Annotated in this window: 56 protein-coding genes and 6 tRNA genes (1 of these 62 only partly in view); 56 read left to right on the forward strand and 6 right to left on the reverse strand. The window is 41.1% G+C overall.

From position 1 onward, the window contains the following. Nucleotides 1-4: 4 nt before the first annotated feature. The 10 genes from FC33_RS05405 to pepF all read left to right on the forward strand — a co-directional run bounded on the left by FC33_RS05405 (nt 5) and on the right by pepF (nt 4,988). Nucleotides 5-87, forward strand: a tRNA-Tyr gene (locus FC33_RS05405). A 9-nt stretch (nt 88-96) separates the two neighbouring features. Then, a tRNA-Trp gene (locus tag FC33_RS05410) sits at nt 97-167 on the forward strand. Between the two features lie 15 nt (nt 168-182). Next, a tRNA-His gene (locus FC33_RS05415) sits at nt 183-257 on the forward strand. Nucleotides 258-266: 9 nt separating this feature from the next. Further along, a tRNA-Gln gene (locus tag FC33_RS05420) sits at nt 267-338 on the forward strand. A 28-nt stretch (nt 339-366) separates the two neighbouring features. Continuing rightward, nucleotides 367-437: transfer RNA gene (locus FC33_RS05425), tRNA-Cys, on the forward strand. Between the two features lie 42 nt (nt 438-479). Further along, nucleotides 480-564: transfer RNA gene (locus FC33_RS05430), tRNA-Leu, on the forward strand. A gap of 336 nt (nt 565-900) precedes the next feature. Then, on the forward strand, nt 901-1,299 hold the full coding sequence (spxA, locus tag FC33_RS05435) for a transcriptional regulator SpxA (RefSeq protein WP_057827603.1): 399 nt from the start codon (nt 901-903) through the stop codon (nt 1,297-1,299). A gap of 112 nt (nt 1,300-1,411) precedes the next feature. Further along, complete coding sequence (locus FC33_RS05440) at nt 1,412-2,188, forward strand: adaptor protein MecA (protein WP_057827604.1); 777 nt, start codon at nt 1,412-1,414, stop codon at nt 2,186-2,188. Nucleotides 2,189-2,233: 45 nt separating this feature from the next. Next, complete coding sequence (locus FC33_RS05445; RefSeq protein ID WP_057827605.1) at nt 2,234-3,142, forward strand: competence protein CoiA; 909 nt, start codon at nt 2,234-2,236, stop codon at nt 3,140-3,142. A gap of 37 nt (nt 3,143-3,179) precedes the next feature. Beyond that, entirely contained in the window at nt 3,180-4,988 is a 1,809-nt protein-coding gene (gene pepF / locus FC33_RS05450; RefSeq protein WP_057827606.1) for an oligoendopeptidase F, read from the forward strand. A gap of 30 nt (nt 4,989-5,018) precedes the next feature. Here pepF and FC33_RS05455 read toward each other — a convergent pair whose 3' ends face one another. Further along, nucleotides 5,019-5,651 (reverse strand): DsbA family protein, encoded by a 633-nt coding sequence (locus FC33_RS05455; RefSeq protein WP_057827607.1) that lies wholly within the window; start codon nt 5,649-5,651, stop codon nt 5,019-5,021. 135 nt (nt 5,652-5,786) lie between these two features. On the opposite strand from FC33_RS05455, the gene yjbM reads away from it, so the two are divergent. Genes yjbM through FC33_RS05470 form a run of 3 tightly spaced genes read left to right on the forward strand, consistent with a single transcriptional unit; the run spans nt 5,787 to nt 8,132 of the window. Next, complete coding sequence (gene yjbM, locus FC33_RS05460) at nt 5,787-6,425, forward strand: GTP diphosphokinase (RefSeq protein WP_057827608.1); 639 nt, start codon at nt 5,787-5,789, stop codon at nt 6,423-6,425. Next, nucleotides 6,422-7,228, forward strand: a complete 807-nt coding sequence (locus tag FC33_RS05465; protein ID WP_057827609.1) for an NAD kinase — start codon at nt 6,422-6,424, stop codon at nt 7,226-7,228. Before yjbM ends, FC33_RS05465 begins: the two co-directional genes overlap by 4 nt. Continuing rightward, nucleotides 7,218-8,132, forward strand: a complete 915-nt coding sequence (locus FC33_RS05470) for an RluA family pseudouridine synthase (protein WP_057827610.1) — start codon at nt 7,218-7,220, stop codon at nt 8,130-8,132. Before FC33_RS05465 ends, FC33_RS05470 begins: the two co-directional genes overlap by 11 nt. Nucleotides 8,133-8,143: 11 nt before the next feature. On the opposite strand, the gene FC33_RS05475 is transcribed toward FC33_RS05470, so the two are convergent. Next, nucleotides 8,144-8,740 (reverse strand): copper homeostasis protein CutC, encoded by a 597-nt coding sequence (locus tag FC33_RS05475; RefSeq protein ID WP_057827611.1) that lies wholly within the window; start codon nt 8,738-8,740, stop codon nt 8,144-8,146. Between the two features lie 20 nt (nt 8,741-8,760). Further along, entirely contained in the window at nt 8,761-9,783 is a 1,023-nt protein-coding gene (locus tag FC33_RS05480; protein ID WP_057827612.1) for a lactonase family protein, read from the reverse strand. A gap of 100 nt (nt 9,784-9,883) precedes the next feature. Here FC33_RS05480 and FC33_RS05485 point away from each other — a divergent pair, with 100 nt between their 5' ends. The 39 genes from FC33_RS05485 (at nt 9,884) to alaS (ending at nt 50,863) form a co-directional block, all read left to right on the forward strand. Then, nucleotides 9,884-10,237: a PTS glucitol/sorbitol transporter subunit IIA gene (locus FC33_RS05485; RefSeq protein ID WP_057827613.1), complete on the forward strand. Its 354-nt coding sequence runs from the start codon at nt 9,884-9,886 to the stop codon at nt 10,235-10,237. A 10-nt stretch (nt 10,238-10,247) separates the two neighbouring features. Next, entirely contained in the window at nt 10,248-10,748 is a 501-nt protein-coding gene (locus FC33_RS05490; protein WP_057827614.1) for an aminoacyl-tRNA deacylase, read from the forward strand. Between the two features lie 43 nt (nt 10,749-10,791). Beyond that, complete coding sequence (locus FC33_RS05495; RefSeq protein WP_235803896.1) at nt 10,792-11,619, forward strand: methyltransferase domain-containing protein; 828 nt, start codon at nt 10,792-10,794, stop codon at nt 11,617-11,619. Nucleotides 11,620-11,795: 176 nt separating this feature from the next. After that, on the forward strand, nt 11,796-12,308 hold the full coding sequence (gene trmL / locus FC33_RS05500; RefSeq protein ID WP_057827616.1) for a tRNA (uridine(34)/cytosine(34)/5-carboxymethylaminomethyluridine(34)-2'-O)-methyltransferase TrmL: 513 nt from the start codon (nt 11,796-11,798) through the stop codon (nt 12,306-12,308). A gap of 11 nt (nt 12,309-12,319) precedes the next feature. Continuing rightward, nucleotides 12,320-14,644, forward strand: a complete 2,325-nt coding sequence (locus tag FC33_RS05505) for an FtsK/SpoIIIE family DNA translocase (protein ID WP_057827617.1) — start codon at nt 12,320-12,322, stop codon at nt 14,642-14,644. Between the two features lie 2 nt (nt 14,645-14,646). Continuing rightward, nucleotides 14,647-15,939, forward strand: coding sequence for an EF-P 5-aminopentanol modification-associated protein YfmF (gene yfmF / locus FC33_RS05510; protein ID WP_057827618.1), 1,293 nt, complete (start codon nt 14,647-14,649; stop codon nt 15,937-15,939). Continuing rightward, entirely contained in the window at nt 15,926-17,218 is a 1,293-nt protein-coding gene (yfmH, locus tag FC33_RS05515; protein WP_057827619.1) for an EF-P 5-aminopentanol modification-associated protein YfmH, read from the forward strand. Before yfmF ends, yfmH begins: the two co-directional genes overlap by 14 nt. Beyond that, nucleotides 17,215-17,940: an elongation factor P 5-aminopentanone reductase gene (gene ymfI / locus FC33_RS05520; protein WP_057827620.1), complete on the forward strand. Its 726-nt coding sequence runs from the start codon at nt 17,215-17,217 to the stop codon at nt 17,938-17,940. The genes yfmH and ymfI overlap by 4 nt, the downstream gene beginning before the upstream one ends. A gap of 97 nt (nt 17,941-18,037) precedes the next feature. Then, nucleotides 18,038-19,057, forward strand: coding sequence for a helix-turn-helix domain-containing protein (locus FC33_RS05525; protein WP_057827621.1), 1,020 nt, complete (start codon nt 18,038-18,040; stop codon nt 19,055-19,057). 20 nt (nt 19,058-19,077) lie between these two features. Next, complete coding sequence (gene pgsA, locus FC33_RS05530) at nt 19,078-19,674, forward strand: CDP-diacylglycerol--glycerol-3-phosphate 3-phosphatidyltransferase (protein WP_057827622.1); 597 nt, start codon at nt 19,078-19,080, stop codon at nt 19,672-19,674. A 97-nt stretch (nt 19,675-19,771) separates the two neighbouring features. Then, nucleotides 19,772-20,233, forward strand: coding sequence for a CinA family protein (locus tag FC33_RS05535; protein ID WP_057827623.1), 462 nt, complete (start codon nt 19,772-19,774; stop codon nt 20,231-20,233). Between the two features lie 76 nt (nt 20,234-20,309). Then, on the forward strand, nt 20,310-21,380 hold the full coding sequence (gene recA, locus FC33_RS05540) for a recombinase RecA (RefSeq protein WP_057827624.1): 1,071 nt from the start codon (nt 20,310-20,312) through the stop codon (nt 21,378-21,380). Between the two features lie 205 nt (nt 21,381-21,585). Then, nucleotides 21,586-23,151, forward strand: coding sequence for a ribonuclease Y (gene rny / locus FC33_RS05545; protein WP_057827625.1), 1,566 nt, complete (start codon nt 21,586-21,588; stop codon nt 23,149-23,151). Nucleotides 23,152-23,258: 107 nt separating this feature from the next. Beyond that, a complete protein-coding gene (gene mutS / locus FC33_RS05550) occupies nt 23,259-25,901 on the forward strand; it encodes a DNA mismatch repair protein MutS (RefSeq protein WP_057827626.1) in 2,643 nt (880 codons plus the stop codon). Beyond that, nucleotides 25,901-27,919 carry a DNA mismatch repair endonuclease MutL gene (mutL, locus tag FC33_RS05555; protein WP_057827627.1) on the forward strand — a complete coding sequence of 673 codons (2,019 nt, stop codon included), beginning with the start codon at nt 25,901-25,903 and terminating at the stop codon, nt 27,917-27,919. The genes mutS and mutL overlap by 1 nt, the downstream gene beginning before the upstream one ends. Nucleotide 27,920: 1 nt before the next feature. Further along, nucleotides 27,921-28,526 (forward strand): Holliday junction branch migration protein RuvA, encoded by a 606-nt coding sequence (gene ruvA / locus FC33_RS05560; protein ID WP_057827628.1) that lies wholly within the window; start codon nt 27,921-27,923, stop codon nt 28,524-28,526. A gap of 37 nt (nt 28,527-28,563) precedes the next feature. Next, nucleotides 28,564-29,574, forward strand: a complete 1,011-nt coding sequence (gene ruvB / locus FC33_RS05565) for a Holliday junction branch migration DNA helicase RuvB (protein WP_057827629.1) — start codon at nt 28,564-28,566, stop codon at nt 29,572-29,574. A 17-nt stretch (nt 29,575-29,591) separates the two neighbouring features. Next, a complete protein-coding gene (gene queA / locus FC33_RS05570; RefSeq protein WP_057827630.1) occupies nt 29,592-30,638 on the forward strand; it encodes a tRNA preQ1(34) S-adenosylmethionine ribosyltransferase-isomerase QueA in 1,047 nt (348 codons plus the stop codon). Nucleotides 30,639-30,650: 12 nt separating this feature from the next. Then, nucleotides 30,651-31,796 (forward strand): tRNA guanosine(34) transglycosylase Tgt, encoded by a 1,146-nt coding sequence (gene tgt, locus FC33_RS05575; RefSeq protein WP_057827631.1) that lies wholly within the window; start codon nt 30,651-30,653, stop codon nt 31,794-31,796. A gap of 81 nt (nt 31,797-31,877) precedes the next feature. Continuing rightward, nucleotides 31,878-32,249 carry a preprotein translocase subunit YajC gene (yajC, locus tag FC33_RS05580; protein WP_057827632.1) on the forward strand — a complete coding sequence of 124 codons (372 nt, stop codon included), beginning with the start codon at nt 31,878-31,880 and terminating at the stop codon, nt 32,247-32,249. A 54-nt stretch (nt 32,250-32,303) separates the two neighbouring features. Beyond that, entirely contained in the window at nt 32,304-32,801 is a 498-nt protein-coding gene (gene tpx, locus FC33_RS05585; protein WP_057827633.1) for a thiol peroxidase, read from the forward strand. Between the two features lie 290 nt (nt 32,802-33,091). Further along, nucleotides 33,092-33,544, forward strand: a complete 453-nt coding sequence (gene fabZ, locus FC33_RS05590) for a 3-hydroxyacyl-ACP dehydratase FabZ (RefSeq protein ID WP_057827634.1) — start codon at nt 33,092-33,094, stop codon at nt 33,542-33,544. 73 nt (nt 33,545-33,617) lie between these two features. Further along, a complete protein-coding gene (locus FC33_RS05595) occupies nt 33,618-34,061 on the forward strand; it encodes a MarR family winged helix-turn-helix transcriptional regulator (protein WP_057827635.1) in 444 nt (147 codons plus the stop codon). Nucleotides 34,062-34,077: 16 nt separating this feature from the next. After that, entirely contained in the window at nt 34,078-35,052 is a 975-nt protein-coding gene (locus FC33_RS05600; protein WP_057827636.1) for a beta-ketoacyl-ACP synthase III, read from the forward strand. A gap of 17 nt (nt 35,053-35,069) precedes the next feature. Next, nucleotides 35,070-35,312, forward strand: a complete 243-nt coding sequence (locus FC33_RS05605; protein WP_057827637.1) for an acyl carrier protein — start codon at nt 35,070-35,072, stop codon at nt 35,310-35,312. 9 nt (nt 35,313-35,321) lie between these two features. Beyond that, nucleotides 35,322-36,284: an ACP S-malonyltransferase gene (locus FC33_RS05610; protein ID WP_057827638.1), complete on the forward strand. Its 963-nt coding sequence runs from the start codon at nt 35,322-35,324 to the stop codon at nt 36,282-36,284. After that, entirely contained in the window at nt 36,275-37,003 is a 729-nt protein-coding gene (gene fabG, locus FC33_RS05615; protein ID WP_057827639.1) for a 3-oxoacyl-[acyl-carrier-protein] reductase, read from the forward strand. The genes FC33_RS05610 and fabG overlap by 10 nt, the downstream gene beginning before the upstream one ends. Before the next feature lie 11 nt (nt 37,004-37,014). After that, nucleotides 37,015-38,247: a beta-ketoacyl-ACP synthase II gene (gene fabF / locus FC33_RS05620; RefSeq protein WP_057827640.1), complete on the forward strand. Its 1,233-nt coding sequence runs from the start codon at nt 37,015-37,017 to the stop codon at nt 38,245-38,247. 2 nt (nt 38,248-38,249) lie between these two features. Next, nucleotides 38,250-38,681 (forward strand): acetyl-CoA carboxylase biotin carboxyl carrier protein, encoded by a 432-nt coding sequence (locus tag FC33_RS05625; protein ID WP_146993412.1) that lies wholly within the window; start codon nt 38,250-38,252, stop codon nt 38,679-38,681. Beyond that, entirely contained in the window at nt 38,682-39,110 is a 429-nt protein-coding gene (fabZ, locus tag FC33_RS05630) for a 3-hydroxyacyl-ACP dehydratase FabZ (RefSeq protein WP_057827642.1), read from the forward strand. Nucleotides 39,111-39,113: 3 nt separating this feature from the next. Further along, nucleotides 39,114-40,502, forward strand: a complete 1,389-nt coding sequence (gene accC / locus FC33_RS05635) for an acetyl-CoA carboxylase biotin carboxylase subunit (protein ID WP_057827643.1) — start codon at nt 39,114-39,116, stop codon at nt 40,500-40,502. Next, nucleotides 40,483-41,337 carry an acetyl-CoA carboxylase carboxyltransferase subunit beta gene (locus tag FC33_RS05640; RefSeq protein ID WP_057827644.1) on the forward strand — a complete coding sequence of 285 codons (855 nt, stop codon included), beginning with the start codon at nt 40,483-40,485 and terminating at the stop codon, nt 41,335-41,337. Before accC ends, FC33_RS05640 begins: the two co-directional genes overlap by 20 nt. After that, nucleotides 41,330-42,109, forward strand: a complete 780-nt coding sequence (accA, locus tag FC33_RS05645) for an acetyl-CoA carboxylase carboxyltransferase subunit alpha (protein WP_057827645.1) — start codon at nt 41,330-41,332, stop codon at nt 42,107-42,109. The genes FC33_RS05640 and accA overlap by 8 nt, the downstream gene beginning before the upstream one ends. A 17-nt stretch (nt 42,110-42,126) precedes the next feature. Continuing rightward, on the forward strand, nt 42,127-42,885 hold the full coding sequence (fabI, locus tag FC33_RS05650; protein ID WP_057827646.1) for an enoyl-ACP reductase FabI: 759 nt from the start codon (nt 42,127-42,129) through the stop codon (nt 42,883-42,885). A gap of 73 nt (nt 42,886-42,958) precedes the next feature. Continuing rightward, nucleotides 42,959-44,428 carry a glucose-6-phosphate dehydrogenase gene (gene zwf / locus FC33_RS05655; RefSeq protein ID WP_057827836.1) on the forward strand — a complete coding sequence of 490 codons (1,470 nt, stop codon included), beginning with the start codon at nt 42,959-42,961 and terminating at the stop codon, nt 44,426-44,428. 104 nt (nt 44,429-44,532) lie between these two features. Beyond that, nucleotides 44,533-45,612 carry a DNA polymerase IV gene (gene dinB, locus FC33_RS05660; protein WP_081037065.1) on the forward strand — a complete coding sequence of 360 codons (1,080 nt, stop codon included), beginning with the start codon at nt 44,533-44,535 and terminating at the stop codon, nt 45,610-45,612. A 59-nt stretch (nt 45,613-45,671) separates the two neighbouring features. Further along, a complete protein-coding gene (locus FC33_RS05665; RefSeq protein ID WP_057827647.1) occupies nt 45,672-46,640 on the forward strand; it encodes a DHH family phosphoesterase in 969 nt (322 codons plus the stop codon). After that, nucleotides 46,633-47,967 carry a DEAD/DEAH box helicase gene (locus FC33_RS05670; RefSeq protein ID WP_057827648.1) on the forward strand — a complete coding sequence of 445 codons (1,335 nt, stop codon included), beginning with the start codon at nt 46,633-46,635 and terminating at the stop codon, nt 47,965-47,967. Before FC33_RS05665 ends, FC33_RS05670 begins: the two co-directional genes overlap by 8 nt. A gap of 247 nt (nt 47,968-48,214) precedes the next feature. Beyond that, the gene (gene alaS / locus FC33_RS05675; protein WP_057827649.1) at nt 48,215-50,863 is read left to right on the forward strand and encodes an alanine--tRNA ligase; all 2,649 of its coding nucleotides are present in this window, start codon (nt 48,215-48,217) and stop codon (nt 50,861-50,863) included. A 45-nt stretch (nt 50,864-50,908) separates the two neighbouring features. On the opposite strand, the gene FC33_RS05680 is transcribed toward alaS, so the two are convergent. Then, complete coding sequence (locus FC33_RS05680) at nt 50,909-51,457, reverse strand: DNA-3-methyladenine glycosylase I (protein ID WP_057827650.1); 549 nt, start codon at nt 51,455-51,457, stop codon at nt 50,909-50,911. A gap of 695 nt (nt 51,458-52,152) precedes the next feature. Here FC33_RS05680 and FC33_RS05685 point away from each other — a divergent pair. The 4 genes from FC33_RS05685 (at nt 52,153) to FC33_RS05700 (ending at nt 55,347) form a co-directional block, all read left to right on the forward strand. Beyond that, complete coding sequence (locus tag FC33_RS05685) at nt 52,153-52,869, forward strand: Bax inhibitor-1 family protein (RefSeq protein WP_057827651.1); 717 nt, start codon at nt 52,153-52,155, stop codon at nt 52,867-52,869. Nucleotides 52,870-52,936: 67 nt separating this feature from the next. Continuing rightward, nucleotides 52,937-53,605, forward strand: a complete 669-nt coding sequence (locus FC33_RS05690; RefSeq protein WP_057827652.1) for a Bax inhibitor-1 family protein — start codon at nt 52,937-52,939, stop codon at nt 53,603-53,605. A 296-nt stretch (nt 53,606-53,901) separates the two neighbouring features. Beyond that, entirely contained in the window at nt 53,902-54,597 is a 696-nt protein-coding gene (locus FC33_RS05695; protein WP_057827653.1) for a hypothetical protein, read from the forward strand. Nucleotides 54,598-54,660: 63 nt separating this feature from the next. Further along, nucleotides 54,661-55,347 (forward strand): Bax inhibitor-1 family protein, encoded by a 687-nt coding sequence (locus FC33_RS05700; RefSeq protein WP_057827654.1) that lies wholly within the window; start codon nt 54,661-54,663, stop codon nt 55,345-55,347. Nucleotides 55,348-55,583: 236 nt separating this feature from the next. On the opposite strand, the gene FC33_RS05705 is transcribed toward FC33_RS05700, so the two are convergent. Continuing rightward, nucleotides 55,584-56,726, reverse strand: a complete 1,143-nt coding sequence (locus tag FC33_RS05705; protein WP_057827655.1) for a site-specific integrase — start codon at nt 56,724-56,726, stop codon at nt 55,584-55,586. Nucleotides 56,727-57,299: 573 nt separating this feature from the next. After that, on the reverse strand, nt 57,300-57,671 hold the 3' portion of the coding sequence (locus tag FC33_RS05710; RefSeq protein WP_057827656.1) for a helix-turn-helix domain-containing protein. The gene runs 393 nt beyond the window's last position; only the last 372 of its 765 coding nucleotides appear in the window; its start codon lies off the right edge, out of view — the gene reads right to left on this strand; the stop codon is at nt 57,300-57,302.

Raw genomic sequence — 57,671 nt, forward strand, 5'->3', positions numbered from 1 at the left:
CCACGGAGGGGTAGCGAAGTCTGGCTAAACGCGGCGGACTGTAAATCCGCTCCTTCGGGTTCGGTGGTTCGAATCCACTCCCCTCCATTTTATGATAGGGATATAGTTTAAAGGTAGAACTACGGTCTCCAAAACCGTCGGTGTGGGTTCAATTCCTACTATCCCTGCTTCTTATTTTGATGGCGATAGTGGTGAAGGTTGGTTAACACACCGGTTTGTGGCACCGGCACGCGTGGGTTCGAATCCCACCTATCGCCCTTTTTTATTGGGCTATGGCCAAGCGGTAAGGCAAAGGACTTTGACTCCTTTATGCGCTGGTTCGAATCCAGCTAGCCCAATTTCTTAAGGATTTGAATCCTTTGAGATGGCGGTATAGCCAAGTGGTAAGGCAGAGGTCTGCAAAACCTTCATCACCGGTTCAAATCCGGTTACCGCCTTATTAATGCTAAGCAAGGCGTTAACTTTTAAAATTTAATTATGCCGGTGTGGCGGAATTGGCAGACGCGCTGGACTCAAAATCCAGTGTCCGTTGAGGACGTATCGGTTCGACCCCGATCACCGGTATCATATATATGAGAACTGTGATATGATCACGGTTCTTTTTTTTGTATATATTAAATTGATATTAGGTAGACTTTATATGATAATCAATAAATTTGATATTAAAATTACTATAATAAATTACATATGGTTTAATTTGTGAATTTATTAAGATCAAAACTTGAAGTTATTGTTATATCAATGATTAGGACACTAAAATGTTCTAGATGAAACCTTAAATTACTTTAAAGGAACTCTAGATTTTTTCTAAATTACCCAATCATCAATTAAAAATAAGTGTATAATAGAATATGTAAGGTAGTTATTTGGATATGGACAAAAGCAAAGGAGCGGTTAGATATGGTTACTTTATATACATCACCAAGTTGTACTTCATGCAGAAAAGCTCGCGCCTGGTTAAAAGAACATGATATTCCTTTTACAGAAAGAAATATTTTCTCCAATCCACTTAGCATTGATGAAATTAAACAAATTTTACAAATGACTGAGGATGGGACAGAAGAGATTATTTCCAAACGTTCAAAAGCTTATCAAGATTTGAATGTTGACATTAACGATATGCCACTTCAACAGTTATTTGAATTATTACAATCAAATCCTGGACTTTTACGGCGTCCAATTATCATGGATGATAAGCGTCTTCAAGTTGGATACAATGAAGACGAAATTCGGCGGTTCTTGCCACGGAAGGTTCGGGTTCTCGAACTTGAAAAAGCCCAAAAGATGGCCGGATTTTAATTGCAACTGATTATTAAAATGGAATTTTAAAAGGTTGCCCATATAATATGGGTAGCCTTTTTTATTAAATATGTGCTATGATATTACGTGAATTTGAAGGGAGGTTCTCTTTATGGAAATGGAGAAAATCAACGAAAATACAATGCGTGTAACCCTTGGGAAAGAGGATCTTGCCGAGCGTGGAATCTCAATCTTGGATTTGATTGGGAACCAACACGACGTTGAAGATTTTTTCTATAGTATTTTGGATGAAGTTGATACTGACCATGAGTTTCGTGATAACGGGGCAGTGACATTTCAGTTAGTTCCAAGCGGCGATGGGGTTGAGTTATTTATTACCAAAGTTGATCCGGAAGCCGCCGAGAAGATGAATTTACCTAAAGATGCAGAATTTGATGAAAATAATAGCGTAATGCTTTCAAATTTAACTCCCGATGAATTGGACCAAATCGGATTAGACAAAGATGTAACGCGGATTTTAAAGGACCGAATGAAAGGAAACTTTAAATCTGATTCAAAAGATCAACGAAAGACATCAATTCAACAGTCTGAAAAACCGACTACTGATCAAGCATCATCACAGCGTGAACAACCTGAAAATTATGTCCGGGTTGTTGAATTTGAAACGCTTCAGGACTTTATCGACCTGACACGCAATGTGATCTTTAAGGCTCCATTTGGATCAGATTTATTCCGGATGGATGATAAGTATTATTTGGTGGTTAAATTTTCTGATGAAGAGGTTACCAGCGGAACGGTTCAAGATGTATATTCAACCATGCTTGAATACGGAAAGGCACCGAAATTACCGCCAATTTATCTCGAAGAACATGGCCAAGCTGTTAAAACCCGAAATGCATACGAATGGTTTTCGTATAATTTTAGTTAATAAAAAGACACCTTATTTGCGTAATTGTAAATGAGGTGTCTTTTTATGTTTTATGCGTTAAATTCTCAAAATCAATTGGTTCACGCTTCTACAGCTGATTTATTGAAGAAATACTATTGTCCGGTATGTTATCAGCCAGTCAAGCTGCGAACCGGTAAGTTAAATTCTGCCCATTTCGCGCATCAACATTCAACTTTTTCAAATCAGCATTATGATACAAACGTTCATCAGGCCGGAAAACGGTTGTTAATGAAATGGGGGAATGAGTTAGGATATGATGTACAGTCAGAAGTATCCTTTAAAGCAATCCAACGGCGAGCAGATGTAATTCTTAAACTTCCGAAATCCCAAGTTGTTATCGAGTACCAATGTTCACCAATTTCAGCAACTGAACTGACGAAGCGGAGTCGAGCGTATGCGCAGACAGGGTTACAGTGTATTTGGCTTGTTGGAAAACGTTATTGCCTTCATGGCAGAATCTCACAGCATAACGCTCAATTTTTCAGGTACCATCCGAATATTGGTTTTTATTTTGTTTATTTGAATGCCGAAATGCAACGGCTAGAGCTTTATTATCAGATTCAACAAGCAGCGTTTTTGCGGCCCAAATATCGAATTAAGTTTTTAGCAAATCTAAAAGAATTAATTCAATTTATTCACCATGCAAAAGAAAACCATTTAAACAAAATTTCGGTTAAAATGCGGATGCACCAAATTCGAAATTTTAATCGAGCAGAGGCATACTCAACGGGAATGACCCGCATGCTGCAGGTTCAATGTTATTTGAACCATCTTGAATTTCGTCAAGAAGTTTTACGAAATCTTTCGTCGTCCTTTGACTACCCAATTTATCGCTATTCAAAGGTATATTTTCAAATTGCGGTTCAATTGGGAATTAATTCTAAAAAATTGCTTTATCAAATGCCATTTATTAATTATCATAATTTTATTTAAGAAAATTTACTGGTAAAATGATTTTGAGGTGAAGATGATGACAGAGATAAAAAAGGTTCCTGCACGTTCAGAAGTTCCTGAAAAATTAACGTGGGATTTGGACCGGGTTTACCAATCAATTGAAGACTGGAAAACGGATCAACGAAAATTAGAAAACAAATTAGATGAATTCAAACATGCAAAAGATCAATTGGAAATAAATGCGGATAAATTTCTAGAGGTAATTGAACAGTACCTTGGAATTATGCGGATTTATGAAAAACTTGCGGTCTTTGCATCGATGAAAAATGATCAAGATACGACCAATTCGCAGTATCAAGAACTGCAAGGAATGGCAGATAATTTAGGAACGCAAGTCAGTGAAGCAGTTGCGTGGTTCCAACCAACACTTGTTCATCTTGATGATCAAGTCGTTCAGGATTATTTTCACCAGAATTCAAAGCTCGAACCGTACCGGCATTTTATTACTGAATTGCGTTCACAGCGCGAGCATTTGTTAAGTAATGCGCAAGAAGAGTTATTGGCTGCAGCGGGGAACATTTTTGGAGCTCCCGAAAAAACATTTGAAATGTTAAGTGATGCAGATCTAAAGTTCCCGGTTGTTGAAGGGGAAAATGGGCAAAAAGTTGAGCTTTCAGAAGGAACATACAGTAAATTACTCGAATCGGCTGATCAAAAGGTTCGCCAAGGGGCATTTAAGGCGTTATATCAAACATATGGGGCATTTAAAAATACATTTGCAACAACATTAACTTCACAGGTTCAAGTGCAAAATTATCAAGCAAAGGTTCGCCACTATGCTTCTGCCAAGGATGCAGCGTTAAGCGAAAACCACATTCCGGATAAAGTATATGATGTTTTAATTGACGAAGTTCACCGTAATTTACCATTGTTACACCGTTATGTTAAATTGCGCGGCGAAGTTTTAAATTTGGATAAGGTTCATATGTACGACCTGTACACGCCAATTGTGAAGGAAAGCAATTTATCGTTTACATATCCTGAAGCTCAAGCCAAAGCACTTGAGGCCCTTCAAGCTTATGGTGACGATTATCTTCAACATGTCCAAGAAGCCTTTGATAATCGTTGGATCGATGTTGTTGAAAATAAAGGCAAACGAACGGGGGCATATTCTTCGGGCGGATATGATACTGATCCATATATCCTGTTAAATTGGCAAGATGGATTGGAAGATCTGTATACGCTGGTTCATGAAATGGGACACAGTATGCACAGCTATTATACGACGCATACCCAACCATATGTATACGGCGATTATCCAATCTTTGTTGCGGAAATTGCATCAACTACGAATGAAAACTTACTTACGGATTACTTATTGAAGACGGAAAAGGATCCCCAAGTTCGGGCATTCGTTTTAAACCATTATTTAGATGGCTTTAAAGGAACAATTTTTAGACAAACTCAATTTGCAGAGTTTGAACAGTGGATCCATGAACAGGATGCCAGCGGGAAGTCATTGACGGCGGATTCAATTTCGAAATTTTATGGTGACTTGAATAAGCAATACTATGGCCCGGCAATTTATAATGATGATGAAATTGCGATGGAATGGATGCGGATCCCGCATTTTTACTACGACTTTTATGTATATCAATATGCAACCGGTTTTGCAGCTGCAACGACGTTATCGCAACGAATTGAAGATGACGATCCGACGCATACCGAAGCATATTTAAACTTCTTAAAGTCTGGGAGTTCAGCATATCCAATTGAAACGATGCAAAAGGCGGGCGTTGATATGACGCAACGCGCATATTTAGAAAAGGCATTTAAGGTTTTTGAAGAACGGTTAAATGAACTTGAAAAATTGATTGTGAAGTAACAAAAACGGAGACGTTAAAGCGCCTCCGTTTTATTTAACTGGTTTTTGTGATTTGCTTAATTTTGCAGAATGTAAATACTGAGTATGGTTATTTGGACACAAGACCGAATCTTGCGGATGCAAAATAAACTTTTGTAAAATATCAAATGATTCTTGCGGGTTCAGTGAAAATGCATAATCAGGGAAGTCGGTGTTGGTTACAACAACTTCCGGATAAGTCGTGATTTGCATTTCAGCTGCAATCCGCTGATCTTTTTTAAAGGTTTTGACTGCCAGATCAGATTGCCGGTCTTCTTTAAAGAGTTCCCAATCAAGGTGACTCTTTAAAGCAACCTTTTCGACCATTTCGTCAGTGTATTTAAAATTGTTTCTTAATGTACATTCTTGAACGTTGAGTAAGAAATTCCGTCCCCGTTTCTGGCCTTGAAAAAGAGCGGCTTCATAATCAAGCGATGCCTTATAAAGGGTATCAACAACTTGATGTTCAATTGAACTTGAAACGCCCACGTGCTGCATCGCAAATGAAACGGTACTCAACGTTAAAAGGGGGAGAACCCGAAATCGAATTTTATTTTGAGCTTGCGCAAGCAATTTAATAATTTTCTTTTCAGTCTGATAGCAAGTTTCACTAATCGGATTAATAAATAGATATACCTCTAACATATTTATTTTTCCTCCCTGCTCGATTTATCCATTCCTTACTTTAAATAAAACAAAGCCGTTTTGCAATTAATATGTTTTCACCAACCAATGGTAACGTATGGTAGAATAACAACAGATAAAGTTTCGGGGAGCGAAATGATGGATCGTTGGGATGATTTTTTAGCACCATATGCTCAAGCAGTTGATGAGCTTAAGCTTAAATTGAATAGTTTAAAAAAACAAATGAGCTATAACAACCATGGCCCGATTGAATTTGTAACGGGCCGGGTAAAAACGAAGGAAAGCATTCTTGAGAAGATGCAGCGGCGGCACATCACCGCTGAAAACCTTGCAGTTGATATGGAAGACATTGCAGCTGTTCGAATTATGTGCGAGTTTGTCGACGACATCTACGCCATTGTAGGGATTCTTCGCAAACGCCATGATATGGATATTATTGAAGAGCGGGACTATATTGCCCATAAGAAACCGAGCGGCTACCGTTCATACCATATTATTATCCGTTACCCGGTCGAACTCGTTACGGGGACAAAGTACATTAAAGCTGAAATTCAAATTCGAACGTTGGCAATGAATTTTTGGGCGACAATTGAGCACTCGTTAAATTACAAGTATCAGGGAGAATTTCCACCTGAAATTGCTGAACGGTTACGGAAGACAGCGGAGGCCGCCTTTTTGCTTGATACGGAAATGTCAAATATCCATGATGATATTAAAGAGGCTGAACGACTATTTGCACAGCGAAAACGGAATGACGAAGAGGATAAAAAATGAAGATTGGAATTTTTGCAAATGACACTCCGCAAACGGAGCAGATCAAAAATCAGCTTGAACAAAAATTAAGTGATCGTCATATTACGATCGATAATGCCAATCCTGATATTGTGATCACGATTGGTGGCGATGGGACGTTGCTTTCAGCATTTCATCATTATCAGGAACAGCTTGAAACGATTCGCTTTTTAGGGGTGCATACTGGTCATTTAGGATTTTATACTGACTGGCGGGCGGGTGAGCTTGACGACCTTGTAATCAGTCTTCAATCAGACAATGGGCAGGCGGTCAGTTATCCACTTCTTGATATTTCGGTTACCTATCATGATGAAAATCAGGCGCGGCATTACTTAGCCCTAAATGAGGCAACCCTCAAGCGGATTGGAATGACAATGGGAGCTGATGTTTACATTGGCGGTGAATTGTTTGAACGTTTTCGGGGCGATGGCCTATGTGTGTCAACCCCGACCGGTTCGACGGCCTATAATAAATCGCTTGGCGGAGCGGTGATCCATCCGAGTTTAGATGTGATTCAATTAACAGAAATTGGGTCGCTAAATAATTTAGTATACCGGACGATCAGTTCGCCAATGATCGTTCCGGTAAATGACTGGATCACGATCGTCCCTAATCAGGCGAGCGACTTTTTTATGACAGTTGACCAGGAAAATATTTATGGGAAACAAATTGAACAGATCATGTTTAAGGTCTCGAAACGTAAAATTCGGTTTGCGAAGTACCGGCACACTGAATTTTGGCGGCGGGTCCAAGCAGCATTTATTGGTGATTTAAATGAGAATTAGTTGGCAGTATACGGGAAATGCACCGATTAAACTGAAGACGTTTATTCGTAATCAGGGAATTTCCCGGCACTTAATGGCAAAAGTCCGGGGCGACGGTGGCAAAGTGCTGATCGATGGCGTTGAAAATCGGCGAATTGATAAAATTGACCCGCAAACAATTTTAACGATCGACTTTCCGCCAGAAGAGAACCGAAAAAATGATTTAATTCCATCGTACGTTCCGTTAAAGATTCTGTATGAGGATCGCGATTTTTTGATTATTGATAAGCCGGATCATGTTAACTCGATTCCGTCCGTACCTCAACGAAAGGATTCATTGGTGAACCGGGTCGATGGTTATTATCATCTTCGCGGATATGATGATTTGATTCCCCACATTGTGACCCGGCTTGATCGTGATACATCGGGGGTGGCGTTGTTTGCGAAACACCGGTATGCCCACGCACTGCTTTCGCGGCAAATGGAGCAGCATGCAATCAAAAAGACTTATTTAGCGCTTTTAAGCGGTAATTTAAAGGAAGACCATCTAGTGATCGATCGCCAGATTGGCCGTGTTCCGGGAAGCCTGATTGAACGGCAGGTAGTTTCAAGCGGCGGGCAAGAAGCACAGACTGAATTATGGGTCAAAAAACGGTTTCCGGACTGTACGGTCTGTGATGTACGGTTGCATACGGGACGAACCCACCAAATTCGGGTCCACTGTAAGTCGATTGGCTATCCATTAGTGGCGGATACGTTATATGGCGGCCAAATTCAGTTGCCACTGCAGCGACAAGGACTACATTGTCGTAAAATTGAATTTTATCATCCATTCAAAAAGCAAATGATGACGTTTGAAAGTCCGCTTCCGCAGGATATGAAAAAGTATTTAGAGCTTGAAGAGCATAAAAAAACTGGACGTTAAGTCCAGCTTTTTTATTCAACTAAGAGTAAGTGAAGGTCAAACTGTTCACACAGCTTAGTTAATTGCTTTTCATCATTTCCGGTCAGAACAAATTGAACGGCCCCTTGATTATAGTTGATCAACGTTTGAAGATTTTCTTTAAATGCTGATGAATCTGGTTGAGCAGCAATCATGATCCGATCAATTCCATGTTCGTTTGCAAAATCAATGGCCTTCTTTTGACCAGCTAAGGTTAATTCATCAAAAGCGTGGTTTAAGGTGATTTGCATTCCGCCCGCCGCGCCGATCAGTTGTTCCATTGAATCTTCATCGAGCTGATTGTCTTCGGTAATTGCGCCAATCGCAACGCTGTCAACGCCTAATGCTTGCGCTTCAAAAACATCGGCTTCCATTACTTTGATTTCGATGTCGCTGTATGAATACTTGCCTGTACGTGGCCGAATCAACGTTTCAATTGAAATTTTCTGATTGTCATGCAAATAGCGAACCGTTTCGGCAATCATGCCTTTGCTGGCAGTTGTTTGTTGGTTTTGAAGTTCAATTTTTTGAAAATCAGTAAGGGTTGAAAGTTCATGAATTGTTTGAACTGCCTTTTGTTTAATAATCATTTAAAATTCCTTTCTTTAGTTTATTTTTTGAAGCAAACACAGACCCCTTCAGGAAGAGGAATATTTTGCTGGATGCAGTCTAGTTTACCATTTTTTGGATCCCGTTTAAATAAGGTTACGTTGTTGGTATTTTGGTTAGCCACAACGAGAAACCGGTTTGTTTTGTCTAACGCAAAATCGCGCGGAAAACTGCCTTCGGTTGAAGTCCAGTCAATCAATGCTAACGTATGGTCGGAGTTGACTTGATAAATTGCAAGCGAGTCATGTCCCCGGTTTGAAACGTAAACAAATTGATGGTCATCCGTGATGCGGATTGCGGCGGCTCCGTTATGGGCGGTAAAGTCATCGGGAATCGTTGATAAAATTTGCCGAATTTCAAAGTGACCATCATGCGGATCATATTGAAGGACGGCAACTTGACTACTGAGTTCAGCGGCTAAATAGGCGGTGTTTTGATCGGCAAAAACAAGGTGCCGGGGACCAAAACCAGCCTCAAAATTCAAGCAGGCATCTTCAGTTGCTTTTCCGGTTGAACTAATGGTATAAGTTGTTAACGTATCATTCCCGAGGTCAACCACGGCGAGCCGTCCATCTGGCGTAAGGTCGGCAAAGTGGACGTGCGCGTCATCCTGTTCGGGACGGGGACCGTTTCCATGATGAATGATCTGATCGGTAAGCGTTAAGGTTAGATCATCGTTTAAATGATAAATTTCAACGGTTCCCCGGTGGTAGTATGCTGCAAAAACGAGTTGCCGGGATCGATCATAGCCAATGTAACATGGACTGGAGCCAGTTGTAAGTTGGTCATCAAGTAAGTCAAATGATTGGTCAGCCAGGTTATAGTTGGCGATTCCGCCAAGGGGGCCTTCAACCGCAACGGCAAGTAACGAGTTGCGGTCAGTTAGTCTTAAGTAAGTGGGATTGCCCACCGTAATGATTGGTTGCGGTTGACTTAAACGCCCGGCATCGCAATCAAGTTGAGCCTGATAAATTCCCCGACTGGTTTGTTTAGTATATGTTCCGAAATAAATTTGTTGTTTCATGTAACTCACTTCCCATTTAAGTTAATTTAATTATAGCATTTTCGAATTTCTTTAATAATTCAAAAATTGCTATGTTAAAATAACCTTGAGGTGAAGCGTGATGATTAAAATGAAAGTTGTTTCAGTCGGAGAAGGCGCATTGAATGCGGAAGATGGATTGGTGATTTTATTTGGCAAAGAAGTTTCAGAACGGCTAAAGGAAGTCTCAGTTATTCAAGAATTTGAACAGATCGATCAGTACGATGTGAAAAAAGGAATGCAACTGACGATCGATGACCAACAATATCAAGTGGCATACGTTGGAAACTTGGTTGCAAGTAACCTTGAAACGGTTCACCATACCGTTTTAGATTTTAATGCCGTTCCGGATGAACCGCGCAGCAATGCGATTTACTTGGAACCGCAAAAATTTCCGGTAATTCATGCTGGATCACAGATTAAGATTAAAGAATAGAGGAATTATCGTGGCAAAGAAGAAAAAAATCAAGAAAACAAATGAAGAACGGATTCTTGATGAAAACGGAATTGAATATGAAGAAAAGAATTTTAACTGGGTTGGACGCGGAATGGATGCATTGAAGGATGCTGAAAGCCAAGGAATCGACCCGAACAGCTTGTTGAAGACAATTGTTTTACAAGCGAATAACGATGCCAAAGATTATCTGGTTGTTTGCTTACCCGTTCAGGCCGAGATCAACTTAAAATTAGTGGCGCATGAACTTGGAAAAAAGCAGGTTCACCTAGCTGATAATAAAAAGTTGGTGAAAATTACCGGCTACGTTCATGGCGCAAATACACCAATCGGAATCAGCGCGTATAAAGGCTTTCCAATCTATTTTGATGAACAGATTCAAAAGTTTGATGAAATTTCGGTTTCTGCAGGGAAGTTAGGCCGTTCAGTGCGCTTAAAACGGGAAGATTTAGTAAAACTGGTGAAGGGATCATACATTAAAGTTGAACGCTAATCAAACAAAGTTATTAAAGAAAATTGATCAGGCAAAAGTTTTTTTGACGCATAATCGTAACTTGTTTAAGTGCCCATATTGCGGGGCGAAAATGACCGTAATTAAAGATTACAGTTTGATTTGTGCTCAAGGTCACCGGTTTGACTTGTCGAAGAAGGGGACGCTTTTCTTAATTAAGCATGGAGTTAAAAGCGACTATGATCAAAAAGAATTATGGCAGGCTCGGCGCCATGTTCTTCAACACGGATTATTTGATGGGGTCCTTGAACAGATTATCCACCGGATGCCTCAACGAAATTTAACTTATATTGATGTTGGATGTGGTGAAGGCACGCCCCTTGCCCGAATCCGGGAACAACGGCGTCAATTCAATGATCAAGCAATTGGGTTTGACATTTCAAAGGATGCGATTAACTTGGCAACGCAGCAAACGGCGAATAGTTTCTTTTGCATTGCGGATCTGGCAGCCCTTCCGTTTGCCGATCGTCAAATCGATGTCATTATTGATATTTTGTCGCCGTCGTCATACCGCGAATTTGATCGGGTTCTTGCTCGGAATGGAATTTTATTTAAGGTTATTCCGAATGCTGAATATTTGATCGAACTTCGGCACCGTCTCTATCAACCTGAAGATCCGAAGTATTCGTATCACAATGATGACGTGTTAAACCGGGTGTTGGAACAGTATCCGCAAACCAAGGCCGTTCCGGTTAAATATCAATTTAATTTAACGCCAGCGCTTGCGATGGACTTGTTAAAGATGACCCCATTGCAGTGGGGAACGCAAGCGGACCTGGCGAATGTTTTTAAAACGCCGTTAGAGCATGTTACGGTTGATATGTCACTGTTAATTGTTCGGAAAAATTTGTAAAATTGCTTGTCAAACAATATTTAAGGTGTTAACCTTATTAGTAAGAAAACGGTTATTAGTAATTAACCAAGTTGTTAGTTATTAATTAATTGGACTTCATTAACGTAGCTGTTCGCCGTGCCCACACCGAACGGTTACGCTTTTTTATTGCTTGAAATTAAGAAAGGAAGATATTGATGACAAATCACATTGCGCTCTTTGAACCATTAATGCCGGCAAACACAGGCAACATTGCACGGACCTGTGCAGGAACAAATACGGAATTGCATTTAATCGAACCATTAGGATTTTCAACCGATGATAAGTATTTAAAGCGGGCCGGTTTGGATTACTGGGACAAAGTTAAAATTACATACCATAAGAATCTTCCAGCATTTTTAGAAACGATTCCTGATATGGGTAAGCTTTATTTGGTTTCAAAGTTTGCGGAAAAAACATATACTGATCCGGATTATTCAAACGTCGATGAAGATCACTATTTTCTTTTTGGAAAAGAGACAACGGGATTACCGGAAAACTTCATGCGGCAAAATGCGGAAAAATGTATCCGGATTCCGCAAAATGATGACCATATCCGGGCATTGAACTTGTCGAATACGGCAGCAATTGTAATTTATGAAGCGTTGCGGCAACAAGGATTCCCGCAATTAGACCGGACGCACCTTTACGAAAATGACAAATTAAAATAGAAGAGGGAAAAATGGCAGCAAAGAAAAGCGGTAAACGAACATCGAAACGGAAAAAAACGGCCGCAGCCCAAAAACAAATTTTTTCTGAACGGGTCGTTGGCCTGATCTTAGGTGTTGTAAGTTTATTTGGAATTTTTCATTTAGGTTACTTAGGAGTTTTGATTGTAAATGCATTCCGGTTGCTGATTGGTGATGCATATTTAATCGGAATTGGGCTTTTATTATTATTTAGTATTTATTTGTTGATTTATGGTAAAGAACCCCAAATCAAACCACGGTATTGGGGTGGAATATTACTGATTATTTTGGGAATTAGCCTTGGATTGGAGGCAATTTTCTTTAACAAATTGGATTTGCATAACGACTTTATTGGCGTTACATGGCAGTATTTGGCCAATGATATTGTTGGCGCAAGTCTTGGGACCGCGGTTGGCGGCGGAATGATCGGGGCGTTACTGTATACCGGAACGAATTTTCTGCTTGCTCAACTGGGGTCATATTTGATCAGTCTTTTGCTGATTGGTGCCGGTTTATGCATGGTATTTGGAATTTCACTGCAACAGGTAGCTCAATTTTTCGGGAAAATTGGACTCGTTTGTTGGAATGGAATTAAATTGATCGCTGGAAAGTTAAAGCACGCTGCAGGAACAGCGAAGGATTCACTTCAAGATGCAGCGGAAAAACGGAAAGCAATGTCCACTGAAAAATCGGATGATCAGCCGGAAGAAAAGGAAGAGCCTGTCGAACCGGAAGATCTTAAAGAAGAAGTTGAACCGCTTGTTGCCCCGGAAGATAAGGAATTGCCAAAACCAATCAGTGAACGGGATGCAACGGATGTTTGGAATCGTGAATCAGAGAAGCAGGAAGAGCCTGAAGTGGCAAAACCCGTTTTGCACCAGTCATCTTCAATTGAAAATTATCAATTGCCACCCGTCAGTTTGCTTCAGGATGTTGCGCCAACGGACCAAAGTCAGGAACGAAAAGAAATCAAGCATAATCAAGAGGTCCTTCGGCAAACGTTGAAGAGCTTTGGCGTTGATGCAGAACTGAAAAATACGATTTTAGGGCCGTCAGTGACCAAATATGAACTTCACCCGGCAATTGGCGTCAAAGTTTCAAAAATCGTGAACTTGACGGATGATTTAGCCTTGGCCCTGGCAGCCAAGGATATCCGAATCGAAGCTCCAATCCCTGGGAAATCATTGATCGGGATTGAAGTTCCTAACAAAAAGGTAGCCACAATTTCATTTAAAGATGTGATTTCGGCGGAACACAAGCGCCCGCATCAGCTACTTGAGGTTCCTTTAGGGCGGAATGTTTCTGGAAAATTAATTACCCTGGATATTACGAAGACGCCTCACCTTTTGATTGCCGGAGCAACCGGGAGCGGAAAGTCAGTGGCAATCAACGGAATCATTACGAGTTTATTGATGAATTGTACCCCAGATGAAGTCAAGTTAATGCTGGTTGATCCCAAAAAGGTTGAACTGGGAGTTTACAATGGAATTCCGCATTTAATTTCGCCAGTTGTCACGGAATCCAAAAAGGCGGCCATTTCACTGAACAAACTCGTAGCCGAAATGGAACGGCGGTATGAAACGTTTGCGAATGTCGGCGTGCGGAACATTGACGGCTATAACCGGTTGATTAAGAACCAACAAGCCTCAATGGATACGGGCGAAAAACCAATGCCGTACATTGTTGGCATCGTTGATGAATTAGCCGACTTGATGATGGTTTCGTCAAATGAAGTTGAAGGCGCAATTATTCGAATTGCCCAAATGGGACGGGCCGCTGGAATCCATATGATTATTGCAACCCAACGGCCGTCAGTTGACGTAATTACCGGATTGATCAAGGCGAATGTGCCGTCACGGATGGCGTTTGCGGTCTCAAGCGGAACGGACTCGCGGACGATTCTTGACCAAAACGGGGCCGAAAAATTACTTGGCCGGGGCGATATGCTCTTTAAGCTGGTTGGAAAGAAGCCGATCCGGGTTCAAGGAGCATTTATTTCGGATGAAGACGTTGAAAAGGTCGTTTCCTTTGTCAAAGAACAGGGAACAGCCGATTATGATGATAATCTTGCGGTTTCGGATGAAGAAGTCCAAGCAACGCAGGATGGAAATGATTCGGATAGCGATCCGCTTTTTGAACAGGTGATCGACTTTATTCAACGGGAGCAAAAGGTAAGCATTTCCCTCCTTCAACGGCGGTTTAAAATTGGATATAATCGGGCTGCCCGCATCGTTGATGATTTAACGGAAAAGGGAATGGTCGGACCGCAAGAAGGAAGCAAGCCGCGGAAAGTTTACTTACCGAAGAAGGAAGAATAAGGATGAAGAGTGAATTTAATTATGAACTTAAACCGGGGGTCAAGGTCCGGTTTATTCAGAATAAACAGTTTAAATCAGTTCAGATGATGATTTCGTTTATTCACGAATTGAAAAATGAACGGGAACTGGCAAGCCGGACGCTTTTAGCGGGAATCTTGGAAAGTTCAAGTGCAGCATATCCGAATCAGCATGCAATCACGCTTAAACTTGCTGAATTATATGGGGCAACGTTTGGTGCGAATACAGAAGTTGAGGGGAATTTAAGTCTCCTCAATTTTGTTTATAGTTTTGTTGCGCCGGAATACTTGAAAGCCGGACAGTCCCTGCTTGACGAATCGGTTGATTTTTTAAATCAAATTATTTTTCACCCGCGAATGGAAAACGGAATGTTCAAGCCTGAAGTCTTTGAACGTCAGCGAACGAATTTAAAAACATATATTCAGGGAATTGTTGATAATAAACAGTCTGAAGCTCTGGTCCATGTTCAACGGTCATATTTTGATGATCCGATTCAGCAGAATACGCCGTATGGAACGGAAACTGATTATCAAGAATTAACGAATCAAGATATTGTTGCGGCCTATGATCAAATGCTTCGCCGTGATCAAGTTCAAATCACGGTAATGGGAGATTTAGACCTTGATTCTTTGAAGCGTTCCCTTTCAAAATTTGAATTCCGAGAATCAGCTCGGGAAACACTTTATGAAATTTGTTATTCTCAGGCGGCGAAGGATCAAGTCAAGGTGCAAACGAAGACAGAATCGGTTCAACAAAGCAAACTGGATTTGATTTACCATTTACCGATCGATGCGCATCAGGACAGAATGTTTTATGCGGCAGTTGTAATGAACGCCTTGCTGGGTGGTTCGCCGCAATCACTTCTTTTTCAAAACGTTCGCGAAAAGGCAAGTATGGCGTATTATGCTGAAAGTAGCTATTCAGCATTACGGTCGATGGTGCTGATTCAAACGGGAATTCAAGCAACGAATCATGATTCAGTTTTAACCTTGATCAAGGAGCAGATTGCGGCCTTGCAGCAGGGTGATTTTTCCGCTGAGCAGTTAGCTAAAATTAAAATCGAGCTGGTCAACGAACGGCAACGAATGCAAGATAGTCCGGCAAGCAGCCTCGAACAAGCTGTTTTAAGTGAATTATTGGCCCGACCATTAGATTCTGCAACCCAACAAAATGGAATTCAAGCAGTGACAAAGCAGGACGTCGTTGCGGCTGCTAGTCAACTTAAGCTTCAAACTGAATTTTTCTTGAAAGGAGGGATGGCCAATGGCAACCATTAATTACGACCGTTTTGGCGAAAAGATGGAAAGTTTTGTTTTACCGAATGGCTTGCATGTTGATTTGATTGCTCGCCCATCCTTTCACCAAACGGATGGCATTTTGACGACCCGGTTTGGATCAGTGAATACGACGTTCACAGTTGATGATCAGCTGAAAACTTATCCAAGCGGAATTGCCCACTTTTTGGAACATAAGTTGTTTGAAAAGGAAGAGTATGACGCATTTGATAAATTTGCAATTTACGGGGCAGATTCAAATGCATTTACCAGTTTTACCCGGACAAGTTACCTTTTTTCAACGGCTGAAAACGTTGGCGAATGTGTTTCAACGTTACTGGATTTTGTTTTTAGTCCGTATTTCAGTGACCAAACCGTGAATAAGGAAAAAGGAATTATTGGGCAAGAAATTCAGATGTATGAAGACGATGCAAACTGGCAGTTGCTGTTTGGAATTATCAGCAATTTGTACCCGAAAACGCCGTTGACAGCTGATATTGCCGGAAGCGTTCAGTCGATTCAAGCAATTACGCCTGCAATGCTTTATGAATGCGATCAATATTTTTACCAGCCGTCGAATATGAGTTTGATGATCGTTGGTAATTTTGATGAAGCTCAAATTAAAGAAATTATTAAGAATGCGACTGCAGGAAGTTTAGCTTCAAATGATAAGTTAAACTTACAACGAGTCAACCTTGGTCATCCGGCAATTGTTCCGTTTGCTGAACGGCAAATGGACGTTCAACGGCCGAAACTTGCGTTGGGAGTTCGGGGTGAGAAAGACTTTCTTCCGGCTGAACGGTTTAAGGCCAAAATTATGCTGCAGATCATTTTAGAAATGCTTGTTGGCGAATCATCTGCTGACTATCAACGCTTGTTTGATCAGGGATTGATCGACAACAGTTTCGGTTATGAAATTCAGCTTGAAGATGGCTTCCAGTTTGTTGATTTTTATTTAGATACAAGTTTAGAACAAATTGATCAGGCGGCTGCTGAATTAAAGGCGATCATTGTCAATGTAGCGGTAAAACTTACGGAACAAAAGCCGATTTTTGAATCGATGAAGCGCGAATTTATTGGACGGGCAATTAAAGGAATGAATTCGAACGAGAACATTGCCAACCAGTTTGACTTGTGGCTTTATGGCGAACGGACGGTGTTTGATGTTCCAGCAATGATCGAACAGCTGACATTCGATGAAGTGGTTGATTTTGCGGATCAGTTCTTTGACCCGGCGAAGTTAACTCGTTATCAAATATTACCAAGGGGAGATCAAAAATGAAATGGGCGTTGATTTTAGGAAGTTCGGGCGATATTGGGAGACAGATTGCACGCGACTTAGCACAGCAAGGCTGGTCACTTTATCTGCACTATGCCCACCAACAAGAACGAATTGAAAAGTTGATTGGCGAATTTCAATCAAAGTTTCCGCGACAAGATTTTATTCCGATTCAGAGTGATTTCATGGCGGCCGATTGTGTCGACCGGATCGTGAATTCGATTTTTGGCGTTGATGCGGTGATTTTTGCTCAGGGAATAACGCACTTTAAGTTTTTGCATGACTTTACTGAAAATGAACTAGATGAAATTTTGCGAATGCAGCTTAAAGTGCCGATGATGATTCTTCAGCGGTTAGAAGATAAGCTTGCCCGTGCTCAAGCCGGAAGAGTTGTCTTTATTAGTTCGGTATACGGGAAAAGCGGCAGTGCAATGGAAACCCCATACAGCGCAGTAAAGGGAGCAATCAATACATTTGTTAAAGCATATAGCAAGGAAGTTGCTTCGATGGAAATCACGGTCAATGCGGTGGCTCCCGGAGCGGTTAATACGCAAATGAATCAAATGTTTGATGCGGAAACGTTAGCGACTGTTCGGGACGAAATTCCAGTGGGCCATTTGGCTGATCCAGCAGAAATCAGTTATTGGGTGCGCGTTTTATTAGCACCTGAAGCGGGGTATATGACCGGCCAAACCCTTTATGTTACGGGCGGCTGGCTGGAATAGTCGTTTTTGGCAGATAAAGACGCTTATGATATACTTAACTGTATGTAAGACGAAATATTAAAAGTTTGAGATTAAATAAGAAAGATGTGGATTTTTAATGGCTAGTGTTGGTCAAAAATTAAAAGACGCAAGAATTGCCAAGGGATTGACCCTTGATGATTTGCAACAAACAACTAAAATTCAAAAGCGTTATTTAATTGCGATTGAAGAAGGCAATTATGATGCTCTTCCGGGAAAGTTTTATGTGAAAGCATTTGCCCGGCAATATGCAGAAACGGTTGGTTTAAATCCCAACGAGATTATTCAAGAATTAGACCAAGAACTTGGAATGCCGGCTTCGCCTGAAGAACAAGCGGAAACAACTTCGCGGGTTCAAAAGCGGGAAGAATTGACCCGGCCGCAAGACAACAGTTTAAGCGCAAAAATTTCGAAGTATCTTCCAACGATCATTATCGTCGTGGTAGTGGTTGCAATTTTAGGGACGATTTATGCTGTTGCATGGGGCAATCATGAAAAGGCTAAAAATCAACAAATTGAACAAACCAATACCAAGGTTGCAGTTTCAACTGATGTAAAGAAGCCAGCCAAGAAAAAGAAGAGCGAATCTTCATCAACATCGAAGAAGGAACAAAAGATCGTCAATGTCGCTTCGGCAGGCTCAATGTTTACGTATAACGTTGAAAATGCACCAAGTCAAAGCACAATTGAACTTGGGGCTACTGGTGGTTCATCATGGGATGCAGTTTACGTTGGCGGTGCTCAAAGCTGGCAGGGGACCCTTCAATCAGGAACGACGAAGGAAATTCAAGTTCCAGCTGGGACAAGCCGGGTTGTTTTGAGCATTGGAAATTCAAATGCTTCAACGGTTAAAATTAACGGCCACAAGTTGAACTTCCTTGCTCAGAACTCATCATTAACTGTGCGGAAGTTAGTCTTGAACTTTACAAACGGTTCAAGTTCAACCAATGCCGAAACCCAATCCCAAACCCAAACGGCTGCTCAAACCCAAGGACAAGGGCAAACGGTTAATAATCAAAATGGTTACCAAACAAACCAGCAACAACGTTATCAACAAAATAACGGCCGGACAAATAATTATCAAACCGTTACCCGGTAATTTTAATTGAGGTGAGAGAGTTGAATTTACCTAATAAGTTAACAGTTATTCGAATTTTATTAATTCCGTTATTTATGCTTGTTTTACTGTTGCCGTTGCATTGGGGCAACATTGTTCTTGCAGGAACAGCGATTCCGAAAACAAGCTTAATCGGAGCAATTATTTTTGCAGGGGCATCGATCACGGACTTTGTTGATGGCCAGATTGCGCGGCGGAAGCACTTAGTAACAAACTTTGGCAAGTTTGCCGACCCGTTAGCAGATAAGATGCTGGTAATGACCGCGTTTATTATTTTGGTTCAAATGGGAAAAGTTCCGGCATGGGTTGCCGCAATTATTGTCTGCCGTGAGTTAGCGGTTACCGGATTACGGTTGATCGTTGTTGAAAATAATGGTGAAGTAATGGCTGCAAAGATGCCAGGGAAAATTAAGACAGCATCGCAGATGTTTTCAATTATTTTTCTCTTTTTAAACAACGTTTTCTTTGCAAATATTCACTTCCCAATCGGACAAGTTCTTTTATACATTTGCTTGTTCTTTACGATCTATTCAGGGATCGAATATTTCTACAATGCACGGCACGTATTTGCTGATTCATTCGGAAAAGATAAAGAATAATTTGAAAAATAAAGGTGGAGAGGCTAGGGAATTTTCTAGCCTCTGTTTTGTCTAAAAATAACTTTAATTTCGTATCTATTAAGTGAGGAGGATTTATATGGGGTCAGATGTGCATCAAACGGATCAATCAAAATTGATTCAAACCGTGATGGAAAAGTTAACTGCTCAAAACCAGACGATTGCATTTGCAACTGATTTTTTAACAAATTTTGCGACGGATTTGATCGACCGGGAAGCAAGTTTTGCAGGATTATTTGTTGCGCCCACCGATGACGCGAAGAATGCGATGTTTGATATCCCATATCAAATTTTAAATGCGAATGGATCGCAAAGCGAAAAAACAACGATTTGGATGGCCCGACAAGCGAAAGCGGTCCTGCGCACAGACTATGCGATCGCGGTTACCCGGAATTCAGTGCAACATACTATTTGGGTCGCAATCGTTGACCATGAGGGGCATGAACGGTCATGTTCGATTCCGTTTTATCGAACACAAAATGTCGAAGATAAGGTATTTAATAAGGCATTTGAATTTGTTCAGCAAAGTTTTGAAAAATAAATCAAACGTTTGTTCGCATCTTTGACTAATCTTTGGTATAATAAATTCGACGAGAAATGATACAGGAGGAAAAGGCGTGGCTAATAACGATAGACAAGCAGCATTGGATAATGCGTTAAAGAAAATTGAAAAAAACTTTGGGAAAGGTTCCATTATGCGGATGGGCGAGAAGGCCGATACCCAAATTTCAACGGTTCCAACGGGTTCACTTGCCCTTGATGAAGCTCTTGGAGTCGGCGGATATCCGCGAGGCCGGATCGTTGAAATTTATGGACCTGAAAGTTCAGGGAAAACAACGGTTGCATTGCACGCCGTTGCTGAAGTTCAGAAAAACGGAGGCACAGCTGCATACATTGATGCTGAAAACGCCCTTGACCCGGCATATGCTTCTGCATTAGGGGTTAATATTGATGATTTATTGCTTTCACAACCTGATACGGGTGAAGAAGGGTTGGAAATTGCCGATGCTTTGGTTTCATCTGGCGCAATTGATATCGTTGTTGTCGACTCCGTTGCTGCCTTAGTTCCGCGTGCTGAAATTGAAGGCGAAATGGGCGATGCCCACGTTGGTTTGCAAGCCCGGTTAATGTCACAAGCATTGCGGAAACTTTCAGGAACAATCAATAAGACCAAAACAATCGCGTTATTTATCAACCAGATTCGTGAAAAGGTTGGCGTAATGTTTGGTAACCCAGAAACAACTCCTGGTGGCCGGGCATTGAAATTCTATTCAACGATTCGGTTAGATGTTCGGCGGGCTGAACAAATCAAAGACGGTTCCGATGTAATTGGTAACCGGGTTCGAATTAAAGTTGTGAAGAATAAGGTTGCTCCGCCATTTAAACAAGCTGAAGTTGATATTATGTATGGCGAAGGAATCTCGAAGACCGGTGAATTGCTTGATATGGCGGTTGAAAAGGACATTATCAAGAAGAGCGGCTCATGGTTCTCATATGGTGAAGACCGAATCGGCCAGGGACGTGAAAACGTTAAACGGTATTTGAAGGAACATCCTGAAATGATGAAGGAAGTTACCTTGAAAGTCCGGAAAGCATACGGGATTGCAACTGAAGAGGAACAAAAGCAACTTGATCTAAAACTTGATGATCAAGCAAAGGAACCTGAAAAGGATTCAAAGAAGAAATAAGATTGCTGAAAGAGACTGGGACTGAAATGTCACAGTCTCTTATTATATATTTTTTATTATTTCTAAAAATGCCGACTATTTATGTTGACATTTTTCGGGCGCAACAACTAAAATAAATACGTATGTGTAATAAATATATTTAATTTAAAAAATTAAAAATGCGGTTTAAAAGCCGCATTTTTGAGACGATGCGGAGGTATTAACTATGATGGAGATCATTGTAATCCTCGCCGTCGCTGTTTTGACTTTGATTATTGGTTTTATCTTGGGAGATAAACGTCGAATCAAGCTTTATGAAACCAGTTTGAACGAGGCTAGCCGAACAGCAGAAGGAATTGTAAAGCATGCCCGTAAAGAAGCGGCTGCAAAGAAAAAGGAAGCAATTCTGGAAGCAAAAGAAGAAAGCCATCGTTACCGTTCTGAAGTTGAAAAAGAACTTCGTGAACGGCGCAATGAAGTTCAAAAGCAAGAGAATCGAATGATTCAACGTGAAGAAAACCTTGACCGGAAGGATTCTTTACTTGAAAAACGCGAACAATCTCTTGATAAGAAAGAGGATCAGTTAAATGCTGATCAACAAAAAATTGATCATCAACGTCAAAAAGTAACAGAACTTGTTCAACAACAACACGATAAGTTAGAAGAAGTTGCTTCATTAACGACCGAACAAGCAAAAGACCAAATCATGAAGGAAACCAAGGCAAGTTTGACTTATGAGCTTGGTCAGATGATTAAGGAAAGCGAAGATGAAGCAAAAGCTCGCGCTGAACAAACAGCTAAAGATTTAATCGCTCAGGCAATCGAGCGCAGTGCGGCTGATACGGTTTCTGAATCAACGGTATCAGTTGTAACATTACCTAATAATGACATGAAAGGGCGGATCATCGGTAAGGAAGGTCGGAATGTCCGGACGTTTGAAACGTTGACCGGAATTGACCTGATTATTGATGATACTCCAGATACAGTTTTATTGAGCGGATTTGATCCTGTTCGAAGAGAAATCGCTAAAATCGCGCTTGAAAAATTGATTCAGGATGGACGAATTCATCCCGCTCGAATCGAAGAAATGGTTGATAAGGCTACCCGTGAGATGGATACTAAAATTCGTGAGATCGGGGAAGAAACGATCTTTGATTTGGGCTTGAATTCAATGCACCCTGATTTGATCAAGACGGTTGGTCGGTTAAATTACCGGACAAGTTATGGCCAGAATGTATTGACCCACTCAATTGAAGTTGCCAAGATAGCTGGAGTTTTAGCTGCTGAATTAGGAGAAGATGTTACATTAGCGAAACGCGCAGGATTATTACACGATATTGGGAAAGCTGTTGATCATGAGATCGACGGTTCACACGTTGAAATTGGGGTTGAATTGGCGAAGAAATATCACGAAAATGATGTGGTTGTAAATACGATTGCATCGCACCACGGTGATGTTGAACCGAAGTCAGTAATTGCAGTTTTAGTTGCTGCTGCAGACTCGATTTCAGCTGCTCGCCCAGGAGCACGGAGCGAATCATTAGAAAATTACCTTCACCGGTTAGAGAAACTTGAAAGTATTTCAAATGAATTTGACGGTGTAAGTAAGAGTTATGCAATTCAAGCGGGACGTGAAGTTCGCGTAATTGTTAAACCGGAAAAGATCAATGATTTGCAAGCAACAGTATTGGCACGTGACATTAAAGATAAAATCGAAAATGAACTTGAATATCCGGGACACATCAAAGTTACGGTTATCCGGGAAACGCGTGCGACAGAATATGCAAGATAAAAAGAGGTTGGATTTTTTCCGACCTTTTTTATTATCGAATTTAAAACCGTTGATAATTGAAAAATGTTAAAATAAGAAAAGCAAACCATAAGGAAGGAATGAGAAGCGTGGCCCAAAAAATCAAGCCAACCCCGATGATGGAACAGTACCTGGCAATCAAAAAGCAATATCCGGATGCTTTTTTGTTTTACCGCTTAGGCGACTTTTATGAAATGTTTTATGATGATGCAGTTAAGGGATCGCAGTTGCTTGAACTGACCCTGACTCAACGCAATCATAGTTCAAAAAATCCCGTTCCGATGTGTGGTGTTCCGCACCATGCCGTTCAAAACTATATCGATATTTTGGTTGATAAAGGCTATAAGGTCGCCATTTGTGAACAAATGGAAGATCCCAAGCAGGCCAAAGGAATGGTTAAACGGGAAGTTATTCAGTTGGTTACGCCGGGGACGTTAATGGATGAATCCGCCGGTGATGCGAAGGAAAATAACTATTTAACTGCTCTTCATCAAGACCAGACCGGCAAGATGGGTTTTGCATACGCGGATCTTTCGACTGGCGAATTAAAGGTTACGGAATTGCAATCGACAGATGCATTGGTCAACGAATTAACCAGTTTGCGAACAAAGGAAATTGTGGTTGATGATTCGGTTGACCAGAATATTTTAGATGTTATTCAGAAATTAAAAATTTTAATTTCAACTCAAAATTCATATGAGGAAAAGGCAGAATTTTCATATGCGGTGCAGGATTTAACATCGGACCTTGAAGTTCAGGTTGTTAAACACTTACTTATGTACTTGAATGTGACCCAAAAACGGGCCCTTGCGCATCTTCAACGGGCAATTCACTATGAACCGTCGGCATATTTGAAACTGGATCGGTTTGCCAAACGGAATTTGGAACTTCTGCAAAACTCGCGGACCGGGAAAAAATCCGGAACATTGCTTTGGATTCTGGATGCAACCAAAACGGCGATGGGGGGCCGGTTGTTAAAACAATGGCTATCGCGCCCGTTGTTGTCAAAGGATGAAATTGAACAACGTCAAGGAATCGTTCAAAACTTGATGGACAATTTCTTTGAACGGAATAATTTACAAGATGAATTAACAAACGTTTATGATTTGGAACGGTTAGCCGGGAAGATTGCATTTGGCAGTGCGAACGGCCGGGACTTGATTCAATTAAAAACTTCATTATCCCACGTTCCTCAAATCCGGTATCTGCTTTCACAATTAAATACGGATGGAATTTATAATGATTTGCTTGCTGAACTTGATCCGGTTGGAGAAGTGGCTGATTTGATCGAGCAGGCAATTGTTGATGATCCGCCAATTTCAGTGACGGATGGAAATTTGATCCGTGAAGGCTATAACGATGAGCTTGATCAGTACGTTGATGCGATGAAAAACGGGAAGCAATGGCTTGCTGATCTTGAAGAGCAAGAACGTGAAAAAACCGGAATTCATAACTTAAAGATTGGATTTAACAAGGTTTTCGGGTACTACATTGAGGTTTCAAAGGGAAATGCTAATAAAGTTCCTCAAGATCGTTATCAACGCAAGCAGACCCTTGTTAACGCCGAACGATTTATTACGCCTGAATTAAAGGAAAAAGAATCATTGATCCTTGGTTCAGAAAGTAAAGCATATGATTTACAATACAAACTCTTTGTCGATGTTCGGGAGCAAATCAAAGACCAGATCAAACGAATTCAAAAACTTGCCCACGCCTTAGCTAAATTGGACGTGTTGCAAGGGTTTGCGGTTGTGAGCGAAAATCATCAATTTGTAAAACCAGAATTAACAACGCAAGGCCATTCGCTTGAAATCAAGGACGGATGGCACCCGGTCGTTGAAGAAGTTATGGGACGTCAAAGCTACGTTCCAAATGACATTAAAATGGATGATGACCAAACGATTTTATTGATTACCGGACCAAACATGTCAGGAAAAAGTACCTATATGCGGCAACTGGCATTAACGGTTATTATGGCGCAAATCGGGTGCTTTGTTCCGGCAACGCAGGCGCGGATGCCGATTTTTGACCAGATTTTTACCCGGATCGGGGCTGCTGATGATTTAATTTCCGGAGAATCAACGTTTATGGTGGAAATGAAAGAAGCGAATGAAGCGCTTGAAAATGCAAGTGAGAACAGTCTGATCCTTTTTGATGAAATCGGTCGCGGAACCGCAACGTATGATGGAATGGCCCTTGCGCAAGCAATTATTGAATTTATCCATGACCATGTCCATGCGAAGACGTTGTTTTCAACGCACTATCATGAATTAACGGCCCTTGATAAGAAATTGAAACACCTCACGAATATCCACGTTGGAGCAGTTGAAAAGAACGGCGAGTTGATTTTCTTGCATAAAATGCAACCTGGACCGGCTGACAAGTCGTACGGGATTCATGTTGCTAAACTGGCAGGCATGCCGGATTCACTGTTGCAGCGGGCAGACGTGATTTTGAAACGGTTGGAAAATGATTCAAAGAAGGTTACGCATCATGAGGCTGATGAAGAACCTCAGGTAATACCGACAACCAAAGAGGACGAATCATCAGCAAGCCAAGTTGACGAACAGCTTTCACTTTTCCAACCAGAAACGGTTAAACTTGATTCGCAGGAAAATGAATTGCTTGAAGATATCAAGACGACGAATTTAATGTCATTAACGCCGTTAGAAGTAATGAACAAGGTTTTTGAGTGGCAGCAACGATTAACAAAGAAAGGTAAGCGAAAATAATGGGAAAAATCCATGAATTGCCGGAAGTTCTTGCTGATCAGATTGCAGCGGGTGAGGTGATCGAACGGCCCGCATCGGTTGTAAAGGAATTGACTGAAAATTCAATTGATGCGCAAAGTACGCGCATTGATATTTTAGTCGAAGATGCCGGTCTGAAGTCGATTCAGGTAATTGATAATGGAATTGGAATTGCAGCCGATGATGTTCAAATTGCCTTTCAGCGGCATGCAACCAGCAAAATTACCAGTCGGGATGATTTGTTCCGCGTCCGCACCCTTGGCTTTCGGGGAGAGGCGCTTCCAAGTATTGCATCAATTGCAGATGTGATTTTAGAAACCATGCCGCAGGATGCCTCAATCGGATCAATGATTCATTTTAAAGGCGGAAAGTTAGTTGCTCAACAACCATACGCTGGGCGGCAAGGAACCCGCATTACCGTCAACCAGTTGTTCTATAACACTCCGGCTCGTTTAAAATATTTAAGTTCGCCGCAAACGGAATTAGCGGCGATCACTGACTGGGTCGACCACCTTGCAATGAGTCACCCGGAAGTGGCATTTTCACTATCAAATAACGGGCGAACGCTGCTTCGAACTTCTGGTAATGGAAATCTGGTTCAGGTGATCAGTGCGATTTACGGGGTAAAAAACGCCCACCAAATGATTGATTTTGCAGGTGAAGACCGTGACTTTCAAGTTAGCGGATTAGTTTCGCTTCCCAAGTTGACCCGGGCGTCGAAAAATTATATCAGTATTTTATTAAATGGCCGGTACATTAAAAATAATCAGCTTTCAAAAGCAATTATTAAAGGATACGGCTCCAAGTTAATGGTTGGTCGCTATCCAATCGCCGTGTTAGCGATTCAACTTGATCCGTTACTGGTAGACGTCAACGTCCATCCAACCAAGCAGGAAGTTCGAATCAGTAAGGAAAATCAACTGGCGGACTTGATCACGACAAGTGTTGCCAATCGAATCGGCCAGCAAAATTTGATTCCAAGTGCAGTCGGCAATTTAAATTCGCATCAACCCAAGGCGAAAAAAGCAGAACAATTTGATATTGGGTTGAATCCGCAAGCCGTTGAACACCAGCATCATGTTGAAAAGCAGCAAGAAGTTTTAGCGGCGCTTTTAGGTGAAAAGCCGTTGCCAACTTCCAAAAATGAAAAGCAATCAGCGGATTCAACGACAGAACCGGCAGCGGATAATGAACCGTTCAACCCGCAAACGATTACTCATCCGGTAATGATTGCGACCCGAAATGACTTGAAGAGTCCGGCGGTTCAGCAATGGGACCAAAAGTATCGCGCGCAGTTGGCAGCCGAACAACCCAATGGTTCATTTGAAATCCATGAAGAACAGGCAATAGAAAAGGTTAGTGAACCGTCACCGCGCCGTTTTCCAGATTTGAAGTATATCGGGCAGTTGCACGGAACCTATTTGCTTGCCGAAGCGGATGATGGGTTTTACCTGCTTGATCAGCATGCTGCGCAGGAACGTGTCAAATATGAGTTTTACCGGGAAGAGATCGGAAATGACAACCCGGCAGAACAAAAAATGCTTGTTCCACTTATTTTAACGTACTCGGTCAGCGATGCGCTGAAGGTTGAACAAAATCGCGAGAAGTTAGCGCAATTGGGAATCAATCTCGAAGATTTTGGACAAAATACCTATATTATCCATGAACATCCAGCGTGGATCCCGGCTGGAAAAGAGGAAGAAACGATTCGGAACTTAATTGAAGAATGTTTAGCTGATCCGCAATTGACAGTTGCTAAATTTCGCGAGGCAACCGCGATCATGATTAGTTGCAAGCAATCGATCAAAGCAAACCACCACTTGGAACGGCAACAGGCAGTTTCGCTGTTACAGCAGTTAAAGGAATGTGAAAATCCATTTAACTGTCCGCACGGGCGGCCAACGGTGGTTAAATTCAGTAATCAAGATTTGGAACGGATGTTTAAACGGATCCAAGATTCACACCGTTCATTACGGGAAACAAAAAACGCAGGAGATTAACATGTACGAATATTTAATTGGAAAAATTACGGCTATCAATCCGCATTACATTGTGGTTGAGGTCAACGGAATCGGTTATCAGTTACAGGTGGCTAACCCATTCCGGTACGAAGAAAATACCACGCAAAAGGTATATGTCTATCAAGCAGTCCGGGAAAATGACGTGACGTTATATGGTTTTTACGACCTTGCTGAAAAGCAACTGTTCTTAAAGTTGATTAGCGTTTCCGGAATCGGACCGAAAAGTGCGCTTGCGATTTTGGCAACGAATGATCAGGGCGGCTTTGTTGCGGCAATCAATGCGGATGACGAAGCCTATCTGACAAAGTTTCCAAGTATCGGAAAGAAGACGGCCAAGCAAATTATCCTTGATTTGAAGGGTAAAATGGATGACATTGAAACGCCGACACCAATGGTTGACCAACAAAATCTGGCCCTTGATTTTGATGATGAACAACCATACCTCAAAGAGGCGCTTGAAGCAATGTTGAGCCTTGGTTATACTAAAACGGAAGTTAAAAAAGTCAGCCAAAAACTTAAAGATTTTCAGGCAGACTCAACGGATGCCTATTTGAGTGCCGCATTGAAATTGGTTTTAAAGAAATAACTGATTGATTGAATTATGAATAGAAAGGAGCAGACCGATGGCAGACGATAACCGGATTGTTTCGGGAGAAGCGCTTGATGCGAATGACGAATTTGGGCAGTTAAGTTTACGGCCGCAATTTTTAAATCAATATATCGGGCAAACGAAGATCAAAGATGAGATTGCGGTCTATATTCAGGCGGCTAAGCAACGGGAAGAGTCCCTTGACCATGTTTTGTTGTACGGCCCGCCAGGCTTAGGGAAAACAACGCTGGCAACGGTAATTGCCAATGAGTTGCAGGTCAATATTAAAACAACCACGGGGCCGGCGATTGAAAAGCCGGGGGATCTGGTTGCGATTTTAAATGAACTTGAACCGGGCGATGTTTTATTCATCGATGAAATTCACCGGTTGCCGAAAAATGTTGAAGAAATTTTGTATTCGGCAATGGAAGATTTTTACATCGACATCATTGTGGGCCAGGATACGACGGCACATCCCGTCCACTTCCCGTTACCGCCATTTACATTGATTGGCGCAACCACCCGAGCAGGAATGCTTTCAGCACCGTTGCGGGCCCGGTTCGGAATTCTTGGGCATATGAGCTACTATACGGAAGCGGAATTGACGGCGATCGTTAAACGCTCCGCTGAAGTTTTTGATACGCAGATCGATGACCAGGGAGCCCATGAAATTGCCCGGCGTTCGCGGGGAACCCCCCGAATTGCGAACCGCTTATTAAAACGGGTGCGGGACTTTTCACAAGTTTCGCAAAAGGAAACGATTGATAAGGAAATCGTTGATTATGCGCTTAAACTGTTACGGGTCGATGAAAAGGGTTTGGATGACAACGACCGCAAACTTTTGCGGACAATGATTTTGCTTTATAACGGCGGCCCGGTCGGTTTATCGACGATTGCCGCCAATGTTGGTGAGGAAACGGACACGATTGAAGATGTGATCGAACCGTATTTGCTTCAAATCGGCTTTATAAAGCGGACGCCGCGTGGTAGAGTGGTAACAGACGCTGCTTATCAGCATTTAGGATTAGCACGCACAGAAAAATAGGAAAGGTGAAATTTAAAATGACAGATAAACCATTAAAGACAGAAGATTTTGATTATGATTTACCCCATGAATTAATTGCCCAAACTCCATTAAAGGAACGGGACGAAGCCCGGATGCTGGTTTTGAATGCCAAGACCGGCGAATACAAGGATGATTATTTCTATGATATTATCGACTACTTAAATCCAGGCGATGCGGTTGTTATGAACGATTCGCGGGTAATGCCTGCTCGAATCTACGGGGTTAAGCCAGACACTGGCGGTCACCTTGAAGTCTTGCTATTAAACAATACCGAAGGCGATAACTGGGAAACGTTGGTTAAACCTGCACGGCGGGCAAAAGTCGGGACGAAGATCGTTTTTGGAAACGGTGAATTGACGGCCACGGTTACCAAAGAACTTGAACACGGCGGCCGGATGATCAAATTTGAGTATGACGGAATTTTCATGGAAATTCTTGATAAGTTAGGTGAAATGCCGCTTCCACCATACATTAAGGAAAAACTTGACGATCCTGAAATGTACCAAACAGTTTACTCAAGGGAAATCGGTTCAGCAGCTGCGCCAACGGCCGGTTTCCACTGGACAAAGGAACTGTTGAAAAAGGTTGAAGAAAAGGGAGTTAAGTTAGTTTACTTAACGTTACACGTCGGATTGGGAACGTTCCGGCCAGTTAACGAAGAAAACATTGACGATCATAAAATGCACAGCGAATTTTACAGCATGTCGCAAGAAGCAGCGGACACATTGAATGAAGTCCGCAAAAATGGCGGTCGGATCGTTGCGACCGGAACAACTTCAATTCGGACATTGGAAACGATCGGAACCAAATTTAACGGTGAATTAAAGGCTGATAGCGGCTGGACAGATATCTTTATCAAACCAGGTTACAAGTGGCAAGTTGTGGATGCTTTTATTACAAACTTCCACTTGCCGAAATCAACATTGGTAATGTTGGTTGCTGCCTTTACCGGCCGGGAAAACATTTTGAATGCATACAAGCATGCCGTTCAAGAAAAATACCGCTTCTTCAGCTTCGGCGATGCGATGTTTATTCACAAATAATTAGGAGGATCTATGAGCGAACCAGCAATCAAATACCGGTTAATCAAAAAAGAAAAACATACTGGCGCACGGCTTGGTGAGATCATTACGCCGCACGGAACCTTTCCAACCCCGATTTTTATGCCGGTTGGGACCCAAGCAACGGTTAAAGCGATGTCACCGGAAGAACTGGACGAATTAGGTGCCGACATTATTTTGTCAAATACCTATCACTTATGGTTGCGGCCCGGTGAAGACCTTGTCCGGGAAGCAGGCGGCTTGCACAAATTTATGAATTGGCACAAGGGAATCTTAACGGATTCAGGCGGTTTTCAAGTCTTTTCATTGGCTGAATTACGAAATATTACTGAAGAAGGGGTTCATTTCAAGAACCACCTGAATGGTCACCAAATGTTTCTTTCACCTGAAAAGGCGATTCACATTGAAAACGCGCTGGGTGCCGATATCATGATGAGCTTTGATGAATGTCCACCATTTTTTGAAAGTTACGACTACATCAAAAAATCCGTTGAACGGACCAGTCGGTGGGCTGAAAGAGGATTAAAGGCACACCAAAATCCGGAGACCCAAGCTTTGTTCGGAATCGTTCAAGGCGGCGGTCATAAAGATTTACGGCAACAAAGCGCCCGAGATCTGGTCGCAATGGATTTTCCGGGATACTCGATCGGCGGCTTGTCGGTTGGCGAATCGAAGGCGGAAATGAACCACGTTCTGGACTTTACGACACCGTTATTGCCGGAAAATAAACCGCGGTACTTAATGGGCGTTGGCTCACCGGACGCGTTGATCGATGGCGTTATTCGCGGAGTGGACATGTTTGACTGCGTTTTGCCGACCCGGATCGCGCGGAATGGAACATGTATGACCTCCCATGGTCGTTTAGTCGTTAAAAATGCCCAGTATGAGCACGATTTTGGCCCAATCGATGACCAGTGCGACTGTTATGCATGCCGGAATTATACGCGGGCCTATGTCCGGCATTTGTTAAAAGTCAATGAAACGATGGGAATTCGCTTAACAAGTTACCACAACCTGTACTTCTTGACGCACTTGATGCAAAAGATCCGACAGGCGATTTTAGATGATAACTTGCTTGAATTCCGGGAAGATTTCTTTGACCAATACGGATTAAATGTTAAAAATCCTAAGAATTTCTAGGATTTTGTTCGATTTTGCTAGTAACTAAGCAATTTTTTTGATACAGTGTTACCTGTAACGATAATTTAAGGAGTGACAAAGATGAAAGGCGGAGGACTTTACTCAATTATCATGATCGTCGTCTTATTCGGATTGATGTACTTCATGATGATTCGTCCACAAAAGAAGCAACAGCAACAATGGCAAAACATGATCAACAACTTGAAGAAGGGTGATCATGTTATTACACGCGGCGGCTTGCACGGTGTGATCGACAGCATCGACAAGGCTAACAAGACCGTAACGCTTGATTGCGATGGCATTTTCTTGACATTCAGTTTGAACGCAATTGGAAACGTTCAAAGTGCACCGGCTGCACAACAAGCCCAACCAGCTGCCAAGGAAGAAAAAGCAGCTGAACCTGCTAAAGAAGAAAAGGCAGATTCACAAGCTGAAGATAAAGAAACAAAATAATTATTAAAAAAAAGGTTGGATGAAAATCCAGCCTTTTTGATTGGAGGAATAGGTATGCAATTTACCAAGAAAGGAACCGTTTTAGAAACTAATGGAACGCCACTTCAAGTTGGCGACCAGCTTCCAGTATTTCAAGTTCAAAATCGAGCAGGGCAAACAGTGACTGAAGATGAGCTGATCAACCGGATGACGTTCATCAGCGTTGTTCCCAATATTAATACTCCGGTATGCAGCTTATCAACGCGAAAGTTTAATGATGAAGTTGGCAATTACCAAAACATCGATTTTTACACAATTTCAACGAATTCAACTGATGAGCAGCAAAAGTGGTGTGCGTTATCGGATGTCAGTCAAATGCAGATGTTATCAGATCGTGAGCATGATTTTGGCGAAAAGATGGGACTATGGATCAAAGATGCTGGAATTGATGCCCGCAGTGTTTGGGTCGTTGATTCAGATGGAAAAGTTATTTATCGCGAATTGGTTGAAGAATTAAGTCATGAACCAAATTATGATCAAGTTTTGGAATTCCTCAAAAACCAGCAAAATTAATTTGATTTTCAAAAGAAATTTACATTTTTAAAAATTAGTTTATGATTACTCAATGATAAGAAAATATACCAGCAAAAATTTAAAAGGTAAAAGATCAATTAGTAATCAGGACGCTTTTGAACCGGATACTTTGAACTATCAAAGTATCCGGTCCTTTTTGTTAAGAAAGTTAAATAAATTAATGAATTTGTTTATTGGGCCACTTTCCTTTGCTTGACAGTGCTTTTTTTATGAAGTATGGTTTGTACATCGAATATTTTGATATTCGAAATAAATCAAGGGGTGATTTTATGAAAGTCATGGATGCTCAAGAAATCATGCAGATCATTCCAAACCGGTTTCCGATTTGCTATGTTGACTACGTTGATGAACTTGAGCCGGGGAAGCGGATCGCTGCAACGAAAAACGTGACGATCAATGAATCTTATTTTCGCGGTCATTTTCCTGGGAATCCAGTGATGCCGGGAGTTTTAATTATCGAAACGATGGCGCAGATTGCATCGATCCTGATTTTAAAATCAAAGGAATTTCGGAATAAAACGGCATACCTTGGTGGAGTCCAAAAGGCGAAATTCAAACGGATGGTTCGCCCAGGAGATGTGTTGAAAATTGAAGTCGAAATTACAAAGCAACGGGGCAACATCGGAATCGTGAATGCGAAAGCCCGGGTTGACGGTAAAGTTGCGTGTTCGGCAGAATTAATGTTTATTGTTTCTTTAAAGGATGAACAGCAAGCAAAATAGCGGAATGCCTTATTTTTTGATATTATTTTGATAGACAAAATATTTGAATAGCAAACGATAAGGTGAGAATAGAATGAATGAGCGAGAAAAATACATCGATGAAGCGATGAAAAGAGTTTATGCCGATATTGTGTGGATCGAAGAAAATGAACTTCGCAAAAGCAGTTTCAATGATTTAAGCATTAAGGAAATTCACGCGATTATCGCGATCACAATGTATGATCATCAAACAGCGTCGGAAGTTGCCCGAAAGTTGCATTTAACCCCGGGAACCTTAACAACGACGGTTGACCGGCTGGTAAAGAAAGGATACGTTCGGCGGATCCGGGGCGAAGACGATCGGCGAATCATTCGGTTAGGGTTAACCAAAAAAGGGCGGTTGGTTTACCGCGCGCATGATGCCTTTCACCGGCAAATGGTTCGCAGTTTCTTGAAGGATCTTGACCCGGAGGAAGTTAAAACGATTGAAAAAGCGATTCGCAATTTAGAGGCATTTTTGGAGGCTCACTCTGATTAACGGGAAGGGCTGAATTGTGAAAAAGGTAAAAATTAATCAAATTGCTGGATATGCACCAGCATACACGGTTTCAAATGATGATCTAAGTCAGATCATGGATACATCTGACGAATGGATCAGCACGCGGACCGGAATCAGGAAACGCAGAATAAGTTTAAATGAAAATACATCGGTTTTATGTACCAAAGTGGCACAGCAGCTGATTGATAAAGCTCAAATTTCAGTTGATGAAATTGGCTTGATCATTGTTGCGACAATGTCACCGGATGCATGCACGCCATCAACGGCCGCATTAGTCCAGGGACAGATCAAAGCCCCGAATGCAGTGGCATTTGATATTTCAGCAGCGTGTTCGGGATTCATCTACGGCATGGAAATTGCCCAAAAGATGATGCGGATGAGCGATTTTAAGTATGCAATCGTCATTGGCGGTGAAGTCCTTTCAAAGGAAGTTGATTGGACGGACCGGACATCTGCCGTGCTTTTCGGTGATGGAGCTGCCGGGGCTTTGCTTGAAGCCAATGACAATGTTGAAGCTTTTGCGGGCACCGATTTGAAAACATTTGGCGATCTTGGTGATCAGTTAGTTGCCGGCGAAACCAATCCAATTGGCGGATTTCCGCCTGCTAAATTTACGACTTTCCATCCGTTTAAGATGGACGGCCGGGCGGTTTATAAATTTGCAACAACGGAAGTTCCGAATTCAATTGAGCGGGTATGTGATCACAATCACGTTTCACTTGATGACGTTGATTACTTTATCCTGCACCAGGCAAATATCCGAATCATTAAATCGATTGCCAAAAAACTAAACCAACCGCTCACGAAGTTTCCGAATAACATGGAACGTTATGGAAACACCTCGGCGGCAAGCGTTCCGCTTCTCTTAGCGGAGATGAATGAGAATGGAGAATTACATGCTGGACAAACGATTGTGTTGTCTGGTTTCGGTGGCGGCCTGACAATTGGCAGCCAAATTATAAAGTTATAACAAGGGAGAAATAAACAATGACAGAAGAACAAATTTTTGAAAAAGTACGTGAAATTGCAGCCGATCAATTAGAAGTTGATCAAGATGATATTAAATTGACATCCAACATCAAGGATGATCTGGATGCCGACAGTTTAGATTTCTTTGAAATCATGAACGAACTAGAAGACGCATTTGATATCAAATTAGAATCAGATGAAGATGTTGAAACGATCGATGACGTTGTTAAGTACGTTAAGAAACAACTTGATAATAAATAGGAAATTCAAATGACACTTCAATGGGGAATTTTATTTAGCGGTCAAGGCGCGCAAAAAACGGGGATGGGCCTTGATTGCTACGAGCAAAGTAATGTGTTTCGGCAGGTAATTGATGCTAGCAGTCAGGAATTGCAAATGGATCTGCTAAAGGTGTTGCGAAACGAAAACGGGGAACTTGACCTTACGCGCAACGTTCAGCCAGCATTGGTTGCGGTCAGCCTTGGTTTTTATGCGATGTTGCAGCATGATCTGCCGCAACTTGATATTCGCGTCAGTGTTGGCTTATCACTTGGTGAATATTCAGCGTTGATCGCCAGTGGAAAGCTACCTTTTCAAGTTGGAATGCGGATTTTGAAAGCCCGGGCACTTGCAATGGAACGGGACAGTCAAGCCGCTGAAGGAAAAATGTATGCAATCGTTGATCCACAAGATGTTGTTCAAATTTTAACGATTTGTCAGCAATATTGTTCACCGGATCAAGTCGTCCAGATTGCAAATTACAACTCGCCGCATCAAATTGTGATTGGCGGTAACGCAGCGGCGACCCGCCAAGTTGCCAAGACGATTCAGGAGCAGCAGTTGGCAGCCAAGGTGATTGAACTCCGGGTCGAAGGTGCGTTTCACACGCCGTTGTATACTGGCACCCATCATGAATTAGCACGGGTGATTCATGCAGATGATTTTGTTGCCAATTCGAAATGTGTGTTAAGTAATACGACGGGAAAGAACTTTGAGCCGGACTCAATTGCAAAAACGTTGGTTGATCAAGTTGTGCGGCCGACGCACTTTGGTGATTGCTTGCAGCGGATGATCGATGAAGATCAAGTCAATGCAACCCTTGAAATCGGGGCGGGCAAGGCTTTAACGTCATTTGCGCGTCAAGTTGATCCGCAACTGCAGCGGGAACGCATCACGAATTACCGAGACTATCAACGATTTATTGAGAAAGCGGGAGAAAAGGAATGGATCTAACGGGGAAGAATGTTTTAGTAACTGGTTCATCACGTGGACTGGGAGCTGCCATTGCAACTAAATTTGCTGAAAATGGCGCAAACGTAATTTTAAATGCCCGGCATGAACCGTCAGAGTTGATTCAACAAATTAAGGCTCTTGGCGTTCAGGTGTGGTTTATTCAAGCGGATATTTCAAATCCGCGTGACATTGAAGAAATGGTTCGGCAACTTGATGAGCAGCAAATCAGCGTTGATATTTTAGTCAATAATGCCGGGATCAACCGGGATAAACTGATGATCGGCATGCGGGAAAAGGATTTCGATGACGTTGTGAATACCAACTTGATCGGAACATATCGGGTAACGCAACCGCTTTTTAAGCGGATGCTGAAACGGCGTTCGGGCGTCATCATCAACATGGCAAGTGTTGTTGGCGAACACGGAAATATCGGGCAGGCCAACTATGCGGCAAGTAAAGCTGGAGTGATCGGCTTTACAAAGGCGGTCGCTCAGGAAGGTGCATTACGGGGAGTGCGGTGTAATGCAATCGCTCCGGGAATGATCGCCAGTTCAATGACCGCCGCAATTGATGAAAAACGGCAAAAAGAAATTAAGGAACGAATTCCGCTTAAACGGTTAGGAACAGCAGAAGAAGTTGCGCAAACGGCACTTTTCCTTGCTCAAAATGATTATTTGACCGGTGAAGTAATTAACGTTGACGGCGGAATGGCAATGTAAGGGAGAAAAAGATGACAAGAGTTGTGATTACTGGAATGGGGGCAATTACCCCTTTAGGAAATGACGTTCAAACGTTTACTGCGAACGCGTATGCCGGTAAAGTTGGAATTGGCCCGATTACCAAATTTGATGCTGAAGAAACGGGCATTACGGTTGCCGGCGAAGTTAAAGATTTTGATCCGGCTGAAAAGATTGGTAAGAAGGCCGCCAAGCGAATGGATCTGTTTTCACAATATGCGGTTGCTTCGGCAGTTGAAGCCGTTGAACAAGCCGGCTTAACGGAAGAAAATACTCGCAGCGAGGATCTGGGCGTAATTTATGGTTCCGGAATCGGCGGCTTAACAACCATTCAGGAACAAATCATTAAAATGCATGAAAAGGGGCCGCAACGCGTTTCACCAATGTTTGTCCCGACGGCCATTGCGAACATGGCCGCCGGGAACATTGCGATTCGGTTCCATGCGCAAAACATTTGTACGGCAATTGTTACTGCCTGTGCAACTGGGACGAATTCAATTGGGGAAGCCTACCGGCAAATCAAAGAAGGCCGCGCCCAGGCAATGATTTGCGGCGGTTCCGAAGCATCGGTCAATGAGATCGGAATTGCTGGATTTGCTGCATTAAATGCGCTATCAAAGGAAAAGGATCCGGCAAAGGCTTCAATTCCGTTTGATAAAAAGCGTTCAGGATTTGTTTTAGGTGAAGGCGCGGGAACGCTGGTGCTTGAAAGCCTTGAACATGCTCAAAGTCACGGAGCAAAAATTTTAGGCGAAGTTGTCGGCTATGGCAGTAACTGTGATGCCTATCACATTACGGCGCCGGACCCAACCGGCCAACCAGCGGTCTGGGCAATGCAGGAAGCAATCGTTGAAGCGGGAATTACCGCTGACCAGGTTGGATACATTAATGCCCACGGAACATCGACGCATGCAAATGATGCCAGCGAATCGCTTGCTATTCGCAAGGTGTTTGGCGAAAATAGTAACGTGCAAGTCAGCAGTTCAAAGTCAATGACCGGACACCTTTTGGGGGCAGCCGGCGCCATTGAAGCAGTGTTGACGGTCGATGCACTCCAACGTCAAGTTTTGCCGCCGAATGTTGGTTTGACGGAACAGGACGAAGAGTGCGATATTAATGTAGTTAAAACCGCAACCCCGGATCCAACGTTAGAATATGCAATCAGCAATTCGCTTGGATTTGGTGGGCACAATGCGGTCCTTGCATTCAAAAGATGGAGTGAATGAGATTGAATTTTGATGAAATAAATAAAATTATTGATAAATTTAATCAATCCTCAGTAAGAGAATTGGAAATTAATGATGGCGAATTTCACCTTCATTTGAGTAAAAATGAAAGTTCACCGGAAACACCGCAACCGGTTCGTTCAAGTGAACCTGCAGTGAAGGTTGAAGATTCTTCGAAGAATTCTGTTGCGGGCTCAAATCAAATTGTTGCGCCAATGGTCGGCACGGTTTACTTGCAATCGGAACCGGGAGCAAAGCCATACGTTGAACCAGGGAAAATGGTGCATGCCGGCGATGTTGTTTGCGTGATCGAAGCAATGAAGATGCTGACGGAAGTTAAAAGCAACGTTACTGGTCAGGTGAAAAATATTTTGGTTGAAAATGAAGATTTGGTCGAATATGACCAACCATTATTTGAAATCGAGGAAAAGTAAATGGAATTGGATGTTACGGAAATTCAAAAAATTATTCCGCACCGCTATCCAATGCTGCTGATCGATAAGGTAACCGACCTTGAACCGGGGAAGAAAGCCGTTGCAATCCATAACGTAACGGCCCATGAAGAAATCTTCAACGGTCATTTTCCAGGAAATCCGGTAATGCCGGGAGTCCTGATTGTTGAAGCTCTTGCCCAAACCGGCGCGGTTGCCTTATTGTCAATGCCGGACTTTAAAGGAAAAACGGCGTACTTTGGCGGAATCAAAAAAGCCCGGTTCCATCAAATGGTTCGCCCAGGCGATTCGTTGCGGTTGGAAGTTGAATTGACGAAATTGCGGGAACATATTGGAAGCGGAAAAGGAATTGCGTATGTCGGCGACAAAAAAGCATGCACAGCTGAACTGACATTTATGATTGGAGAGTAGCTGATGTTTAAGAAAGTTTTAGTTGCAAATCGTGGTGAAATTGCGGTGCGCGTCATTCGAACATTAAAGGAAATGGGAATCAAGACGGTTGCAGTGTATTCGACGGCTGACCGCGAAAGTCTCCATGTTCAGATTGCTGATGAAGCTGTCTGCATTGGCGGCCCGCAACTTAAGGACTCTTATTTGAATATGAAATCGATCCTGGCGGCTGCAATCGGAACCGGGGCGGAAGCAATTCATCCCGGATTCGGTTTTTTGTCAGAAAACAGTGAATTTGTGCGGTTATGTGAAGAATGCCACGTGAAATTTATTGGTCCGCGGTCGGAAATGATTGAATTAATGGGTAATAAGGCAAATGCGCGGATGCGGATGATGCAAAGCGACGTTCCGGTAATTCCAGGAAGCAAAGGTTTTATTCAAGATACTGCTGAAGCACTTGAAATTGCGGATCGAGTTGGTTATCCGGTTTTGCTTAAAGCAGCTGCAGGCGGTGGCGGCAAAGGAATCAGGGTGGTTCAAGACCGGCAGGAAATGAAGACGGCGTTTACGCAAGCGAAGCAAGAAGCTCAGCATGCGTTTAATGATGACCGGATGTATCTGGAAAAGGTAATGCAAGATGTTAAGCACCTTGAAATTCAAATTTTTCGGGATCAAGCCGGCCATACCTTGGCATTTCCAGAACGGGATTGTTCAGTTCAACGCAATAAGCAAAAGATGATCGAAGAAAGTCCTTGCCCGATCTTAACGGAAAAAGAACGTCAAGAGTTGCAATCAATTGCAATCAAAGCAACCGATGCGCTTAACTATGTCAATACCGGAACGATCGAATGCTTAATGGATCAAGCTCATCATTTCTACTTTATGGAAATGAATACCCGAATCCAGGTTGAACACACGGTCAGTGAAATGATTACCGGGGTCGATATTGTGCGGGAACAGGTGCGGATCGCTGCCGGGTTAGAACTTGATATTACGCAAGCTGATCTGACTCCGCATGGGGTATCACTTGAATGCCGGATTAATGCTGAAGATCCGGCCCGTGACTTTCTACCGCAATCGGGGAAGGTTGACTATCTGTACCTTCCAACCGGGAACCTTGGTGTGCGGATTGATACGGAATTGTATCCGCAATGGACGATCTCGCCGTTTTACGATTCAATGGTCGCTAAATTTGTGTCGTGGGGGCCGAACCGGCAAGAGGCAATTGCTAAAATGAAACGTGTTTTAGATGAAGCGGTTATCAAGGGTGTCCAGACGAACATTGAATTTCACCAGGCATTTCTTGAATGTGATGGTCAATTTGCTAAGGGAACGGTAACGACGGATTATCTTGAAAAGCATTTTTTGCCGGAATGGAAGAAAGGTTTAAACCATGAAACTTTACGAAAATAAATCACGAATCAGCGAGCAACATGTGAAAGCTGATCATCAAGCAATGGACCGGGTTCCGGACGGCTTGTGGATCAGGTGTCCAAAGTGTCATCAAGTATTTTTACATGAAAAACTCGGGAAATTTCGGACATGCCCCGAATGCGGTTATGGCTTTCGAACAAGTGCCCGGAAACGGGTTAAATGGCTTGCTGACGATTTCAAAGAAATTTTGACGGATATTGAAGAATCGAATCCAATTGATTTCGAAGGCTTTGATCAAAAGATTGAACAATGCCGTGAAAAAAGCGGAATTGATGAATCAGTCCTGACGGGGATCGCTGAAATTGAGCATGAAAAATGTGCGCTTGCCATCATGGATCCAGATTTTATCATGGGTTCATTAGGAAGCGTCACGGGTGAAAAGCTGACCCGGTTATTTGAAATGGCGACGCAAAAACGGTTGCCGGTTGTTTTATTTGCCCTTTCTGGCGGAGCCCGGATGCAAGAAGGAATCTACTCATTGATGCAAATGCAAAAGGTTACCCAAGCGGTAATGGAACATTCAAGTGCGGGATTGTTTTATCTGACAGTCTTGACAGATCCAACGACTGGCGGGGTAACGGCCAGTTTTGCTAACCAAAGCGATATTATTTTGGCCGAACCCAAAGCATTGATCGGCTTTGCTGGCCGGCGGGTAATTGAACAAACAATGCACCAAAAGATTGCGGATGATTTGCAGTCAGCGGAAACATTAATGAAAAACGGCTTGATCGATGACATTGTTCCGCGGAATCGGCAAAAACAGGTAATTGCAAAGTTATTGCGGTTAAACCGGACGGAGGCAGCAAATGACTAAAAAAGAACAAACAGCAGCTGAAATTGTGAAAGCTGCTCGGGATAAAAATAAAATCAGTGCGCGAGAACTGATTGCAAATGTTTTTGATGACTTTTATGAACTGCACGGTGATCGGGTAATGGAAGACGATCCGGCAATGATTGGCGGAATCGCTTCGTTCAACGGTCAACCAGTCACGGTAATTGCAACTGATAAGGGAACGACGCCGCAAGAACGGATCGCCCGCCATTTTGGCTGCCCAACGCCTGCCGGTTACCGCAAAGCTCAGCGGTTAATGATTCAAGCAGCAAAGTTTAACCGCCCAGTAGTCGTGTTTGTAAACACTGCCGGAGCTTATGCAGGTGCTGAAGCAGAAGAACAGGGACAAGGTTACATGATTGCCCAAAATTTAATGGTGATGAGTGAACTTAAAACACCGTTGATCACCATCATTACCGGTGAAGGCGGCAGTGGCGGGGCGTTAGCATTGGCCGGCGGTGATTCGGTATGGATGCTTGAAAAGAGTATTTATTCGGTCATTTCACCGGAAGCTTTTGCTTCAATTTTGTGGAAGGATAGTTCCCGGGCCGATGAAGCCGCTGAAACACTGAAAATTTCACCGGCAGAATTATTAAAACGGCAGATAATTGAAGGAATTATTCCGGAAAGTGACGATCATACTGAAACGTGTACGGCAATTGCCGATGTGCTTCAAACTGAAATTCAGCGGTTGCAAAAGCTTTCGCTTGGAGAATTGCTTGCACAGCGGCACGCGCGCTTCAGAAAATTTTAATAGGGGATGATTAACGAATGAACGGCTTGCTTGAAGGCAAAAAGATTTTAGTAATGGGCGTTGCAAACAAGCGTTCAATTGCCTGGGGATGTGCTCAGGTAATGGCGCAACAGGGAGCAACGCTTATTTTTACATACCAAAATGAACGAATGAAGAAGAGTTTATCAAAGCTGGTCAACGATGACGAGCGGTTAATTGAATGCGATGTGGCGGCTGATGAAAACATCGAAAAGGCATTTACTGAAGTTCAACGCCGGTTCGGTAAAATCGACGGGATCGTGCATGCGATCGCATATGCTGATCGGAACGAACTTCAAGGCGATGTCATGAAAACGACCCGTGAAGGTTACAATTTAGCACAGGATATTTCGGCATATTCATTGATCGCGGTTGCGCGGTATGGGCAAAAAATTCTGAACCATCCGGGCAGCATTGTAACCTTGACCTACATGGGTTCGGTACGGGCAATTCCAAATTATAATGCGATGGGAATTGCGAAGGCGGCCCTTGAATCGGCAGTGCGGTATTTGGCCCGCGACATGGGAAAGGACAATATTCGCGTGAATGCCATTTCGGCCGGCGCAATGAAGACGTTGGCGGTTACTGGCGTTGCCGATCATTCTGCTTTATTGGCTGAATCGGAACGCCGGACGGTTGATCAGCATTCCGTGACCTTAGAAGAAATTGGCGGCGTATGTGCCTTTTTGATGAGCGATTTGGCAACCGGCGTTGTGGGGGACGTAATTTACGCGGATAAAGGAGTTCATTTGATTTAAAAATTCCTTGTCGCAATTCTAAGTTATAGTACAATGAAAGTGTAAAATCTTGACGAAAGTGACGGGGAACGACTTGAAAGAACGAAAAACACTCTTTATTATATTCGGTGCAACTGGCGATTTAGCCCAACGCAAACTGTATCCGGCTTTGTTTCACCTTTACCAAAAAGGATTTTTAAAAGACAAATTTGCTGTTATCGGAACTGCCCGGCGGCCGTGGACAAATGAACGGTTGCAGGAAGTAGTTCGAAACAGCGTTGCTGATATGGAAAATAATGCCCTTGAGATCAATCAGTTTGCCAGCCATTTTTATTATCAATCACATAACGTTAATGATACTGAGCACTATATAACTTTAAAGAACTTGGCAGCCAAGTTAGATGAACGTTATCAAATCAACGGCAATCGTATTTTTTACCTTGCGATGTCACCAACGTTCTTCGGAACGATCGCCAAGCATTTACGGTCACAAAATCTTGTGACTGAAAACGGCTATAATCGACTGGTCATCGAAAAACCATTCGGCCATGATTTAAAGAGTGCGGAAGCCTTAAACGACGATATTGCTCGTTATTTTGAAGAAAAAGATATTTTCCGGATCGACCATTATCTGGGAAAGGAAATGGCCCAAAGTATTTATGCGATCCGGTTCGCTAATCCAATTTTCAACGCGTTGTGGAATAACCGTTACATTTCAAATATTCAGATCACGCTTGGTGAAATTCTCGGTGTTGAAGAGCGGGCTGGCTATTATGAACATGCCGGGGCATTACGGGACATGGTTCAAAATCATATTCTGCAACTTGTTTCCTTATTAACGATGAACGCACCGGTTTCGTATAAAGATACTGATATTGAACGCGAAAAAATCAGTGCATTGAAAGCATTGAAGGTTTATGAGCCAGATGAAGTGCGGCAAAACTTTGTCCGGGGCCAGTACGGCGCAACTGCTGGAATGCCGGCTTACCGGGAAGAAAGTCAAGTACCGGCGGACTCAATGACCGAAACCTTTGTTGCCGGGCGGATTTTTGTAAATAACATGAACTTTGCCGGGGTTCCGATTTATATTCGGACCGGAAAGCGGATGGCTGTTAAGGGAACTCGAATCGACGTCGTCTTTAAAGACATGCCGAATAATATTTTCTCAAACGAAAAGCTTGATCCAAACGTCTTGACGATCAACGTTGAACCAACTCCGGAAACAAGTTTACGGTTGAATGAAAAGGAAGTCAGCGAAGAAAACTATCCGGTAAGCAACGTTACGATGAAATTTAAGCATAATTCTGCTTTACGGGCCAAGACCCCGGAAGCGTATGAAAAGTTGCTTTTAGATGTTATTAAAGGCGATTCAACCAACTTTGTTCATTGGGATGAAGTTCGTTATTCATGGCGGTTTGTGGATGCCATTCGGAAAGCATGGAATGAATCAGACGCGGATCCAGCAATTTTTCCAAACTATGACTGCGGTTCAATGGGACCGCGCGAAGCAGATGAGTTGTTGATTCGGGATGGAAATTATTGGGAATTTAATCCGTTAAGGTAAAAATAGGATGTGACGGTAGTCACATCCTATTTTTATTCATTTCTTGATTTCGAACATACATTCGTTTAAAATATTAGCGAAACTTTGAAGGTGAGGTGGAGATCGTGGCAAAGCAGCGGAAAATCGTGCATGTTGATATGGACGCGTTTTATGCATCGGTTGAGATGCGGGATCATCCGGAACTCCGGACCAAGCCGCTCGTGATTTCACGCAATCCCCAGCACACCGGTGGACGAGGCGTTGTCGCAACGGCAAATTACATCGCACGGTCATACGGGATCCATTCGGCAATGAGCGCTCAAGAAGCGTTGAAACGGTGTCCGCAAGCCTACTTTAAAAAGCCGGATTTCCCCAAATACAAGCGGGTTTCGCATCAGATCCATACGATTTTCCACGAATATACTGATAAGATCGAGCCGGTAGCCTTTGATGAAGCCTACTTGGATGTCACTGAAAATAAGCCGGGAATTGAATCGGCGGTGGCGCTTGCGCATCGAATTCAGCAAGAAATATACGATCAGTTGCATTTGACGTGTTCCACGGGCGTTTCGTATAACAAATTTTTAGCGAAGATCGCATCGGATTATCACAAGCCGGTGGGGATGACGATCATTAATCCGGAAGATGCGCTTGACTTTCTTTTTCCGTTACCGATCGAAAAGTTTCGCGGCATTGGAAAGAAAACGGCGCCGAAAATGCGCGAATTGGGAATCAACACTGGTGAAGACCTGTATCACTGGAAGGAAATTGATCTAATTTCAAAATTCGGCAAGATGGGTCACATTTTGTATCAGCGGGTTCGCGGAATCGATGACCGGCCGGTTGAATGGCAACGGGAACGGAAATCGGTCGGCAGTCAGCGGACGTTTGACCAACCGTTAAATTCGATCGAACAGGTTGACGAACAGTTAAAGCTGACAGCTGAACGGTTAGTCGCCGAGTTAAAGCGCCAGCAAAAACACGGTAAAACGATCGTGATCAAGGTCCGGGACAGTCATTTTGAAACGGTTACGAAACGGCTGACATTTGATGATTATCTTGATAATCAGGTGGATAACTTCACGTATTATGGCCGGCAGCTTTTTGATGAGATTCAAGATAACCTAATTGACGTCCGGTTATTGGGATTGACGATCACCAATCTTGACTCGCTGGAGTTTGAGAATATCCGGCTCGATCTTTGAAAAAGCCGGGACTTATTTGTATACTTGATAATTGGAGATTAATTGAAAGAGGTCAGAAAATGACAATCGAACAACAAATTATTGAAAAAATCAAAGAATATGACAAAATTATCATTCACCGTCACACCGATCCGGATCCAGACGCATTCGGTTCTCAGGGTGGCTTGGCAGAAGTAATTCGGAACAGTTTCCCGAATAAGACCGTTTACCAAGCAGGTGAAAATGACGGGAGTTTAACGTGGATCACAACCGAAGATGAATTGACTGACGACATGTTCAAGGGCGCTTTAGTGATCGCAATCGACACTGCTAACCGGCCACGGGTTGACGATCAACGCTATGATCAAGGCGATTATTTGATTAAAATTGACCATCACCCGGATGATGATCACTATGGTGACATCAGCTTGATCAACACCGGCGCATCAAGCTGTTCTGAAATGGTCGTTGATTTAGTCAACAAGTCAGAAGGTCAATTAGTGTTGAATCAAAAGGCTGCGCGGATGTTATATGCCGGGATTGCAGGCGATACTGGTCGTTTTATGTATGACAACACCACCGCCCACACCTTGCGCGTAACGGCCCAATTATTTGAATTTGATATCAACGCTTCTGAAATGAACCGCAAGATGGATGATATCAGTCAAGGAGTTGCCAAACTGTCAGCATATGTTTGGGATAACATGGTCATGACAGAACACAATGCAGCTTACATTGTGCTGAAGCATGATTTGGTTAAGAGTTTCGATCTTGGAGCTCAAGGAACAGCCCCAATCGTTTCGGTAATCGGTAAAATCGATAAGGTCGTTTGCTGGACACTCTTTGTTGAAGGTGAAGACGGCAAGTACCGCTTGAATATTCGTTCAAAGGGTCCGGTAATTAACGAACTTGCCAAGGAATACGGCGGTGGCGGTCACCCATTAGCAAGTGGAGCCATGATGGACACCTTGACCGATGACCAATTGAAAGAATACGTTGCGAAGTTAGATCAAATTGCCGCAACATACACAGGAGAAAAGAATGACTAAAGAATTTAAGGATTTTGATTTTAAACCCTTTATTAACAAGGCATTAAAGGCGATGGGGTTCCGGAAACCAACGCCGGTTCAGGAACGCTTGATTCCAACAATCCTGAAAGGCAAAAGTGTGGTTGGCCAATCCCAAACTGGGAGCGGAAAGACGCATACATTCCTTTTGCCGATTTTCCAAAAAGTTGATCCGAACTGTCCCGCCCAAGCGGTCATCACAACGCCAAGCCGGGAACTGGCATACCAGATTTATGAAGCGGCAAAGCAAATTGCGAAGTTCGCGCCAGAACCGATTATCGTTCATAATTACGTTGGCGGAACGGATAAACAACGGCAAATTGAAAAGTTAAGCCATAATCAGCCGCAAATCGTGATTGGGACTCCCGGCCGGATTTTAGATTTGATCCGGGCCCAAGCACTTGATGTTCACGAAGTTCGGCAATTTGTTGTTGATGAAGCGGATATGACGTTGGACATGGGATTCTTGGATGATACGGATGCAATTGCATCATCACTGCCGCAAGATTTGCAGATGATGGTCTTTTCAGCTACGATTCCTGAAAAGTTGCAACCATTCTTGCATAAATACATGGAAAACCCAGTCGTTGAAGTTGTTAAGAACCAAACGATCATTAGTGATACGATCGATAACTGGTTGATTTCAACGAAGGGCCGCGACCGCAATCAAATCATCTACAAGTTGCTGACAATGGGTGAACCATACTTGGCATTGGTCTTCACCAACACGAAGGAACGTGCCGATGAACTGACAGATTACCTACGGTCACAAGGATTGAAGGTTGCGAAGATCCATGGTGGGTTGCAACCGCGGGAACGGAAGCGGATCATGAAGGCTGTTCAAAATCTCGAATATCAATACGTTGTTGCAACTGATTTGGCAGCCCGGGGAATTGATATTCAAGGTGTTTCCCACGTCATCAATGATGATTTGCCGACTGATCTTGAGTTCTTTGTTCACCGGGTTGGCCGGACGGGCCGAAACGGAATGACCGGAACAGCAATTACGCTTTATGAACCAAACGACGAAAGTAAGATCGAAGAACTTGAAAAGATGGGCATCAAGTTTGAACCGAAAGCCATTCGAAATGGTGAAATCGTTGATTCATATGACCGGAACCGGCGGAAGAAGCGGAAGAAGATTCACGAAAAGATGGATCCGCAACTGCAAGGAATGGTCAATAAACAAAAGAAGAAACACAAACCAGGGTATAAGAAGAAAATTCAGCGCGCAATCAAACGGGACCAGCAGCAAAAGCGGCGGATCGCCCAACGGCAAGCGCGGCGCAAAGCACGCAAGTCACGGTAACGGATTGACAAACGCTTAATTTTTAAATATACTTTTGAAAGATTAGGATATGTTGTTTTATTGGTTTTCTCAGCGAGAGTTTGGGTGGTGCGAAAACTTGAAAACCGTAAAGCAATGCTCCCTATGATGACATTGAAATTAATAAACTTAAAGAGGTTACGATAAAGTATCGTTGCAAGCAGGGTGGTACCGCGCATGTGCGTCCCTGCAGGCAATGGTACTTTTTGTATATTGGAAAGGGAAAATCATGAAAGAATTATCAAGTGCCGAAGTGCGGCAAATGTATTTGGATTTCTTTAAATCAAAGGGCCACGATGTTTTGAAAAGTGCGCCATTGATCCCCCAAGATGACCCGACATTGTTATGGATCAACTCTGGGGTTGCAACAATGAAGAAGTATTTTGACGGAACAGTTGTCCCGAAGAACCGCCGGATGACAAGTTCGCAAAAATCAATTCGGACAAATGATATTGAAAACGTAGGTCACACTGCGCGCCACCATACATTATTCGAAATGCTTGGAAACTTCTCGGTTGGGGACTACTTCCGGAATGAAGTTATTCCGTGGGCATGGGAATTGTTAACCAGTCCAGAATGGTTCGGCATGGATCCTGAAAAACTTTACATTACGGTTTATCCAAAAGACAAGGAATCAAAGAAAGTGTGGATGAAGGCCGGCGTGGCTGAAGACCACATTTACCAAGTTGAAGATAATTTCTGGGATATCGGCGAAGGTCCATGCGGTCCGGACTCCGAAATTTTCTATGACCGGGGCCAAGAATTCAACAACGTTGCTGAAGATGATCCTGAAAATTATCCGGGCGGCGAAAATGAACGCTACCTTGAAATCTGGAATATCGTCTTTTCAGAATACAACCACAAGCCCGATGGCACATACGAACCGCTTCCGCATAAAAACATTGATACGGGGATGGGGCTTGAACGGGTTGTTTCCGTTTTCCAACATGCGAAAACAAACTTTGAAACGGACTTGTTTATGCCGATCATTGACGCAACGGTGCAAATGTCAGCTGGTAAGCAATACGGCGATAATGCCGACAATGACGTTTCATTTAAGGTGATTGCCGATCACGCGCGGGCAATTACGTTTGCCATTGGTGATGGAGCTTTGCCGTCAAACGAAGGCCGCGGCTACGTTATCCGCCGGTTGATTCGGCGCGCTGAACTTCACGGGCAAAAGTTAGGCATTGACGGTGCATTTTTGTACAAGTTAGTGCCAGTTGTCGGCGACATCATGAAGTCTGCTTATCCGGAAGTCTTAGAACAAGCCGAATTTATTCAAAAAGTGATCAAGATGGAAGAAGAACGGTTCAACAACACCTTGAAAGACGGAATGCAATTACTTGACCAAGTAATCGCTGATGCCAAGAAAAATAAGCAAGATAAGATCGACGGCAAGACCGCCTTCAAGTTGTATGATACTTACGGTTTCCCATTGGAATTAACGGTGGAATACGCAAACGATGCCGGTTTAGGTGTTAACGAAGATGAATTCCAAAGCGAAATGGATGCCCAAAAGGAACGTGCGCGGAATGCCCGGAGCAACGAAAAATCAATGGGCGTTCAAAATGGTTTGCTGACTGACATTAAGACTCCAAGTGAATATGTTGGTTACGAAAAACTTGATGCCCAAGGGGTATTAAAGGACATTATTGTTGATAACCAATTAGTTGATGAGGTTGCCGATGGCGAAGCTAAGATGATCTTCTCAGTTACTCCATTTTATGCTGAAATGGGCGGCCAAGTTGCTGACCAGGGGGTTATCAAGGACGAAAACGGCGAAGTTGTTGCGGAAGTTGAAGATGTGCAACACGCGCCAAACGGTCAAAACATGCACACCGTGAAAGTTTTGAAGAAGATGACCACGGAACATGAATATGAATTGGTTGTCAACCAGAAGTTCCACGATAAGGTGCGGAAGAACCACACCGCAACGCACTTGCTTGACCAGGCATTACGCGATGTTTTAGGCGAACACACGCACCAAGCCGGTTCATTAGTTGAACCAACATACTTGCGGTTTGACTTCACGAACTTAGGCTCAGTTACCGCTGAAGACCTTGATAAGGTTGAACGAATCGTAAACGAAAAGATTTGGGATGCATTACCAGTTGAAACCGTTGAAACCGACATCGAATCAGCCAAGAAGATGGGCGCAATCGCCTTGTTCAGCGAAAAGTACGGCGATGTTGTCCGGGTCGTTAAGATTGGCGATTACTCAATGGAATTCTGTGGTGGAAACCATGCCGATAACACGAGCGAACTTGGCTTGTTCAAGATTGTTTCTGAATCAGGTGTCGGGGCCGGTGTTCGCCGGATCGAAGCTGTCACTTCAAAGGAAGCATACGAATTCTTGCAACAGCGGAATAACATCTTGAACGAATCGGCTGCTAAATTGAAAGTTGCTCAAGTTAAAAATGTTCCAAGCAAGATCGATCAAACCCTTGCTCAAATCAAAGAACTTGAACAACAAAAGCAAGCCTTAGAAGACAAGTTTGCTAGTCAACAAGCTGCCGATGTCTTCAAGAACGTGCAAACGATCAATGACAAGACATTGATTGCTTCGCAAGTCAACGTTTCAGGAATGAACCAATTACGGCAATTGGCTGACCAGTGGAAAGCCAAGAACCTTTCAGATGTCCTTGTTCTTGGAACGGCAACTGAAGACGGCAAGGTTAACTTGATCGCTGCCATGAGCGATGCTGCAATGAAAGATGGCTTAAAGGCCGGCGACTTGATCAAAGAAATTGCCCCATTAGTTGGTGGTGGCGGTGGCGGCCGACCAAACCTTGCTCAAGCCGGCGGAAAGAAACCCGCTGGAATGCAAGCTGCGTTACAGGCTGCGGCTGAATGGCTGGAAAAGAAGACAAAATAATTAATAATAACCCCATCATTTGGTTAACCGAATGATGGGGTTATTTTAATATCGAAAACATTGAACTTCGTGATCATTGACCATTCCAATTGCTTGAATTAACGATTGAATCGTCACTGGACCGGTGAACTGGAAGCCGTCCTTTTTCATTTGCTTGCTGATTTTAGTTGACAGTTCTGTTTTAGCAGGAATTTCACGGGCGGTTTGATAATGATGCTTAATTGTTTTAAAATCGGTAAATTGCCATAAATATTCATTCAGCGATATTGGAAGTTTTAAAACGATTTTGGCGTTATTGATCGTTGCTTCGATTTTCTTGCGGTTGCGGATAATTGCAGCGTTTTGCGAGAGTGCTTCAACTTTGTCATCAGAATACTGACTGATTTTAGCGACATCAAAATTATCGAATGCGTTTTTAAAAGCCGCCCGTTTTTTCAAAATCGTATTCCAGCTTAACCCGGCTTGAAAGATTTCAAGGGTTAGAAGTTCAAATAATTTTTGGTCATCATGACATGGAACTCCCCATTCATGATCGTGATACTCTTGTGCAAGCTGATTTTGAGTTGCCCACTGACAACGTGGTTTATCTGCCAAAGTGAAAGACCTCCTAGCAAAAAGATACTTGATTTTATTATAGTTGAATTATTGGGAGATTGAAATTTCTTAAGAGCAATTCGACTTGGGATATGAGAAAGGAATAAGCTCAATACTGATTGTCAAATGAAGAAAATTTTATTAGGCCTTGAAGAAAAAATTAATCGGGATTGGCTTTAACCCTTGCAATAATCGATCGATTGTTGCAAATTTTTTCAAATAATATGAAGCCCAAATGATATTGCTTCCAAACGAAAGACTTAATAAAAAATTAAGAAAGCCCAAATGAATATAATTATTTTGATATTAGGATCAGCTTTAAATACCAATGGATAAAGAATAAAAACGTAAAATTAAATATTAAGAAATCATTAAGAAAAAGCGGCTAATTATAAAAATTAATGATATTAAATCTATTAAGAACATAAATTATGAAAAAATCAAGTTGAAATTGATGATTTATATTGATAATATTTTAGCGGAATCCTAATTCTGGCATTTTCTGATAAAGAATTAGTAACCAAAAATGATTTGATGTGATTCGATTATGAATCACATTTTTAATAATTACTTCTTTTGATTGACTATAAAAGTAAGAAAATGATTATTTAAATACACAAATTAATAAACGAGAATATTTTGATCACAGCGGCTTCTGATGCAGCAAGTAAAAAGTTAGATAAGGATATAAACTAATGAAAAGACAAAGTAAATATATTTTAGCAGTGTATGCTACATTTTCGATAGAATTACTATTTAATATTGTTACGATGTGGTTTTGTGAAGATATTTTATGTTGGAATCAAATAACAACATTTGATGGTCTTGAATCTAAATTAAAAATATTAGCAATGGTATTTATTCCAGTGGGAGTTATCAAGGGGTTATTTGATGAGATATTAGATAAAGAAAGAAATGATTTATTGATATTATTTTGTTACTTAATTGTAACTTTAATACTTTGTTTTTTTTATGGTTCAATATTCACACTGGTTGATGTGGGTAGTAAAATTTTAGGGCTTCATAACATTATCTCATATGCTCTGTGCATTACAGTTTTAATTTTTATAAGCATGACCATTTGGGGTTTTTTAACAAAGAGAAAAGATTATCATCATCCTATTTTAAATAATATCTTTATAGGTTCTTTTATCATTTCTATATTTAATATGTTTTGGGGTTGGAGTTGGCTCAATATAATAATTGATATCATAGATTTAGTGGTAGTTTCGTTATTTATATATTTAGATACTATAGAAATTAAGCAGCATTCAAAAGAATTAATGCAAGTTAATAAAAAACGTGAATTTTTAAACATAATAAAAGATGCGACAGATATTTATGTAGAATTCATGTTTATATGGTTGGATTTAGTTGATTTAATGACTGAAGCAGTAAATGATTCAAATTGATCAACAAGGAAGGATATAAACTAATGAAAAAAGAAAGTTATGTAAAAGCGGTATATTTAACATTTTTTTGTGGCTTAATACTAAATTTAATTGTTGTATTTTTTTATTAAAAGTTACTAATAGTGATTTTTTGGGGGAAAACCACAATAAATTTGGAGACTTTTTTGTATCAGGCTTCTTAATATCTTATTTAATTATGAAATTAATTGAATGGCCGCTAAAAAGAGATATGGGAGGATTAGTTTTATTCATTCCTTATGTGATTATTACCACGATTTTTTATATTTTTTCAGGAACAATGACAGGTTTTATAGCTTTAGTGTTAAAAGCAATGGGATTTCCAAATATAATTTATCAATCATTACTGGTTACTACGATAGTTTTTGGAGTAAGTACTGTTTTAGGAATGCGAAGTAATAAAGAACCACAAGAACATCCAATTTTAAATAGTGTTTTTGTATCAGGTATTGCAGTAGCGTTTATTAATCTGATTTTTAAATCAAATTTAATTAATATTATTATTGATATTATTTTACTGGTTTGTATATCTTCATTTGTATACTATGATGCTAATAAAATAAGATCACGAATAAGTTCGAGGGGGATTCTTGGGACAAAGAAATTAACCTACTATACATATATTTTGTATGATGCTACAAATTTAGTTCTTGATTTCGGATTACTCTGGGAAGATATAGCGGATTTAATGTTTGAAGGGCGTAATAAGGATGATTAATGTTAAGAGATATTAAGCTAAGGGTATAGAATTTTTATTCGTATTTTTAAAAATTATATTTTTTTAGTTTAAGTAGTGGAGCGTATAGAGGTTTCATTTGTAGAATTGAAGATTGCTGGGGCAACTGGTGAAGTTGCTGGAAGAGTGACGGTGGATAATCAGTGAAGTTATTGGCCAGGAGCCGGTACAGTCGCAGGAGCGGAAATTGGAGCAGAAATTGGTTCTACAATTGGCGGAGCTGCAGGATTAATTGCAGGAAGTATCATTTCAGATAAATTTATTAATAAGGGTTAAAAATGAAAAATAAAAAATCAATCTATTTTATAAAAACTTATATCATATTTTTTGTGTATTTAATAATTGCTGGCATTTGGTATGAAAAAGATTTAAATTATATTGTTACTAACTCGCTCATAAATAATGGATGTGGGAAAACAATATTGATAATGTATGGTGTTCCAAGTTTAATAGCACTTGTATTAGCAGGACTATTAAAAAAAAGATTTATTTGGGAAATTCCACTTATGATTATTTTTAATTTAATTAATATATGGGGAATGACAGGAGTTACTGCAATAATAGCGGCAGTATTGAAATCTTTAGGGCTATACGATATGTTCATCAGCCAAATAATAATAGTCACTATAATGATATTTATTTTAAATTTTGTTTATGGAATAATGGCTACACGTGATTTAAATAATTCTAAACTTATGATAATACTCGGCGGAATCTGTTTAACATTGATATTGATAATGAACATAATTAATGTAAAGTATCGTCTTATTCACATAATTTTGGATATTTTGGTTTTAATTTGGTTTTCCTATGGAGTCGCCCAGGATAGCCAACAAACAATTAAGGATTATGACAAAATAAATACTAAAGTAGAATCATGGATGTATTCAATAGATAATGCTTCGACATTATGCTTAGATATCGTATTTATTTTTGGACAATTAATGAAGTTAACAGCAGATGAAAAAAGATAACTTTTATATTTTATGATTTGAAGAAATATTATCTCAGATAAATTTATTAGTAAGGATTAAAAAATGAAGATTAGTAAAAAAACATATTTTTTATTTACATATGGCCTTTTTGTTATATATATGTGTATTTTTTATAAAATTTACTCATTAGTTTTATCTTCAAAATATATAGCAGATATAGTTTCTAACTGTAAAGTGGTTCTTTTTGGAGTTGCTATCGTAACTATAGTTTGTCTTTTACCTTTTGATTTGTTAAAAAAGGAAAAACCATGGAAAATACCGATTATTTTTATAGCAAGTATTATTATTATTTGTATGATGGCAATAATGGCATCGATAATGGGCTTTTTGTTAAAGGAACTTGGATTATATAAGTATATTTCTCAAATATTGGTAGTTGCTTGTTTTGTATTTATTTTTTGTTTTTTATATGGAATTAATGCGTTAAGAGATTTAAATAATACTAAGTTAGACATTACATTGGGAATAACTAGTCTAATATTAATAGTTATTATGAATATTTTTAATATAAGAGAAAGGTTTTGGCATATATTAGTTGATATAATCGTTTTGATATGGTTTATGTATGGAACGGCAGAAGATAGTCAAAATATCGTAAAAAATTATCCAGCCTTAGATAGTAATATAAAAACTATAGTGACTTCATTAGAAAATGCATTTTTCTTGTGTTTTGATTTTATACTTATTTTTACACATTTAATGAAAATGACGGCAGATGAAAAAGAATAAAAAGATTTTTTGGCTAAGTTTTGGCTAGGTTTATAGTGAAAACCAATGATATTCCATGAAACTAATGAAACATTTAAAGTAATAAAAAAGCCGTTATATCAAGGATAATTAAACCCAATATAACGGAACGAATAAATATTAATTGGGTATACTGGTTACAATAATTAATATTGATAAACGTTGATATAACAGTGTTTTAAGAGTTTGCAAACATAGGCGGGTCTCTTTTAGGGTCTCTAATTGAGATAATTAGCAAACTTGAGGGCTGTTTCGTTTTGTTCTTTTTGAGTTACATGTGTGTATACGTTAAGAGTTGTTTTAGCATCAGCATGACCTAACCTATTTTGAACTTCTTTAATGGTTGCGCCTGCTTGAAATAAAATACTGGCGTGAGTATGGCGGAAACCATGACAAGAGATATATTTTAATCCGAACTTCTTGCTTAGTAAATGCATCCAGTTATTAGGGCGCGTTGGATGCAAGAGTGAACCGTCATTTTTTGAAAAAAGTAAACGATCATTTAAAGCAGATTTACCATTCATATAAAATATATGTGATTGTTTGCTTTTCCATTCTTTTAAAATATCCATTGTTTCAGCATCCATATAGATAACTCGGATACTTGAAAGGGTCTTAGGCGTTTGAATAACTAATTTATTATTTTCAACCATGGTTACCGTTTTATTAATTGAAATAGTGTTTTTGTTGAAGTTAATATCTTTCCAAGTTAACGCTAAAGCTTCGCCTTTACGTGCTCCGCTATAAGCTAACAACCGAAAGAAAGCATAGATTTTGAAATTGCCATTATTTTTACAGCAATAAAGGAACTGGTTTAATTCGTTTTTCGTGTAAAAATTATTGAATTTAACCGGTTCTTTTTTTGTTTTAGGTTTAATAACATTATCCATTGGATTACTTTCAATAATCTCAAGCTTAATAGCATATTCGAGAATACGAGCAGTATAGAAAATATATTTTTTCATTTGTTTAGGATATTCGTTAAACCAACAATTTACGGCACGTTGACAGTCAACAACTGTTATTTTTCTTACAAAATAATCTTTGAAAAAAGGTAATACATGTTGTTTTAAAATGCGCTTGGTTGTTGCGTAGGTGGATGCTTTTACTGTTCCTTTATATAATTCAAGCCATAATGTAAATAGCCCATTAAATTTGATATTACTATCTCGTTTGAAATACTCACCAGTGCTTACTTGGTAAGTAATTTTTGAAAGGGCGTTTTTGGCATCCATTTCATTTAGAAAATTAGAACGTTTAATATAGCGTTTTTTACCTGTTTTATCATCAATGCCTGCATAATATCGAAATTTAAAACGCGTTTCTCCATTTTTATTTTGATATTTAACAATTTTAGTCATTCCTGAAATTCCTTTCTTCGAGTTTGCCCGCTCTTATAATTCCAAGAAATAAAATGTATGAATAAAACGACCGTTGAAAGATTTACAAAAAATTGGACGAAATCGAGCTTTTTTGATTGCTAAAAACACCAGTAAACAGCTATATAACAATGTTTCAAAGAGGTTTATAAAAATTCTATTGTCAACATATATGGAATAGTGCTTTTAAGTGCAGAAAATTACAGAAAACACTCCTTTTTACATCACTTAAAACGCTCATAAATGGCAATATAGCAACGATAAAGTAATGTCTATGCAGATCTGAATATGTAATTCAAAATCTTACAAAACCTAACATTTTTTATTACTTATTTGTTTTAATATAAAAAAAGGAATTAATAACCGGATGCATCTAGAACATAAAAAAACGAAGTACCAATTAGAACTTTTGATCGTGACTAAAGGTTGTATTTAAAATGCGAGCTTTATCACAAAAGACGCACTAAGTATAAACATATACCGTCAAAATACTATTTTGGTACTTTTGCTAAGATTGCATTTTACCACCTTAGATTTTAATAAATAGTTAAGTAATTACAGTCGCTTCTTTATGTTATTTAATATGTCTATGCTTTGGTTGATTAATTTTATTGCTCTATCTTTTTTTCCAGCTAATAAAACTTTTTTTAGTTCTCGATTATTTTTATTTAAGTTATTAAAAGTATTTAAATTTTCCAGATTTAATTTATTAATCAATTCTTTTTCTTTTTCAGCTGTAATTTTAGAATCAATTTCAATAATCCTTTCAGGCAAATCATTATTAATATAATCGCGTTTTATAGATTGTTGCATATCTTCTATTTCAGAATAGTCCGTGACTATGTAAAATGCGTATTCATTGGCGATTTTGGTTGAAATAGCCCTAAAATAAAGGTCATTAAAATATTTATTTAATTTATTTTTTAA

Source organism: Ligilactobacillus aviarius subsp. aviarius DSM 20655, assembly GCF_001436315.1.
Lineage (GTDB): Bacteria > Bacillota > Bacilli > Lactobacillales > Lactobacillaceae > Ligilactobacillus > Ligilactobacillus aviarius.

What these genes read in the sequence shown, in the direction of transcription:
- FC33_RS05610 (WP_057827638.1), top strand. Translation starts at nt 35,322, where the DNA reads ATGACACTTCAATGGGGAATTTTATTTAGCGGTCAAGGCGCGCAAAAA.
- FC33_RS05595 (WP_057827635.1), top strand. Translation starts at nt 33,618, where the DNA reads ATGAATGAGCGAGAAAAATACATCGATGAAGCGATGAAAAGAGTTTAT.
- FC33_RS05665 (WP_057827647.1), top strand. Translation starts at nt 45,672, where the DNA reads ATGACAATCGAACAACAAATTATTGAAAAAATCAAAGAATATGACAAA.
- fabI (WP_057827646.1), top strand. Translation starts at nt 42,127, where the DNA reads ATGAACGGCTTGCTTGAAGGCAAAAAGATTTTAGTAATGGGCGTTGCA.
- FC33_RS05465 (WP_057827609.1), top strand. Translation starts at nt 6,422, where the DNA reads ATGAAGATTGGAATTTTTGCAAATGACACTCCGCAAACGGAGCAGATC.
- trmL (WP_057827616.1), top strand. Translation starts at nt 11,796, where the DNA reads ATGACAAATCACATTGCGCTCTTTGAACCATTAATGCCGGCAAACACA.
- spxA (WP_057827603.1), top strand. Translation starts at nt 901, where the DNA reads ATGGTTACTTTATATACATCACCAAGTTGTACTTCATGCAGAAAAGCT.
- FC33_RS05535 (WP_057827623.1), top strand. Translation starts at nt 19,772, where the DNA reads ATGGGGTCAGATGTGCATCAAACGGATCAATCAAAATTGATTCAAACC.
- FC33_RS05670 (WP_057827648.1), top strand. Translation starts at nt 46,633, where the DNA reads ATGACTAAAGAATTTAAGGATTTTGATTTTAAACCCTTTATTAACAAG.
- queA (WP_057827630.1), top strand. Translation starts at nt 29,592, where the DNA reads ATGACAGATAAACCATTAAAGACAGAAGATTTTGATTATGATTTACCC.
- accA (WP_057827645.1), top strand. Translation starts at nt 41,330, where the DNA reads ATGACTAAAAAAGAACAAACAGCAGCTGAAATTGTGAAAGCTGCTCGG.
- fabZ (WP_057827642.1), top strand. Translation starts at nt 38,682, where the DNA reads ATGGAATTGGATGTTACGGAAATTCAAAAAATTATTCCGCACCGCTAT.
- FC33_RS05485 (WP_057827613.1), top strand. Translation starts at nt 9,884, where the DNA reads ATGATTAAAATGAAAGTTGTTTCAGTCGGAGAAGGCGCATTGAATGCG.
- pepF (WP_057827606.1), top strand. Translation starts at nt 3,180, where the DNA reads ATGACAGAGATAAAAAAGGTTCCTGCACGTTCAGAAGTTCCTGAAAAA.
- alaS (WP_057827649.1), top strand. Translation starts at nt 48,215, where the DNA reads ATGAAAGAATTATCAAGTGCCGAAGTGCGGCAAATGTATTTGGATTTC.
- FC33_RS05605 (WP_057827637.1), top strand. Translation starts at nt 35,070, where the DNA reads ATGACAGAAGAACAAATTTTTGAAAAAGTACGTGAAATTGCAGCCGAT.
- FC33_RS05640 (WP_057827644.1), top strand. Translation starts at nt 40,483, where the DNA reads ATGAAACTTTACGAAAATAAATCACGAATCAGCGAGCAACATGTGAAA.
- fabZ (WP_057827634.1), top strand. Translation starts at nt 33,092, where the DNA reads ATGAAAGTCATGGATGCTCAAGAAATCATGCAGATCATTCCAAACCGG.
- FC33_RS05505 (WP_057827617.1), top strand. Translation starts at nt 12,320, where the DNA reads ATGGCAGCAAAGAAAAGCGGTAAACGAACATCGAAACGGAAAAAAACG.
- mutL (WP_057827627.1), top strand. Translation starts at nt 25,901, where the DNA reads ATGGGAAAAATCCATGAATTGCCGGAAGTTCTTGCTGATCAGATTGCA.
- FC33_RS05525 (WP_057827621.1), top strand. Translation starts at nt 18,038, where the DNA reads ATGGCTAGTGTTGGTCAAAAATTAAAAGACGCAAGAATTGCCAAGGGA.
- FC33_RS05695 (WP_057827653.1), top strand. Translation starts at nt 53,902, where the DNA reads ATGAAAAATAAAAAATCAATCTATTTTATAAAAACTTATATCATATTT.
- FC33_RS05705 (WP_057827655.1), bottom strand. Translation starts at nt 56,726, where the DNA reads ATGACTAAAATTGTTAAATATCAAAATAAAAATGGAGAAACGCGTTTT.
- yajC (WP_057827632.1), top strand. Translation starts at nt 31,878, where the DNA reads ATGAAAGGCGGAGGACTTTACTCAATTATCATGATCGTCGTCTTATTC.
- yjbM (WP_057827608.1), top strand. Translation starts at nt 5,787, where the DNA reads ATGATGGATCGTTGGGATGATTTTTTAGCACCATATGCTCAAGCAGTT.
- ruvA (WP_057827628.1), top strand. Translation starts at nt 27,921, where the DNA reads ATGTACGAATATTTAATTGGAAAAATTACGGCTATCAATCCGCATTAC.
- FC33_RS05445 (WP_057827605.1), top strand. Translation starts at nt 2,234, where the DNA reads ATGTTTTATGCGTTAAATTCTCAAAATCAATTGGTTCACGCTTCTACA.
- FC33_RS05685 (WP_057827651.1), top strand. Translation starts at nt 52,153, where the DNA reads ATGAAAAGACAAAGTAAATATATTTTAGCAGTGTATGCTACATTTTCG.
- FC33_RS05440 (WP_057827604.1), top strand. Translation starts at nt 1,412, where the DNA reads ATGGAAATGGAGAAAATCAACGAAAATACAATGCGTGTAACCCTTGGG.
- fabG (WP_057827639.1), top strand. Translation starts at nt 36,275, where the DNA reads ATGGATCTAACGGGGAAGAATGTTTTAGTAACTGGTTCATCACGTGGA.
- FC33_RS05470 (WP_057827610.1), top strand. Translation starts at nt 7,218, where the DNA reads ATGAGAATTAGTTGGCAGTATACGGGAAATGCACCGATTAAACTGAAG.
- yfmF (WP_057827618.1), top strand. Translation starts at nt 14,647, where the DNA reads ATGAAGAGTGAATTTAATTATGAACTTAAACCGGGGGTCAAGGTCCGG.
- fabF (WP_057827640.1), top strand. Translation starts at nt 37,015, where the DNA reads ATGACAAGAGTTGTGATTACTGGAATGGGGGCAATTACCCCTTTAGGA.
- rny (WP_057827625.1), top strand. Translation starts at nt 21,586, where the DNA reads ATGATGGAGATCATTGTAATCCTCGCCGTCGCTGTTTTGACTTTGATT.
- FC33_RS05480 (WP_057827612.1), bottom strand. Translation starts at nt 9,783, where the DNA reads ATGAAACAACAAATTTATTTCGGAACATATACTAAACAAACCAGTCGG.
- FC33_RS05475 (WP_057827611.1), bottom strand. Translation starts at nt 8,740, where the DNA reads ATGATTATTAAACAAAAGGCAGTTCAAACAATTCATGAACTTTCAACC.
- tpx (WP_057827633.1), top strand. Translation starts at nt 32,304, where the DNA reads ATGCAATTTACCAAGAAAGGAACCGTTTTAGAAACTAATGGAACGCCA.
- FC33_RS05455 (WP_057827607.1), bottom strand. Translation starts at nt 5,651, where the DNA reads ATGTTAGAGGTATATCTATTTATTAATCCGATTAGTGAAACTTGCTAT.
- yfmH (WP_057827619.1), top strand. Translation starts at nt 15,926, where the DNA reads ATGGCAACCATTAATTACGACCGTTTTGGCGAAAAGATGGAAAGTTTT.
- ruvB (WP_057827629.1), top strand. Translation starts at nt 28,564, where the DNA reads ATGGCAGACGATAACCGGATTGTTTCGGGAGAAGCGCTTGATGCGAAT.
- accC (WP_057827643.1), top strand. Translation starts at nt 39,114, where the DNA reads ATGTTTAAGAAAGTTTTAGTTGCAAATCGTGGTGAAATTGCGGTGCGC.
- FC33_RS05700 (WP_057827654.1), top strand. Translation starts at nt 54,661, where the DNA reads ATGAAGATTAGTAAAAAAACATATTTTTTATTTACATATGGCCTTTTT.
- ymfI (WP_057827620.1), top strand. Translation starts at nt 17,215, where the DNA reads ATGAAATGGGCGTTGATTTTAGGAAGTTCGGGCGATATTGGGAGACAG.
- tgt (WP_057827631.1), top strand. Translation starts at nt 30,651, where the DNA reads ATGAGCGAACCAGCAATCAAATACCGGTTAATCAAAAAAGAAAAACAT.